Raw genomic sequence first — 57,671 nt, 5'->3', positions numbered from 1 at the left:
GTCAGCCAGTGGAGGAGATCTGGGGCGTCGGGCGCCGTATCGGGAAAAAGCTGAACACGATGGGTATCGAAACGGCCCTGCAGCTGGCGCGCACTCATCCGTCGTTTGTCCGCAAAAACTTTTCAGTTGTCCTCGAGAGAACGGTACGCGAACTGAATGGTGAGTCCTGCATTCCGCTGGAAGAATTACCGCCATCAAAGCAGCAGATAGTCTGCAGCCGTTCCTTCGGGGAACGCATCACCACGAAGACGTCCATGCAGCAGGCACTGTGCCAGTATGCCACCCGGGCGGCAGAGAAACTACGTGGTGAACGGCAGTTCTGCCGGCACGTCAGCGTGTTCATCCGCACTTCCCCCACGCGGTGAATGAAATCTTCTACGGAAACAGCGCCGGCGAAAAACTGGCGCTGGCCACACAGGATACCCGGGACATCATCGCAGTGGCCATGCGCTCGCTGGACCGTATCTGGAAAGAGGGACACCGCTACATGAAGGCTGGGATCATGCTGGATGACTTTATCCCGCATGGCATCAGTCAGCTGAGTTTGTTCAGCGAGGAGCGCCCACGGCCGGACAGTGCAAAACTGATGAGAGCAATTGATGGCATCAACCAGTCCGGGCTGGGTAACATCGGGTTTGCGGGGCAGGGTATGAACACGGGGTGGCAGATGAAGCGGAATATGTTATCGCCGGCCTATACAACCCGCTGGACTGATATTCCTGTAGCCCGCGTATACTGACTTGCTGTGCTTATGTGATTTGTAGTCAGGTTGGCCTGTGGGACCATGGTCCCAGCATATACGATTTTGGTATCAGGTTGGCAGGTGGGACCACGGTCCCAGCACGTACGATTTTGGTATCAGGTTGACAGGTGGGACCACGGTCCCAGCACGTACGATTTTGGTATCTGGTTAGCAGGTGGGACCACGGTCCCACCACTCCTTATTTTGATATCAGGTGGCAGATGGGACCATGGTTCCAGTAGAGGAACCCTTTATTCGCCATTCTTTTCCAACCCTTTTAAAATCTCCTCAATTTTCTGAATCAACTTAGCGGGGAGTTTATCTTTGTCGAGATTCAATATAATTTTCTGTCCTTTATATAAAGCGGTAGCTCCAGGAGCATATTGATGGCGCGAAGTCTGTGGAGATTGAGTATTCGACTTATCTTTCAAAACCGACATTAAGAACTCAATAATCTCTTCAGATTCGAAGATTGCCCCCATTTTTTTTCTGGCGCGCAAATTTTCAATCGACTCCTGTAACAACTGCTCTTTATCAGAAAATGATTTATATAAACTATCTCCCGCCCTTGCCGAGAGTTCACCTGGATGAGCAAAAATAGACATCAGGGATTTAGGTAATTTTGCTGTATTAATGCAACGAGTAATAATCTTACGTGAGATAGTTTCTGCATCTGATAGAGCAGAAATATTTCCAGAAAACTCATTTTCGAGACGAGATATGTAGCGTTTGCCTCTCTCAAATGCACTGGTAGGGCGATAGTCATTTCCGAGCCGGGAAAGTGCCATCATTTGCTCGTCATCCAGATCACCTACAAGCACACGGTAGTCGCTGGATGTCAGGATTGCAGCCATTCTACGACGGCTACCATCGGCAACTTCAATATGGCCTGAGACTTTCCGACCAAACGCTGGTGTCTGCTGACCAGAAAGCAAAAAGGAGGGTATTAAATCATCGAGCGCTTCTTCTGTAAGAAGTTCCTGATCACGCTCATTGCCGCCCCATACTTTAGAAAGCTCCGCAACTTTATCACCTGAAATACATTCAAGGATAAATTTAACATCGCGCCCACATACTGGAAGACTAATAGAATTTCCTCTGGTCATAGCACCGACCCGTGTAATTAACGAGTCAACCATCGGTGCTGCGGGTCCAGTGGTAGCCTGTTCGGAAACATTTGCGGTCGTTTTGACAGAAGTTTTGGGAATGACTGGAGCCCGTTTCATTACTTAATCTCCCAGCGAGGTTTTATGAGACGGTCAAAAATTTCATTACATACTGCGTCCCATATTGAAAGGGCATTTCTCCATGCTCCTGTTGAAGAGCGCTGATCAATCGCTTGCTCAAATACAGTTCTCATGCGTATTTGCCCTTTACCGACTTCATCGGTCTCACGTACAACATTTTTGAGAACCATACTTCCCCAAGCATCGCGGATCTGCTCTTCCATCCAGGGTGACTGTGATCCATTATTGTTACTGTACTTGGTAAGCAGAATTCTGACATCAGGTTCAAAACCCTGAAGATCAACGTTTTTCATCAGATCGCGCAGCATGTCAAAAAATTGCAGGGCAGACGTATAATCGAACAACTCTGCTGGAGTCGGGACGATCAGAACATCAGCAGCACATACAACGTTGATGGTGCCAATACCGAGATTTGGTGCACTGTCGATGATAATGACATCGTAATCATGGGCCACAGTCTCAATAGCCAGACGCAACATCAAATGCGGCTCTGTTGGTAATTTTCCTTCATCGAATTTACCCATCAACTCTGTTTCAATGCGGTGCAGAGCAAGACAAGACGGAATAATGTCAAGTCCAGGCCAGCAAGTCGGTTTTATCGCATAGCTGGCGTCGTCTTTTTCACCCAGATAAAAAGGAAGAAGTGTGTCTTGCGCATGGATATGCAGGTCAGGTACCCATCCATGATACATCGACGCCGTCCCCTGGGGGTCGTTTCCTTCTACAAGTAGTACCCGCAATCCTTTTAAAGCGAGGTCCTGAGCCAGATGCACAGATACTGACGTTTTATATACCCCACCTTTATGAGCAGCGACACCAACGACCGGCGGTAAAGCATCCTTAGGGCGTCGTAAGCGGGTACCAAAAACATCCCGCATATGATTGATTTGTTCGATCGTATAGCCAGCGCGTTGCTCTACTCGTCCTCTTGTTTCCATATCCGGATGTGGAAGACGGCCTGCCTTTTCAGCGTCTCTTATTGCCTGAGACGAGACACCAATTAAATCTGCCGCTTCTCCTACTCTCCATCGACGGGTAATCCTTCGCGCTTCCGGACTATCATCATTGAACTGAGCTATGGCTATAGCTCTGGTCATTTCATGTCCGGCCTTAATGCATTGGTCAAGCGTGTCCATCAATCCCATCATTCACCCCAAATAGTTAACTTTGCATAAAAACATTAAATCTTGAAAAATAATGCAAAGCAACACCAAAATTGCAAAGTGAATGTAAAATTGCAAAGTTGTGCGTAAAAAATACAGAGAGGCGCGATAGCAACAACCATCTACGGTCAGTTTTGTTGCCACGCTGTAGCGGTATAAGTTGATGGAGCTGTGTACATGGCTATTGAGGTGATTGAATACACCGCAGGAATTTCACAAACAGCTACTGTGTGGATGGCATCAGAAAGAAGTGGTGACTTGAATAAACACGGGGACTGTTAATCCCCGTGCAGCAACTGGTAGTGATGAATTGTCAGATACCAACAATCGTTTTTTCATTCTCAGTTTCAGTAAATACTGGTCACTGGTATGATCAGATGTCTAGTCAAATGAGAGGATGCAAGATTATGAAACTTGATGAAAATCAGATAAATAATGTAGTTAATGAGGGTTTAGGTACATTTACAAATGGTGCCATTTTTCGTGATGGTAAAGTCTATATCACGTTGAATTTCCCTGATGCTGACAAAAATTCGATCGAGGGCGAGTGGCGGCATATGTCTGATTCACGCAGACTGTCAGAACGGGTAAGAATGCTACAGAACGCTATTTATGAAGAGTTTCCTGATTTTCACTTCTGTATTCCGCGTGAGTGGGCCAGGTAAGAACCCCGCATAAAATAAATCTGGCGAGCAGGATGTTCGCCCGCACATTCCAACTTTTTGCTTCAAACTATCCTTCATAGTGAACTTTCTGATTATTATGCCACTTGAACCAGTTTTCAGAAATATGGGACCAAATATCGCCATACCATGACCAATCTGAACCACTTTCAGCTCAAACAGAGTCATTACAGCTAAAAACCACGCCAGCCTGAACGTTCAGGTAATTATGTCCATATGTAATCGAATAATGTTCGGCCAACTACAGACACTATAAGTGACCTTTCAGCAGGGCCACGGCCTCCGCGCCGGGCATCTGGAACTGTACCCGGTGCCGCGCGGCGACATCGAGCGCAAACACCTTCGTGTACACTTCTGTCGAGCTGATACTTTTATGCCCCATCAGGCTCTGCAGTACCTTGAGCGGAATCCCGGCGTACAGCATGTGCATGGCATAGGAGTGGCGGAAGGTGTGCGGCGTCACCGGCACCGAGAACCTGACGCCATCGGCCGCAGCGGCGACCACGGCTTCATTGATCCACGTCCGTGCCGTCCGGTCGGTGATCTCCCACAGACGGGCCTTTTCCGTCCTGCCGGTGCGTCTGTTTTTCCTTTCCAGCGGAATTTTCAGGGTGGCCACCATCATCTCCAGCTGGCTGACGTACTGGCTGTCGGACAGCGGAACCAGACGGTGCGCCTGACTGCCGGCCGGCGCACGGCCGGCCGTTCTGGCGGCTTTTTCCGCGCGCTGTTTCAGCGTGGCCAGCTGCACGAACGGGTACGGCGGCGCCAGTGAAAAATCCCCCCGCGTCAGGGCCAGCGCTTCGTTGATGCGGGCGCCGGTATTCCAGAGTGTGGCCAGCAGCATCCTGCGGTGCAGATCCGGGACATAGTGGAGCAGGGCGCTCACCTCCGGTGCAAGCAGGTATTTCGGCAGCTCATCATGCACCAGAGCCATCTGGCGCAGCGCCAGCGCAGCCGGATAGTCGATGGATACCGGGAGTGAAACCGGTGTGTGTTGCGCGGGTACGGCCGTAAATGTCATATCTGCTCTCCGGAAGGGGGCTGACTCTGGATATTTGAAAGGACGGCCAATTCTGGCGCCGGCCTGCTGGTCACTGAACGACGTCTGCACTCCTCCTTCCAGGCATTCCACAGCTTAGGCTGTGCAGACCAGGGCGTGGCATTAAGGCGCGTACCGGGGAGGCCGACCAGCCTTCGCAGACGTATTGCAGAGAAGAGAGCTTTCAGTCCTGCCCGGGCATACCGGTACTGCCTCTCTTCGAACGTGCGTGAATAATCCGGTGGCCAGTCATGCTCCCAGACACTGGCAACATATTTATCCGCTTCATTCACGAGAATCGGAAGTTCACGGATACGGTACATCAATGCAGCGGGAAGGACACGCCAGTCGCCGGCAACCTGCGTCAAATCAATGTCAGGGCGCTCTGCTGAGACTCTCAATATGCCCTCGTTATCAGCATGTCCGGTGTCGGTTGCCGCGCGGGCACAGCCCTCAGCAAATTCTTCGAGGATAAAAACCAGTTCGGTGGTAATAAACAGACGTTCACTGTCTTTTTTGGCTGCTGCTGTTTTTGCTTCCCTCCGGGTAATCAGCCACTGCCCGTACCACACACCAATAAGCGCAGCGCCGGCGGAGGAAACCGCCGTGATGATCTGTGGCCACAGGCTGGCGCTGTCCTTCACGACTTTCACCCCTTCAGTGGCAATAAACCAGTCAGCCATAGTTGTTCCTTTATTGATGAGAAATCCCGCCACCCGTTTTCATATGTTCCCGAAAAACAAAACCGTACTGATGGCTTCGTCTCTGTCATTAAGATCGAGCTCCATGACGTTGTTGGGTATCGGGAATAAGGGGGGCCTCAGCGACCAGGTTACTTGAGACCAGCCATAACATAATGGCGGACAAATCTGGCGAGCAATGATGTTTCCATCTGCATCCAGAATCAGCCGTTCTGTCATCCAGGTATCATCATCGTCTGTTGGAAGATCTGCCCAGTAAATCCACGCGTGGGTATATTCGTCTGCAATCAGGACATCAATTAGTTCGTCCGCTTCCACTTTATCTCCCAATAGAATATCAATGTGTGCAGTTAAATAGTCCCGCTCTGAAATCATTAGCCCCCTGACGCCATCCTTTCCTTTCGCATTATCGCACTTAGTGATAATCACCCACCTGATAATAAGCATGGGTATAGCCACAGAATTAAATTACCGGAAGCCGGTCACGGATTGATCCGGTTTTTCTGTTATTTCACAGTTTCCGGAAGTGTACCACGCACACGGAATAAGCAAAGCGCCCTTTTCCGGTGGTGGGCGTGCGGTCACGGAGCGAGGGATAAACACAACATGTTGAAGAATATACATCTGACAGCGTGGCACATATTGTGTTTCTGCGCCGCTGCGCGCCGGTGCATCTGAAGAAGATCCGGAACCGGGAGTTTTCGGATCTTCAGTGCGGAGAAAAGGGAAACGGCACATTCGTCACTTAATAATGACATCATGTCATTATAATATTTGAGTGCAAAATTATTTTTATTGATGCATTCTTATTCATAATAATTACCATCTGCGAGAAAACAGCATCATGCTTAGCCAGCTGACATTACGGTTCCCGAAAAAACTGATTGAGGGTCTCAAGTCCCGCGCCTCTGCGGAAGACACCTCGGTAAACGCCCTGACCGAAAAACTCCTCGATGGCGCGCTCAGGACCACCTCACCCGATGACGCCTATTTTGCCCTGCAGGCCGATCCCGGTGGAACACTGGAGTCACTCTACCGGAAGGTGATCCGGGGAGAAACCTTCGGGCGTCAGTCCCTGAAAACCGCAGAGCTGCGCTGGCTGTTTACCCGGGCACATGCCGCCTGCCAGACCGGCAGTGCGTTCATGAGCTGGCCGGTCATGGAGGCGCTGCTGAACATCACCTTCGGGGCGCTGGTTCACGCCTCGGAAAACGGAATTGCCGTGGACACGCCCTACATCAACCGGGCCTTTGATCTCACCGGGCAGAACTACCGGGAAGAGACGGAAAGGTTCATGGCGGCCATGCCGCATAACGTGGACTCGGGCTGGGCTGAATTCCTGCTGCGCCCCCTCTCTTCCGGCGCGCTGAACCTCGCGGCCTTTCCGGATGAAGTGCTGTCGCGGATCTGCACGCCGGCACGACTGAAACTCATCTTCCCGCTGGTCATTCGGGCGCAGAACCTGGACCAGAACACGATGCAAGGGTGGGCGGCAGCAACCGGATTGGTGACGGATGATCTCAGCCGGACGGCAACGGTGTCGGACATCTGTCTGCATCTGCAGGTCCGGGGCAACCGCTATCCGCAACTGCCAGGTACCGCGTGGCAGGCACCGGCATTCAGCCTGTTCGTGAGCGCCGGCCGGGTGTCACTCGCTCTGGGCTGGGACGTGTTCAGTGCGCTGGTTCGCTATATGCAGGCCCGTGCGTGGCTGGGAGCCACGCACGAGTGGAACGCCCGGGACAGCCTGGTGTCGCTGTATATCCCCCGTGGCGAAGGGGAAAGTGTGATACTGGGTCTGGACGGAACCCACATCGCCATGACGCTGGACGAATACCTGCAGCTGGAGGCGGCTCTATTGACGGTGGTGGCCACGCCTGACACGGCACCGGTATTGGCAGAGCTTCGCGCCCTGTACGGGGATCTGTGAGGAGACACATATGTACAATAACCTGCCAGCCCTGACGGAAAGCATTCTCTGGGATGAAAGGCTTCTGTCAGCCGATTATGCTGCGCTGAATGAGGATGCGCTACGGGGTGCCCTGGAGAATTATCTTCAGGCGGTTAAAGTGCTTCGGGGTGAGTGGCATGCCCCGGAAGCGTCGCCACTCAGCCTGTGGATCGCCCGCCACGATCAGTTGGCACTGTACCGCCCGGGATTACTGTCTGCCGAACGCATTATACTGACCGATGCCTTGGAAGAGGCGGCGTTACGGCTGGACAGCGTGGAGATGGCCTCCGCCACTGACCTTCTGGTACAGAAGCGTGATACCGACAGACTGGCAGATATCAAGACCGGCGTGGCACAGTTCATCCGTTTTGCTAAGGATAATTTTCTGCTGATCCGGGCCGGGTTTATTGCCTTCACGCCCTGTGAATCAGCAAGGCAGGATCAGCAGCGCAGGATGCAGCTCCTGCAGGATAATCCCGATCGGCATTTCCTTAACGGTGTGATGCCTCCGGCAGTGGTTCAGCTCTACGAGCGCAGTCTCACCGTACGGGGCATAAGGCGGGTCAGCGACGAAGGGCATTATCGTTTTGTATCAGGTAAAACCCTGCCGGGTGAAATTATGCTGGAACTGCGGGACTGCCTCAGTCCATTCACAAATGCCTATATTTACCAGGAGCTACAGCCGATCCAGGTAAATGAAGACGGAACGTTCACAGTAAGGATCACCGGCGGGAAACACGAAAGCCGTAAAGGGTATGACAGATGGGTGCGCGGGGCCATGAACCGGAGCATCTATTTTCATTACCGTGGCCTTCTGACCGATCTCAGCCAGTCAGCACAGACTGGCGCATCACTGGTCACACGATGTCCGCTTCAGGGAAAAATACTGGCGAAGCTTGATGCGCCGGGGCGACTCTCTCGCCGGATGCTGGAGGTTGACATTCCGTTTCTGCAGAACCTGTCGCTCGGGGACATCTTCCGGATCCGCACAGATTACGAGCCGAGTGTGACTGCGTTCAGACGCTCGTTGCGCGACGCGGCTCTGGAAATGGAGCAGGCGTCCGGTGCCGATGCAATCCGCCTGCTGCAGCTGCGTTTCCGGGAGCGTATTGCCGATGAGGGACTGGAGGATCTGCGACAGAAACTGAGCGCCTGGAAACGGCAGAGCATGCTGGATACAGCCCTGCTCACCTTACCTGCCGTTCTGGGGTACACGGGAGCCCCGGCAGTTTCCACACTGGCCACCGGTGCGATCAGTCTTCTCCAGGCAACCCAGGGGGCGTACCGTAATCACAGGGAAATCACCCGCCACCCTTCCTGGTTTCTGTTTCGCAGCTTAGACAGCAAGTCCCTGAAAAGATGAGCGCCTCAGGCCATTCTCAGTAATTTAAGAATGTACCGGGAAAGATATACGTTGACTGGGGCAGCGCAGGACTTTTTTAGACTGAGACCAGCTTAATACTGGTCTCAGTGGTTAATATGCTGGACTGCTTAGGAACGGACTAATCGTGCTTTCAGTCTTGACTCAGAAGTCGTGACTATACGTCCCTTGCGACCAAGCGTACCTGTCTGCTTCAGTTCGGTAACGAGCTCTGCCCTCAGAGCCTCATGAATTGACTGATTGCGTGACATTTCCTGAGAGGTAAGCAGACGCGGAGTAAGACGCGTAACTTTACCGTTTGTCGGTTTCGAGTACATAAAATTTACCTCCTCTCGAATGTCTTCTCTATATGTATAGTTTACATTAGCCGCATATTTCTTCAACAGTCGATGGTAGTAGCGCGCCAGCGTCTCCTTATAGGGAGCGGCGAACACGATGGTTGCTCTAGCTAGCTAGATCTAAAATGGCTACAGCGATGCCCTCAACAAAAAGTCTTTCAAGCTCTTCCTCGTCGTAATGCATATCGGTGTACCGTTCAAATTTCTGAAGGCCACTGATTGAATAGAGAGCCTGAATATCAAAAAAATCCACCATCAAGGTGTTCTCGCTCAGTTCTGCCTCGGTGTAGTAACTGTCCAGATAGGGGACAAGAACAGCTCCTCCCTTGAATTCGACAACGTACTCACTCTGTAGTCCTCCCGGCTTATCAACGCTGACCAGATAGCGCAGGGGGTTCTTATCCGACGCAAACTCCCTAACCTGTATTCTCATAAATAAACTGCCAGCCCAGAAAGTTATGGTTTAACCGGAAGATTAAAGCAATCAATTCAAAAATGTCACCACCAGTCGTGTTCCGTCAGTCGGAGGCGTATTTCCGACTCTACCTTTTTCCGGATCTCTCAGATTTAACAAGCACGATATGTGCTAAATACAACAAAAACAGAAAGCAGAAAAGAGAGTAAGGGCGTGGAGCAGCATGAATCAGGCATTAATCCTCAAAGCTAACCAGCTAAAATGAAAAAAGACAAACGAAAAATACAGTCGCTATGTAGATAATGGGGGCCTCTAACCGGAGCCGGCCCTCTGACAGGTGGTGGTGGCAGTAAGCACTTGAAAAATCTCAGCCAAGAGGGCGGAGGCTGTCTTTGAAAAGGGGCATGCAGCAACACATTCTTCAATAAGAAAAACCGTTATTACATAACACTTCCTGAGCATTCAGGACGGCCTCCCGCTTTTCATTGAGGCGGGTTGCGGCGTAGATATCTATATTTAGCTTCTGAGATTCCCGGTCTGCCAGCTCGCGGTAGCACAGCCCCTCCAGATTAAACGTACATTTTGACTGAGGCATCAGGGCAAATCCCTTTCCCCGCGCTATGTGGGTGAGCATGACGAGTGAGTCATCCGGCTCTTTAACCTTTTTAAGGGGGAAGTTAAGCAAATCAAAATAGCTTTCACATTTGTCATAGAATGACGGGTTGGCGCTTCTTGCAAACCAGAAGAGCGGTAAGTCACTGACGTCTTCCAGCGATACTTTATCTTTAAGGCTTGCAGGGTGCATGGCCGGCATTGCCATCAGCAGAGGCTCGCGGCAGACCCAGCGATACTGAACGATGTCTTCATGGCCGATACCCTTTTCCCCGGTAAGCACGAGGTCAAACGTGTTTTTCGACAGGCTCCGAAGCAGTTGTGCAGACGTCAGATACGGTGTTTCAACATCGTCACCAGCCTCCAGCGTACCCAGCAGCCTGTTAACGGGTTCGATCAGTTCAAAATTGAGGGTCCCGGTAAGCCCGATGCGCAGGCTCTTTTCTGATGAAAGTGAATCTGTTTTCAGTTCACTGAGCACCTGAAGGAGCTTCTCTGCTTTTATTACCAGCAAGCGGCCTGCTTCTGTCAGACTAACATCATGTGTATTGCGGCTGAACAGCTGCTGATCAAGAACGGCTTCCAGACACTTGATCTGACGGGTTAGCGGAGGCTGGGTCATTCTGAGCCGTTCGGCCGCTCTGCGAAAGTTCAGCTCATGCGCCACGGCAAGAAAACACTGAAGCTGTTTGACGCTGGGAAGATTGTTGCTGATTAGGTGCCCTGCAATAGCCATAGACTCCATCCTGCCAGTCAAAATTTTATTCTACCTTTTCAACGCCACGATCTTTGACCGTTATTTGCCATTTTCATGCCCGCCAGATACTTTCGTTACTGATGCTGTCCGCTTTTCACCATTTCATCGTCACTGATTGGCGTTGCGTTTTTGGTCAGCACTCCAGCTTTGCGTTTCTCCTTTAACCGGTAACTTTCTCCTTTTTATATTCAGCGTGGTTGAGTGATGCAGCAGCCGATCCAGGATCGCCGTTGCCAGTACGTTATCTCCGAACATCTCTCCCCAGTCTGCGAAGTCTTTGTTTGACGTCAGGATAATGCTCGCTTTTTCATATCGACGGTTCAGTAGCCGGAAGAACAGGCTGGCTTCCTCTCTGGTCACTGGCAGATAGCCTATTTCATCCAGGATCAGTACCCGGGCATAACTCAGTTGCTGTAGCTGACGCTCCAGTCGGTTTTCCTGTTTCGCTTTCATCAGCGTTGCGATCAGCCTGTCCAGTGGCATGAACAGTACCCGATGCCCTGCATCCGCCGCTTTCACGCCGAGAGCAACGGCCAGATGGGTTTTTCCGACGCCTGGAGGTCCCAGCAGGATCACGTTTTCGCTGCGTTCCACGAACGCCAGACCGGCCAGCTCCCGGACAACTTTACGATCGATGCCCGGCTGGAAGGTAAAGTCGAACTGCTCCAGCGTTTTGACCCACGGCAGACGAGCCTGTTTCAGCCGGGACTCCATGCCACGCTGATGCCTGCCGTTCCATTCCTGCTGCAGCGCCATACACAGGAACTCCCGGTAGTTCAGCTCTTTTTTAGCCGCCTGCTCCAGCAGGCTTTCAACGTGATAGCTCAGCTCCATTTTCAGGCGGCTCAGCAGTGCTTCAAGTTCATGCATTACAGCAACTCCTCATACGCACTCAGTGGACGATGCTCCACCATGCTGACCTGTTGCCAGAGCGGGGCATGATGTTCCGGCACTGTCTGCCAGCCTGATGATGCTGAACAGAGGCGGTGTGATGCCACCTGTAGCTCATTACTGTAGATCCGCAACTCATCATCCAGCGATATTCGTATCGAGACCGGCTGACCACACAGCGTTTCGGGAACACTGTAACGATTGCCGCCAACCTCGATATAGCTGTCCCAGGACACATGGCGGATATCGAAGTAGCTGGTATCGAAGTCCGTATCCGGCAACGGCTGCAGATGCTCCTGTTCCAGCGCGAAGCGCTGCTCTGGTGTTTGTCTGAACTGGCGAAGCTCCCGTTGATCAGCAACATCAGCCATCCACTGCTCCAGTTGCTGGTTTACATGGGTGACGCTGTCGAACCTGCGGTACCGGACGAAGAACTTTGCCTTTGGTTCTGGCCCTGCGCGGACGGCAGGCCCGGGGCAGGAAGTCATAGTGGTCGGCCAGCAACAGGAACCCGGAGTTGAACACCACTTTCCCGTTGTTATTCTTCAGCACCGCGGCTTTCTGGTTATCAACCAGCACCGTTTTCACACTGCCACCGAAGTAGCGGAAGGCGCGAACCAGTGACTCGTAGGTGTGCTCAGCATCCTGTTTTGGCGCGGCGAAGACATGGAAGCGGCGGGAGAACCCCAGCGTATTAACCGCGAAGTTAACTTTGCACCGCTGCCCGGCAACCTCCACCTCGACTTCGCCCCAGTCGTGCTGGAGCTGATACCCTGGCTGGGTTTCAAAGCGGACCGTTCTTTTTGATGTCCGCATTTTACGTTTGGGCTGGATGTAGTAACGCAGCATGGAACGCCCGCCCATATAGCCCATTGCCTTTATCTCTGCGAGGATAACCTCGCTATTCCAGACATTCTCTGCCAGGCGCATGTCGATGTAATCCATAAATGGTTTCAGCTTAACCATTTTGTGGCGGGTCTTTCTGGCTGGCGGTTCAGGGTATTTGAGATAGCGTCTGACAGTCCGTTCAGAGCAACCCACCTGAGTCGCAATATCGACAATGTACGCACCCTGCTGGCGCATTTGCTTTATCATGTAAAAGTCCTCTCTGCTCTGCATGTTGATGTCCTTTCTGGTGTGAGAACCTTAAGGAAACAACATGTTGGGTGGAGCGGACAATGCTAATGGTGAATTACCGTCTTATATCACTGGCGCTAACAACCTTTTTTCCACACAGACATAACACGAAAATTCATTTAAGAAAACGCCCAATTCACTGTGATGCAAATTTTATATTACACATTTAACAATTCCATCCCTGTCACAGATTGATAAATTTCTTCCGACCCCAATCCCTAATCAGATATCCTTTCGGAGATAAGAATGTCATCTAATTATGTACTGGTATCGCGCTTCCCATTAAAAAATAATTTTTACCGTCAGATGCTTTTTCATCATTAAAAAGACACAGAGAGTTCGCGCTATTATTATTGCTAGCTAGCTAGGTCTACATTCTATTCCCTTAATCAATTATCTCTGTTACCCGTTCAATCTGCTAATAGCACCTTTCTGAGTCATTCATGTGCACTTGAGCGAAAGATGTCTGTTCATACTATGGCATGCTTATCGGTGGGTAACACATTTGGCACGATTGAATCCGGCTTTTATGGGCAACAAAGGGAAAATAAGGCTGCTAATTCAAAAAAGTAGAACATGAATTTCATAAATTTTGAACATCAGATGTTCGTCATCATTCCATGTCCCTGCACCCTGCTTCCTTTCTGACTTCCTGTAATTTCTGGAACCCTTCGCAGGCTGCCTTTATCCAGCAAAAGCTGTGAATTTCTCTTCTTGACATAGATTTACGTTCATCCCAGGAATGTTAAGACGCGTTTGATAATGATAATGTTTATCAGAATCATTACGATATACTTACATTAATATTCAGGGTTGAAGATGAGACGCACAAAGATTGCCGCAGCAATGGCCATGATTCTGGCCGGTAAGTTCAGTTACGCAGCAGAACAGACATTAACGGTTTCGGGAAACGTACTGGGCGATTCCCGCGCCGAAGAAGTTAAAACCTGGGCAGGTAGCCGCACCGTGATCAGTAACGATCAATTAACCAAAGGCGGTAACCGTACCCTTGACGACGCATTACAGCGCGTGCCCGGCGTCAAGATACAGGATGAAACCGGCACCGGCGTCCTGCCACAGATAGCGGTGCGTGGTTTATATGACAGCCGAAGCGGCCGTGCGCAGATTCTCGAAGATGGCATCCCTCTGGCGTTAGCCCCCTACGGTCAGGAAGGAATGTCACTGTTCCCGGTGACCTTCTCGACCATCGATCGCATTGATGTGGTTCGCGGTGGTGCCGCAGTGCAATACGGCCCTAACAACGTTGGCGGCGTCATCAACCTGATCAGTAAACCGATCCCGTTGAAATGGGAAAATGAAATTTCCCAGCGCGCCACGTTTTATGGCAAAGGACGCAACCTCTGGGATACCTACCTGCGCACGGGTGGGATGCTCAGCGATGATTTTGGCTTGCAGGTAGAAGCAAACCAGGTAAAAGGCAGTTCGTTCCGCGAGCACAGCGACAGTAAAGTCCAGAACTTTCGCGTGCGTGGCCTGTGGAACATCAATGAAGACACCACGTTAAATCTTTCCTACCAGTACTATGATGCACACGCAGATCTGGCGGGTGCCCTCTCGACCGCCGATTACAAACGCGACCGCCATCAGAGTACCCGCCCCTGGGATGACTACGACGGTCACACCAAACGCTATAGTGCGGTCTATAACCAGCAGTTAGGGTCACTGGGCTTTATTGATAACGCCGAGTTTAACTGGATGTTCTTCGGCCATGAGTCTGATCGTGATTTCCACGTCGGTATGAGCAAAGTCCCCGGACAGAGCTTCAACCCGGCATTGCCCGCTGATATTGTGCAGAACTCCCCACGCAATTTTAAGGTCTGGGGAACTGAGCCACGTATTAGCATGGACATCAACGGCGACAACGTGAACCAGCAGTGGATTGTGGGCGGTCGCTTTGTCAGCGAGAAGATCGATTACCAGGTTCGCCAGCGTACCCTTGCGACTGGCACGACAGCGGTGACGCGTGACTGGGACTTTGATGATAAAGCCTGGGCCGGTTACATCAGCAACGCCGTCAAACTGTTCAATGACACTCTGACCATTACGCCTGGCATGCGTTATGAAAACGTCAGTGAAAAATACACGGACAAGAAAACCGGCCAGCGTACCTCAGCGCCAGACACCCAGTGGCTGCCTGGCCTGACTGTTGGCTACCAGCTTACCCCGCAGTGGTTCCTGTATGCTGATATGCAGAAAAGCCTGCGTCCGGCGCAGGTTACGCAGATCGTCAAAGGCGGCGATGTCAGTTCCGAACTGGCATGGAATTATGAGAGCGGCGTTCGTTACACGCCAACCGAGAACGTCAGCCTGCACGCGGGCCTGTATCGTATCGATTATAAAGACCAGATTTCCTACGACAGCGTGTCTGACAGTTATCTGAATATCGGTCGCACCCGTCATCAGGGCGTTGAGCTGGAAGGTTTCTGGAGCCCTGCAGCGGTGGAAGGACTCAAGCTGCATGCGGGCTATGCTTACCTGCAGGCGGAGCAGCGTAACGGTGTGAATCGCGGTAAAGAGGTGCCGTACGCCTCGCGAACTCAATTAACGCTGGATGGCAGTTACGACTGGCGTGAGACCACCTTCTCCCTGTCGAGCTACTACTTCAGTAAGTCGTTTGCGGATGCCGCCAACACCGTTGAGGAGAACAGCACAGGCTCTGTTGGTCAGATGCCGTCTTACTGGGTATGGAATGCGCAGGTCAGCCGCGATCTGTATAAATCTGGCCGCACCGTGCTGAACGGCTATGTTGGCATCAATAATATCTTTAATCGCGACTACTGGTTCCGCGGTATCGATACCAGCCCATGGGGACGTCAGCCCGCTCCCGGGCGTTCTGTCACGGCAGGAGTCAGCCTGAAGTTCTGATAGCAAAAAGCAAGCCCGTTCAGTTGAACGGGCTTGCTGCATCAGGGCTGGACGTAAAACAGCCCGCTGTAAGGGATCCCGGTGAAATCGTGGTACAGCGACGCTAAATCGGCCTGGGGATCGACATCAGTGAACTGCTGGGGATGAAAAAGTTTGGCCATCGCTTCCAGCGCCACAACGTTAAAAGGGCTGTCGTAGAACTGATGATAAATCGCCATAACCCGGTTGGTTCTTGCTACGGGTAGCACACTCACGCTCTCCCGCTGCATCAGTTTCTGCAGTTTTGGTAAGGTATCTGCGCGGGTGGCTTCATATCCCAGCGGCACCGCCTGAGAAGGTCCTCCGCGCTGGCTCCAGTCGGTACCGCTCATCAGATACACATCGGGACAGGCCACAATCAGCAGCTCAGGGCTGATATCTGCTCCCTGCGGCGGCACCTTGTCCGCCATCAGATTGCGGCCACCCGCTTCAGGAATAAACTCACCAAAGCTGTCACGTCCAAATACAGCACAGCAGTTCATGCCCGTCATACCGGCATGATTTTCAAACACCACCCCTGGCCAGGTTGCTTTGGGGATCGCTGCCACACGCTGGCGGGTACGATCCAGTAACTGACTCCAGCGCTGAATGAACCGTCCGGCATTCTGCTGTTCACCGGTTACCTCCCCCAACAGCTGCATGCTGACCGGAGTGTGGGTTAACGGCTGCTGGCGAAAATCGATAAACACAACCGGAATGCCGCTTTTTTCCAGCAAAGCCAGCGTCCCCTCACTTTTCAGTTTCGCCAGAATACCCGTATCGAAAACAATCAGGTCTGGCTTCAGCGTCATCGCCTGTTCAACGTTAAAACTGCTGCGGTAAGGATTGATGAAAACCGGTATAGACGGCAGCGCAGGATACTGGTGCGCAAAATACCGGCCCATATCTGGTGCCCGGGTCTGGAGTGAATCATCCCAGCCGACGATTCCTTTAAGACCATTACCCGGATGCAGCAGGCTCATCGGTAAGAGCATGCGACTGTCTGCCAGAATAATCCGCGTCGCCGGCACGTTAACAGTGACGTGCCGCCCGGCGAGATCGGTAACGGTAACGGGTTGTGCCCCGGCTGCCCACGAGCATAGTAAGGCGCTCACCCCTGCAATCCACAGCCCTTTCATTTTCAACTATTTCCTTACATTAAATTCTTAATGGCATCTTAAATTCCGTTCATGCCCCCAATCTTGAAGAGAGGATTGCCACACCGGAGAAGCCATAATAGAGGAGTAACAGGATATCCGATCTTGAGTATAAACCTGTCTGCAGAGTATCTGAGAGACAAAAACGATGGTAAAAATCCTCTGATTAAAATACAGCTGGAGAATCTGGAAAAAAACATTCAGAGAATATTCCATTTTATTCTTCTATTATGTACCTACCTGAACGCGATCGCTTAAAGTCATTTTTCAAAACGGCCTCACCCAAAGAAAAACGCATTTTATGCTTGACTCCTATTTGCAAAACCTTAACTTTTATAATTGCCTTCCATGTTATAAATTAACGATGAAATGATTTAGTTCAGGTGGAAAAATGCCCTTCAGGTTACACAGTAAATTGATTCATGAAGTTGGGAGCTCCAGAGGCCTGCTGTACAGGATGATAATTTCCTATGCGTTTACCCTCGGCTCAGCAATCGTGCTACTGGCGATCATTAAAGAAAAAACATCAAATATTAATGTTTATTTCATAATTAATCTCCTAACGATTTTCCTGCTCACCTGGTTTATAAGAAGATCATTCAAAATATACTTACAGAAAAGACATTTCACCACGTTCAGAATAGGGCTTTTCCTTCTTTTAAACTCCACTCTGGCATCTATGGCCGGCGGTCTGAAAGTCATTGACAGGGATACAACCTCTCTTATCGCTGCTGTGCTGTATGCACCGGCCATCCTGCTCTTTATTTATTCGTTCAACAACTTTATCAACTTTGTCAACGAACGGTATAAATCCGTCGTAGGCCTGTCTCTGACAGATGAGCTGACCGGCCTTCCCAACAGGCGTCATATGAACCTGAAGTTAAAGGAAATTGAAAATACTGCGGGTGTCATCTGCATCATGGACATTGATGACTTCAAGAAAATCAATGACTCGTACGGTCATGATATGGGAGACAGTGTTCTCAGACAGGTTGGTGCCATTCTTAAAAATTTCATTGATGACAAAACATTTATCGCGCGTTCTGGTGGAGAAGAATTCTCAGTCATCATTACCGGAGATGACCATCTGAATGGCATCATTGAAGAAATAAAAAAATCCATATCCCTGATCTCCATCGAAGGCACCTTAGTCACAGTCAGCATCGGTGTGTCAGAAAAGAAGGAGCAGCAAACCACCTCCTGCGTGTTATCCGCAGCTGATTCAGCCTTGTATCAATCTAAACGGAGCGGGAAAAATAAAATAACCTATTATCCGGTTTCAAAGAGATTTCTGGAAATCAGTTAAGAGCGAATGAAGAATAATAAGGATATTCCTAAACAGGCCAGAAACTGATTTAACCAATAATAGGTTTCGCGCGTTGCTATGGTTAGCTCAGCACCATATCGTAAGCGCTCGACCAGATCCGGATTAGAGATAAACAGGCGACCAAACGCCACTGCATCGATGTTAGGAAAACAATTTCTGAATTTAATTCAGGATTGACCACCACGCGGCCGGCTGCGATGACTGAATCTGTCATTTCTGACTCCTTCTGGTGATGTGAACCAAGAGATACATGAGCAACAGCGCTATTGCTGAGAACACCACGCCAACCCAACCTGTGGAAATCCAGGAGCCACCCGCAGCAATTGCCAGTCCGCCACAGGCGGCCCCCAGCGCATTGGAAATATTAAATGCGCTATGCGTCAGTGAAGAAACCAGTGTCTGCGCGTCACCCGCGATATTCATCATATGAGACTGCAGCGCAGGCACCAGCGCGAATCCGTTACCGAGAAAGAGCTGCGCTGTAAATCAAAACACGGGATCAGATATGAAACGCCACGCGTTTCCCAGTTGGGAGTTCGACATCAAGGCTGAGCTTTCCACCCATTGCCTCGATATAACGCTTAAGCGTGACAATCTTGAGCTCGTTACCGCGCTGCTCCAGCTGCGTGATAGCAGGTTGGCTGATCCCCATCGCCTCGGCGACGTTTTTCTGTGACAGCTGCAGTTCTTCACGCATCATCTGCAGCCCGGTTTCCAGGATCATCTCGTCAGCCATTTCACGAATACGTGCCTGGCTCTCCGGAGAGCGTGCGGCAATCGCGTCATCAAGCGTTCTCATTTTTTACCCTCCCCTTATTCTGCTCATTAAACCCCGCCTCAGCGCATACTAATCAAAACATACTGTTACCGCTTACCGTCTTTTCCGGAATCGCCTGGGTCACATCCCAATGCTCAACAATTTTTCCATTTTCCAGTCGGAAAATGTCGACAATGGCATTCCCACGCGTGCCCGTCTCTCTGACTGCGTGGACATGCAGGATGACATAGTTACCATCAACAAAGCTGCTGACGATTTCACTATGAGACTGCGGATATTTTTGTTTCAGAAATGCAATAAACTTCCTGAATCCCGCCGGTCCATCTTCAGCATTTGGATTATGCTGCCGGTACTCACTTCCCACATACTTCAGTGCGGCATCTGCATTTTTCTGGTTAAGCCCTAATTCATAAAATGCCAGTACAACCTGGCGATTTACTTCGGCAGACGTGGGTTGGGTGGAAACCTGCGATTTGGCACAACCGGTTAACATGACAAGTGCGGCCAGCGTTGCCGCAATAGAAAGCTTGCGCATAATTTTGTCCCTTTAGCGATTTTGCAACCGGACTGCATCGTCGTTGCCAACCGGTGCCAAAACATTACCATACCGGTTCAGTCTGATTTGTCAGCTATTTCCGTGTTTGACCCGCACTTAAGGGCTGATCAGCTTTTGAATAATCATTATCCACGCCGGGTTATCATCGGTGAACTCACGCCTGATTTTCGCTGGAGTGAAGCCGGTCACTTCTCTGACTGTGCGTGTAAACGAAGCCTGGCAGTTGAATCCATTTTCAATAGCAATTTCAAGGATCCTTTTTTTGCTGCAAATTAATGCTAATGAGGCATTGATGACCCGGCGGATACGCACATATTCATAGATATTGAGACCCGTCAATTGCAGGAATTTTCGCTGAAAATGCCAGACTGAATACCCGCTTCGGCCAGATATCTTTTCAACCGATAACGCCTGATCAAGATGATCGTCTATCCATGCAATCATCTCCTGAATAACCGAGAACATCACGCCATCGCGTAGCCCTGGTTGTGCTGAAACACCACCGGTTATCCGGAACGAATTTCCCTCACCCTGCGCGGATGGAATCAGAACATTCAATGTGACCCGGTTTTGAATCAGACTCAAATTAACTTTTGTCTGCGGTGTATTCACGCTCTGACGGTACACCAGAAGTTTCACTGTGGATTGAGCGACAGCACTCGGCAACATAATAAAAGGCTCCGGAATCTGTAAGGATATTCAATTGCGCAGAGCAGGCATTTCTCTGCGCTAATTTCCTTAATCTTTCAACTCACTCAGAATTGATACACCAGGCCCACAGCCAGGATGTCATCCGTTGATACCCCAGCTGCTTCAGAGAAGTCGCTTTTATCAATCAGATTGAGTTTGTAATCAACGTAAGCCAGCATATTCTGGTTAAACAGGTAAGAGCCGCCAAAATCGACAAACTTAACCAGATCCTGATTGCCATACGTTCTGCCATTACCCGCCGCCCCCAGATTCTTCGCGCGCGCCTGGTTGTAGGCAATAAAAGGTACCCAGCCTGAGTCAAAAGTATATTGGGCGAAGGCTTCAAAAATATCTGACTGGTTGGCATAACCATACACCCCAGCCCCTGAGCTGCTGCCAAACCGTGAGGCGTTATAAGCCTGCGTATACATCACGCCCAGATACACATTGTGCGCATCATATTTTAGCGACGCAGAATAGGCTTCTGCCTTGTCTCCACGGCCCATAATGCCCGCGGTATCGTTTTGCGCGTTGGTTCGGTCCGAACTGGTAAAGGCACCCACCGCCTTGAATCCATTGCCGAAAGCGTAAGCCACGGACATCCCATAACCATCGCCATTCTGACGTAATACGTCACGGGCGCCTGGCTCCCCGCCGCCATCGTTTTTCCCCTGATACTGTAAGGCAAAGTCCAGGCCATCAACTAAGCCAAAGAAGTCGGTATTGCGGTAAGTCGCAAGGTTATTACCACGACGAAACATAAACTGATCGGTGTTATAGGTTTGCGCATCAAATTCCGGCTCCATATCCGTCTGGCTCAGCGCGTCATACAGGACACCAACGTTACGACCATAATCAAACGAGCCATAATCGCCCACTTTAATACCGGCAAAACCGAGGCGGGTGAACATCGAGTCGCCATCGCTTTCCGCCTGGTTGGTATTAAACTGACTTTGCCACTGGCCATAGCCGGTCAGCAAATCTGAAATTTGCGTTTGTCCTTTGAAACCGATGCGCATATAAGACTGATCGCCATCCTGACTTTTATCATTACTGAAGTAATGCAGCCCGGAAACCAGACCATAGAGATCAAGCTTGTTACCATCTTTATTGTAAATCTCGGCAGCGGACACAGATCCTGTCATAAAGACGCAAGGTGCCATCAGCATCAAATATTTTGCTTTCATTTATTCCCCTTCAGGATGGATTAAAACATCGACCAGCAAAAGTCTGGATATTAAACATCCCAGTGGCATTGAAACACTTTGGAATTAATTATGCGGCGATTATCCGGGGAGGTTTCCTGAAAAGGTAGTTATACGAAAGGATATGTATACGAACGGATAGTTATACAAAGGGATAATTGAAAAACTTTTTGGTGTGAGAACCCATCGCAAAAACAGCGCCTGTTTTATAAATATCCATGAAAGGCGTTATTTCATTCATTTTATGCTGACAGGCGCGGATGATTATCATCGGATATCAGTGTGCAAAAGTTCCCTCCACAGGTAGCGTGAACCAGAATCGGCTCCCCCCGCCCTGACGGTTTTCTGCGCTTAATATCCCACCGTGACGCTTAATAATCTCATTGCTGATGGTCAGCCCCATGCCCATTCCTTCCGCTTTGGTGGTGTAAAAGGAATCAAATATCTTGCCGATTACCTCATCAGAAAGACCGGAACCATTATCGGCTACCTCAATACGGATGAGGTTACTGGCGGGATGGGAGGAAGAAATCTGCAAAATGCGCGCCCCGGGGTTGTCCGCCATGGCTTCGATCGCATTAATCACCAGGTTCAGCAACACCTGCTGGATCTGAACACTCTCACAAAAAACCGCATCATTCTGCGCGGCAAGCGCCAGTTCCAGAGAGACGAACCGGCGCTCCAGCTCAAGACGCGACAGAATGATGATATCCCGCGCAATCAGATGCAGTTTTGCCGGAGCGAATTCAGCCACCTGATTACGGGTGAGCGCCTGCAGCCCGCGAATAATATCGCCAGCACGCCGTCCTTCGCGGATGATTTCATCGAGGCCATGGCTGGCGTTGTCAAGATGCTCCGGGCCACGCTTCAGCCAGCGCTGGCTGGCACCCGCATTGGATACAATCGACATCAGCGGCTGGTTCAGCTCATGGGCGATGGAAGAGGTCAGCTGACCCACCGTGGTGGCGCGTGCGACACGGGCCAGTTCCGCCTGGGCGATCCTCACCGCATCCTCTGACTGGCGTTGAGCGGTGATATCCGTCAGCGTACCAAAATACTCGGCGACCTGTGGCCAGCTTTCGTTCGGCTCCCCGATACCTTTGATATAGCGACATTCGCCGTCATCACGGATGATGCGAAACTCCGACTGCATCACCACGCCCTGCTGCACGCTGGCTTCAATCAACTCTCTGATACACAGAATATCATCGGGATGGACGCGACTCTGAAACTCCGCCATAGAGGTGATCGTCTGTTCTTCAGGAAGCCCCATGATGCGTTTGTATTCATCAGAAATGTAAACAACGTCCGGCTCCAGATGCCAATGCCAGGTCCCGGTATGACTGATTTTTTCACCGAGCATCAGTGAGGTCTGGCTGGCGCGAAGTTGCTTTTCAATTTTGCGGCGCTGGATGTTCTCATCCACCAGTTCAGCATACAAACGGGCGGTCTCAAGTGAAACGGCAGCCTGTGCCCCGAGCATCGAAACAATCCTTGAATGGTCGGCAGTAAATACATCCGGCATCAGGCGATTTTCCAGATACAGCACCCCCACCATTTGCGCCTGTCTGAACATCGGCACGCACATAACCGCAGCTCCGGATGCGATGAGATAATTATCCTGACTGAACGGGCTGAACACCTCGGGTTTACCGGTGCGGATTTCCTGTCCGGTGCGGATCACCGCAGAGAGCACCGAAAGCGGCAGGTCGGTCGCGACCGGCAGTTCACGCACAATTTTGACTTTGACACCCTCAGCGGTGGTGGATGCCCTGGCCTGAATTTCCGGTATCGTGCCGTCAATCAGTCGTATCAGCATACAATGCTGCGCCCCGGCGCGCTCAACCAGCATCATCATCAGGATATGAATCAGGCGATCCAGGTTGATCTCTTCTGTCAGTGCGCGCATCACGGTCACCATACTTTGCAGATCGCTGATAACTGCGCTTTGCTCAAAAGACACGGTGCTCAGTGCGGTCTGGGTATGGTGGCTGCCCAATGCTGGATACTGCGTTTCCAGCTGGTGAACCTTAGCACCTGCCCCCCAGCTGTCCCACGCTGATATCGCGCCTTTAATATAGGCATCACCGGCAAACGACATGTTTCTGGCATAGGCCATACGCGCGGCCAGCTCGCAGGCCAGTCCATGAATATGATGGAACTGGCCTTCACGTGACAACGTCATGGCCATTTCAAACCTTTCCGCTGCCAGCGCCGTCTCTCCTTCGAGACGCAGTAACTCTGCGCGCAGCAGTGCTTCCTTGTCGGAGAATGTTTTCGTGTTTTCATTCGCCCAGGTGACGATCTTGTCGAGATGTGGCTTGAGTCGCTGACGCAACCGATCGTCCATGGCCCCTGACTTTAACGGTATGGTCACTGCCAGGGCGCTGTAAAGATGAAAGTCGACCATATGCACATGGCCGGGAATGACATCGGTGAAAGGTGCCGCGTCCCGGAAGCATTGTTCGGCCGCCGCATATTCATTGGCATAAAAGTGCGCCATGCCTTTGTATAACCTGGACCAGAACTGCATCAGATACATTGGCTCGATAGCATGCTCAGGCCGCACCACTTCCAGCACCGGTGTCAGAAAATTGTCGCCTGAAAAGGTAGTGCCGCGTGGCTTGCGCAGGAACAGGACAAAATCCAGTTGCATGCCCAGAATCACTTCCACGTCGCGATACTGTGCCTTGCGGACAAATAGCATCCCGCGCGTGATGGACGTATGCACACCGTCAAGATGATCACCACGCGCAAGATAGTTCATGATGATATGGCGCAACGCAAGGCAGGCTGACGTCCGGTCCCCTGTTTCAACCGCAACGTCAAAAGTCGCTTTGGCTCGCTCAATGGCATAAGTCAGGGGCATGGTCCAGATGCTGACCTGATCCAGTGGCAGTAAGGTTCGCGCTTTAAAGCTGATGAAGTCATGTTTATAAACCAGCTCCCGGGCCAGAAGCGTGCTGGCAAATCCCCGGCTGTATTCATCGTACTGATCACCACACACCACGCCATACCAGGATAACGCCAGAGTCGATGCCCCACTCAGGCCGCGGGCCATGGTCAGATGCAGCAGCTGACAGAGGATCATAAAATGCAGACGCGGATTGCTGAAGGCGGCAAAGGTACTGGCACTGGCCATCAGATTCATCACCGCTTCGGTTTTTTTACATTCAAGCAGCGGTAATGAACGGAAACGGGAATACGGATTTTTGCCTACGTCTTCCTTGAGGAGGACCCTTGCGGCATCGCACTCTGCTTTGTCCGGATAACGATTAAGCTGGATGCCAAACACCGCCAGCCAGGCCAGCGCTGTTTCCAGCGCAAGCTTGCTGTCCGACTGACGCATATGAATTTCGGCGATCAGGCAGGCGGCTTCAGCTTTATCGGTTACCTCCCCGGGAGAGGTCAGTATTTTGCTACTTAACCCCAGCGCCACCGGCAGATTGCCATTGAGGAATTCGCACTCGGCTTTTTCGAGCAGAAATTCACCCCCTTCAGCGATACCCGCACTTTCATTGATCAGCCCTGCCGTCTGTAGATAGCGCAGTGCCGAAACATAATCCCCGGTAGTTTTCGCCCGTCGGCTCGCTTGCAACAGCAGCTGGCTGAATGTCTCTGCATCATGCAGCAACAGCGCCAGATTCCTGACAGAAAGCAGGTTATGCGCCGCCCGGAAAAGTAATGCATTGGAGAGATCGACGCTGAACTCGTGCATATAGTAACGTGCGGCGGCGTAATGGAACGCGTCCCGGTCTTCCGTTCCCTGCAGATTCAGAGCAGCCTCATGCATACTGTCATGCATGAAAGCGTATCCCGCATCGTTCAGAGAAATCAGCCTTGCTGTCACGGCGGGCACCAGGGTCAGCTCAATATCCGGCACCGGAACATCAAGAATTTTGCCCAGCGGGTCCAGATCCCCCGAACTTCCCAGCAAAGCCAATTTGCACAACAGATGACGCGTCGGAAGCGGCAGGATTGCCAGATGCTGTAATACGCTGGCCGCAACGTTGGCCGTGTAATGAGCGTTTTTTAGCGCCTGTGAATCGCAATACCAGCTGAAAGGCACATTGTAGCTAATCAGTCCCTCTCGTACTGCCTGGCGGAAAAAATCGTGCGTCGCCAGCGGATTGCCTGCGGTTTTTTCATGAATGATCTGCGCAAGATCCGCCGTTGCTGCGCTCCGGGTATGAAACAGCCCCGCCAGCCAGGTGGCTATGCTTTTTTCTGACAGGGGTTCTGGCGTGATATCCACAATGCGGGCTGCACAACCCCGTATGCGGTTCAGATTTCCGGCTATCGCCGGACTGGGTAATGAGACATTGTCACGACAGGAGATAACCAGCAACAGAGGAATGTCTTCGCTGGAACTCAACAGATGTTGCAGCAAGTGCAGCGTGGCCTGATCGGCCCAGTGGATGTCATCAATCAGCATGACCAGTGGCCGTCCGGGTGCCGTAAATGCTTTAACCAGGTTGCATGCCACCAGATTAAAGCGATTTTTGGTATCCAGCGTGTGAGTATGCGTCTGCACTGCCGCTTTCTGATTAAGTAATATCTCCAGCTCCGGCACCAGATTGACCGCCAGCCCGGTATAATCACCCAACAGGCGAACGAGATGCGCTTTCCAGCGCGTCATTTCTTCCGTGGGCAGGCCAAGCACATGCAGAGCCAGCGTGCGGAAGGCAGCGGTAAAAACCGCATAAGGTAATATCGGCGAATGCTGATCCGCCTTTACCACCGTCAGCAAGGCTGTCTTACTGCGCAGAAGCTTCAGAGACGAGGAAATCAGCGAAGATTTACCGGCCCCCGGCGCGCCACTGATCGCAACCAGGCTGTGTTTACCGCTTTTGCTGACCTCATCAAAAGCCGCCAGGATGTCAGTCGCCTGAGGATGGTCGGTACAGAGGGCATCGGGAGATAAATTTGCAGGCTGCGAATCCTGCATTCCCAGCGCAAAGGACTCAATAATCCCGTCTGGCATCAGGGTGGATGCGCAACGACGAATATCAGCCAGCACCCCTTCCGCCGTCTGATAACGGTACTCCGGGGATTTAGCCAGCAGCCGTAAGATAATCGAAGACAAAATGACAGGCACATCCTGACGCAGCGTATGGGGTGGTGTTGCTTCTGAAGCAATGTGATGGTGCACCCACTCAGCGTGCCCACCTTCCGCACTACCATAAGGCAGCTTGCCGGTGAGCAGTTCATACAGCACCATGCCCAGGCTGTACAGATCGCTTACCCGACTTACCGGATGCGCTGAGCGGGAGGTATGTTCAGGAGACATATACGCCAGCGTGCCCCCTGCAACCGACAACCTGGGTTGCTGAAGGATACCGTTGTCTACCGATGACAATCCGAAACCGCCAAGATGTACGGTACTGTCGTCGGTATAAAAGAAGTTTGCCGGTTTAATATCGCCGTGCACCAGCCCCTGCTGATGCATCATGCTCAGCGTCGTGCAAAGCATCGCTGCACGGCTCAGAAATTCAGTAATGCTGCCAGGCGGCATGCACAGAACATCTGCCAGAGTCCGATAGTTAAAGGGTTTATAAATCAGGGCGTAACGCCCCTGAAAATGCGTCTGTTGCTGAGGCTTAAGGGACCAGTTCTCTGCTAACCGGGTGCGCAATGAATATTCGTTTTTCAGTAACTGCGTAACCTGGAAAACCGAATCTTCGTTGCCTGGGGTGGCAAGTACAAAGGTCTCACCCGAGAGAGTATGCCGACACAGGAGCCAGTCGATGTTGCCTTCCTGTGCCAGTGTGCTGTAGCTGATTTCGGCTGGAAGCGTTATTTCATCGTTTTCGACTGCATCTGACGCCTGCGGATGGATACTCATTGGCGTGCGGCCCTTGAGGAAAACTCATGACGGATATGTTCAAACAACGTATCAATTTCAATGGGTTTTGACAAAAACGCAATCGCGCCCAGGTTGATGGCATAGCGCAACATGTTTTCATCGCCGTTACCCGAAATCATAATGCCCGGTGGGTTGATGAGCCGCCGGGTAAGATTGATGAAAAGCTCGAAACCATCCATGCCTTTCAGTTGTACATCAATGATAAAAAGCGCGGCATTTGCCATCGTGGCTTCATCACCAAGAAGAGATTCCGCCGACCCGAAGGCTTTTGTGAGATAACCTTCAGACTGGAGCAGATTGGTCAGACCATTGCGTACAGAACGTTCATCATCGACGACAACAATGCGCTGCGACTGCTGCATGCAAATTTCCTTAATGGCGCAGTGTAGGAACCTTTTTATTTTCAGACTATTATCTTCAAATATAATTATACGAACGTATACTTATCCATTCGTATAACTAGACGCCTTCCTGACCGCCCGACCATAATCCTGACACCCCTATATCCTGCTTTTCAGCGGGGCAATGCTCAGTCCACGGTCATCATTGCTGCTTCGGACAACTCAATTCAGGAGATCTTATGGTTACCCTTGGTAAAGCCGACATCATTCTCACCAATGGCAGGTTTCACACAGTCGATCGCGAAAATCCGGTTGCTGATGCCGTAGCCATCCGCGACGGCAAGTTTCTGGCGGTGGGCAGTCTGGCCGACGTCATGCAGTACCACTGTGAAGGCAGCAAGGTTGTCGATCTTAAGGGGCATACCGCCGTTCCGGGTCTGAACGACTCGCACCTGCACTTAATCCGCGGGGGCCTGAACTACAACCTTGAGTTGCGCTGGGAAGGGGTTCCTTCCGTTGCTGATGCGTTGCGTATGCTGAAGGAGCAGGCACTGCGTACCCCTTCCCCTCAGTGGGTGCGCGTGGTGGGTGGCTGGACAGAGTTTCAGTTTGCCGAGCGCCGCATGCCAACACTGGATGAGATTAACGAAGCCGCGCCCGATACACCGGTATTCGTACTGCACCTTTACGACCGCGCCCTGCTCAACCGCGCCGCGCTGAAAGTCGTCGGCTACACCAAAGATACACCGAACCCGCCGGGCGGTGAGATCCAGCGTGACAGCAACGGCAATCCGACCGGCATGCTGATTGCCCGCCCCAATGCCATGATCCTGTACGCCACGCTGGCGAAAGGGCCGAAGCTGCCGCTTGAGCAACAGGTTAACTCTACGCGCCAGTTCATGCGTGAACTGAACCGTCTTGGCCTGACCAGCGCCATCGACGCAGGCGGTGGCTTCCAGAACTATCCGGAAGATTATGCCGTGATCGCTGAGCTTCATGAGAAGCAGCAGATGACCATCCGCATCGCCTACAATCTGTTCACTCAGCGTCCGGGCCACGAACTGGAAGATTTTGAAAAATGGACCGATATGCTGACGCCCGGCCAGGGCAGCGATTACTTCCGCCACAATGGCGCAGGGGAAATGCTGGTGTTCTCTGCCGCCGATTTCGAAGATTTCCTTGAGCCGCGTCCGGATCTTGCGCCTGGCATGGAAGACGAACTGGAACGCGTGGTGCGCCATCTGGTAGAACATCGCTGGCCGTTCCGCCTGCATGCCACCTATGACGAATCGATCAGCCGCATGCTGGACGTATTCGAAAAGGTAAACCGCGATATTCCGTTTAATGGTCTGCACTGGTTCTTCGACCATGCCGAAACGGTAACTCAGCGCAACATCGATCGTATTAAAGAGCTGGGCGGCGGCATTGCCGTGCAGCATCGCATGGCGTTTCAGGGTGAATATTTTGCCGAGCGTTACGGCATCGAAGCCACCCGCCACACCCCGCCGGTGGCGCGTATGCTGGAAACCGGCGTACCGGTTGGTCTCGGCACCGACGCCACGCGCGTAGCCAGTTACAACCCGTGGACCGCGCTGTACTGGCTGGTCTCTGGCCGGACGGTAGGCGGCATGCAGATGTATGACGTCAACGCCCGCCTGGACCGTGACACTGCGTTGATGTTGTGGACCCAGGGCAGTGCCTGGTTCTCCAGTGAACAGGGTAAAAAAGGACAGATCAAAGCCGGGCAACTGGCCGACATGGTGGTACTGAGTAAGGATTACTTCAGCGTGCCGGAAGAAGAGATCAAAGGTATTGAGTCAGTGCTGACCGTGGTGGACGGCAACATTGTTTATGCCGCAGGGTCGTTCAGCAGTGAAGCACCGCCATCTATTCCGGTTCTGCCTGAGTGGTCACCGGTGGTGAAAGTGCCGGGTCATTACCGCAGCGCACCACCTACCGCCAACACCCGCGTGGGCATGCAGCAGATGCCTCACCAGTGCAGCGGACCTTGCGGTGTCCACAGCCATTCGCATGATTTTGCACGCGGTGCCAATTTGCCGGTATCTGAAGAGAACGCCTTCTGGGGTGCGCTCGGTTGCAGTTGCTTTGCATTCTGATCCCCGTTGAGAGGGACAGCTGAAGCATAAAACCGTCAGCCAGCAGAGCTGACAATCAAGAAACCGCCACACATCACATCATGGCTGTTTCGGACAAGACTAAGGGTGCAAGATTTGACCGGTTTATCAGCCGGTCTTTTTTTGCCTGAAGAACGGCAATTCAGATATTTTCGCTCGACGCGAATTTTTCCAGCGCGGGCCCATCCAGGCGGAAACGCACCCACTCGTTCAGGGGAAGCGCATTAATGCTCTGGTAAAAATCCTTCGCGGATTTATCCCACTCAAGGACATTCCATTCAATACGGCTACAGCGTCGGCTGACAGCAAGTTGTGCAATATACTGGAGCATGGCCTTGCCTGCGCCCCGCCCGCGATAATCAGGTGTAAAGCACAGGTCTTCCATATTCAGGCTGTAGCGTCCAGGCCAGGTCGAGTAGCTCATCGAGATAATGGCATAACCCGCAATAACACCATCAATTTCACAGATATAGGCTTCTTCCGTCGTTTCCGGTGAAAACAGGGACTTTCTGATTTCTTCAACATCCGGAACGGAGTCATGCGGGGCCTCCCTGTAAACAGATAACCCACTGATAATGTTATAAATGGCATCAGTGTCTTCCAGACCGGCCTGCCGAATAATAACACTCATAAACTTTCTCTTATCTATACAGTTTGATGACTGTCAGAATAATCGGTATTGTTCAATGAATTAAGTGCAATAAAATCAATAAATGGTGAATTTCATGCATCATGTTCTGCGTCGCCTTGATCTCAACCTGTTACCCATTTTCGATGCCGTTTACAGGCACCGATCAGTCAGGCTGGCAGCTGCTGAGCTCTCGATGAGCACGTCGGCATTGAGTCATGCTTTAACCCGATTGCGTGAGTTTCTGAAGGATCCACTTTTCTATCGCGAAGGACACAAGATGTGCCCCAGCGTTTATGCACACCAGTTGGCACCACACATTGCTGAGTCATTATCCGCCCTGAATCAACACCTCAGCCCGGTACAACCCTTCGACCCACTCAGAAGCAATGAATCCTTTCGTATTGCCGTCACCGACTACACCGCTTTTTGCGTTTTTCCAGGTCTGATGCGCGAAATGCAAAAAACAGCGCCAGGTATTAATTTTGAGCTGTGTCATTTACCTCATAATCCGGCGCTGACGGAATTACTGGCAGGCGAAATTGACCTGGCGTTGAGTTTCAGTGAACCTGATGAAGTCAGAGATCCGGATCTGGAAGAAATTAATTTATTCAGCGACGAGTTCGTCGTAATCAGTAATACCCGTCGTCTTACGCTAACGCTGGATGAGTATTTGTCAGCGGGGCATCTGGTCGTCACCCCCTGGAACGAGAAGAAAGGGTTACTCGACACCCACCTCGAACGTATGGGCCTGGAACGACGTATCACCCTGAAAACGCCGTCAATGCTGGGCTCCCCGTTTATCGTGGCTGAGAGCGAATTGCTGATGGCAATTCCTACGTTCGTTGCGGGAAAAATTGAACAGGTCGCGAAGGTTAAAATTTTTAAACTGCCTTTCTATGCTCCACATTTCACTGTGAAAATCTATTCCCATAAACGCAGCGGGAAAAAACCATCGAATGACTGGCTGAAGAACAATATATTACAGGGGATTCAGGGACAGAAATTATCTGCAAATTAAATAGAAGCTCTGATATTTTAGCTTATCGTTCTCAATGGTGCCTGCCTGAGGGATGGCCACACGTTTCACTTTCTCTCCTGGCACAGCCCTCAACAGACATATACCAATTATTTGCGTCTTAATGTCCGGTTAACGCAATCGATACAGTACGCATGTCTTGTCTTCAACCATTATTGTGGCGGAGGCCCAGCCATCTCGCGCTGGCTTAAGGTAGCGGTTAAACACCGGAAGCTCTTCTGTCTGCACTTGCGGATAAGAGTGGTTAAGATAAATGCTCAGCTCCTGCGTTGAGCAGATGCGCCTTGCGTTTTCAAATACCCCCCACTTCTTCAGCGCTGCCACAGTTGCCGGGCTGACTGCATATAGCACTTTTTCCATCAGGTTAATTTTTTCCCTTATGGAGTCGATGGCGGTACGTGCATCCGTGGTACGGGACTTGATCCAGATACAGTCGTGATGAAAAAGTCGATTGCGATATTCCCTTAGCTCATTAATCAGGTTAATGAGCTTACGTCGTGCGACCTTAGGGTTGCAGTCAATGGTATCGAGTCGCCGGAACACCTTGGTCAGCGAGAGTGGCCAGAGAAAGTCACCTTGTTCCATAATTGTATCAGCGGCCCATGCATCAACCAATATCGCCTCCCAGGTGTGGAAGTCAGTTGCCGCAATGATATCGTCATGCGTAAGTGGAGGTGGTTGCGTCATTACCTTAGCCAGATCGTTCAGGCCTGGTCGTGATGCCTCCGCCTTGCGCCACATCCGCCGTAGTTTTTTTTCTGCCTTGCGGATGTTATCACGGAACACGCCAGCATTTTCCCTGGTAGCATCACAACGGATGTTATCCCACCAGTAGTCACCAAAGCGCGCTCGGGCAGTGCCATCAATCGCGTTGCGGAGTACCAGTTCCAGTTGCTGGACCAATGGATACAGAGACGCAGCAGCATGCTGCTGCCAGATGCAAAAACCATATTTTTCCATGTCACTCTGTAGTCCAAATAAAGCCGGTACTGCCGACAGCCTGGCTTCTGAGAGTAGTGACAGAACAGGCGGGTAATGAATACTCCCTGGCATATGCGTTTCCTTTTCTATTTTCAAGTTGCCCGTAAGGTTGACGGTGGGGACTGGCTGCGATACCCTTTCTCACAACGTTGGCCGGTATCGGATTCTTCCCCCATGTCACATGGGTTCTAGTGAAGATACAGATGGCAAAAGTTCTGGATACCCCGGCTCTGCTGGGGTTTTCCTTTTCAGCCCTTCAGAGAATCAGTGCTTCCCTTTTCATCTGCCCTGCACCCTATCACCAATGCGACCAGATTGTTTGCAATATTCACAGGCCACAGTCAATTTTAATTACAGTGATTAGTAATATAAATGCGGTGTTTGCATTTTTATATGTTCAGGGATTGAGCCATTTTATACGATTCAAGAACACATCATCACAATATTTTCAGGATAAACTCTCTCCTGAGTTTCATTGAGCTCGTCAATTCCCCACCAGTGATGGCATTCAATAACGGATTTTTCATTATCACTCCACCCACTGGTGTTAACATCATCTTTATCCAATCTGACAATATAAAAATGTTCTTTCGCCAGAACTATTTCACCACTGGGGAGCGTCATTTCAAACATCCTTTGCGCGACACATTGTCCAACATCTTCCCGCTGAATGCCGGTTTCCTCACGAAGCTCTCTGATGGCTGCCTGTTCAAAAGTTTCGCCCTTATCGACGCCACCGCCTGGAGTGGCCCAATAAGAATGGCCCGCCAGAGCATCATTTTTGTGGGCAAAACGAAAAAGTAAAATCTTACCAGACGCATTAATAACCAGCAGACGGGCTGAACAACGGATACGCATGCCAGATTCCTCTCAAACAAAACTACGCCGACGCTTAATTAGTAATAGTATTCCCTTCCGATACTATACCTGACCAGGCAAGTGCAGGACTGGAACTATACATAAATTTATTTATACCCCCTCTTAAATCCCCTTTTTAGCCACACCAAATATTCGCGATTACACTGTCTTTAGCTAAACGGTTCAAAGCCGTCAGACAGATAAGCGAATGTGGAGAATAAAAGTGACTGTAACCGCAGATAAAAACCTTTCCTGGGTGCTGGCATCAAGACCTCATGGCGAACCCGATGACAAGACTCTGGCGCTGACGGAAAACCCCATTCCGGTCCCTCAGGCTGGTGAGATGTTACTCCGAACCGTCTATCTTTCTTTAGACCCTTACATGCGTGGCCGTATGGATGCAGGCCCCTCTTATGCCGCTGCCGTTGAAATCGGCGACGTCATGGTGGGGGGTACCGTATCAAGAGTCGAAGTTTCAAACATTGCGGGTTTTAATAAAGGTGACTGGGTACTGAATCAGGGTGGCTGGCAGACCTATGCCATTTCGAATGGCGAGCATGTCACCAGGCTGGATGACGGCATTGTGCAACCTTCCTACGCATTAGGTATTCAGGGTATGCCCGGCTTCACCGCCTTTATGGGCTTGTCTGAAATTGGTAAACCTAAACCCGGCGAAACGCTGGTGGTAGCCGCAGCAACCGGGCCGGTTGGCGCGACTGTAGGTCAGCTCGGGAAAATCTGGGGCTGTAAGGTGGTAGGTGTTGCCGGGGGTGCCGAAAAATGTCGCTACGCCGTTGAAACGCTGGGGTTTGATCATTGCATTGACCATACCTCACCCCATTTTGAGAAAGAACTGTCTGACGCCTGTAATAAGGGTATCGATATTTATTTCGAAAACGTTGGCGGTAAAGTATTTGATGCTGTTTTCCCACTGCTGAATACTGCGGCAAGGGTTCCCGTGTGTGGTTTTATTGCCAGCTATAACTCAACGGATCTTCCCGATGGACCGGATCGTACTCCTTACATCATGATGAGCCTGATCAAACGCCGGATCACCATGAGAGGATTTATTATCTTTGACGACTTTGGTGATCAATTTGGCTATTTTGCGAAGGAAATGCAAAAACTATTATCTGAAGGAAAGATCGCCTACCGCGAAGAACTGATAACAGGTATTGAGAATGCGCCTGATGCTTTCCGAAAACTCCTAAAAGGAAAAAATTTCGGTAAGGTCGTCATTCAGGTAACGCAGCCTTAATAAATCCTGTGCTTCTTGCGTGATGCACCACTCTGCTTAGCGCAGAGTGGTGTTTTTTTATCTCTGGCGTCAGATTTTACGTGACAACGTCACGCAAATAAACACTCTTGTGTAACTCAGTTACCCACGATAGGCTAAGCTGACATACTTGCTCAAGTTGTTAACGGACGGATATATGACACAAAAACTGTCACAAACCGATATAGTCAATACGGCACAAAAGATTCTGGCTTTGTCTCAGTCTGGTCTGACTTATTCAAAAGATATCTTTGATAAAGAGCGTTACGAAGCATTGCAGGAAATAGCCATTGAACTACTGTCAGCAAATTTTGATATAGCAAGGGAAGATATTACGCATATTTCCGAAAAAGGTTATGCCACACCTAAAACGGATGTGCGGGCTTTTATCATACGTGAGAATAAAATCCTGATGGTGCGGGAATCGGAAGATGGACTCTGGAGCCTGCCCGGTGGATGGGCCGATGTGGGAGACAGTCCGGCTAAGGCGGTTTGCCGGGAAGTGCTTGAAGAAACGGGCCTGAACGTCAAAGTGACCAAACTGCTGGGAGTTTGGGATCGTAACCAGCACGGCCACCCTCCGCATCCCTGGCATATTTATAAGCTGATATTCTTATGTGAGGAAAACGGTGGCGAACTCGCCATTAGCCATGAGTCACTGGATATTGGTTTTTTTGCTCTGGACGAATTACCTGATCTTTCTTTAACCAGAATTGTGCCAAAACAGATTCAGGTCAGTTTCGATATAGCAACCACAAATATGCCGACATACTTCGATTAGAATAAATGCCAACAGGGCAAGATAAAGAATCTTTGTTTTGTGCACTAAACGTCAATTAATTATATTTTACTTCAGGTAAATTATTGGCGTTTGGCACTCATCTGCCAGACAAGATAACTAGTCAATTGTATCTTTTGTCCGGTCGCTAGCCGGACTTTTTTTTGCACTTTTGCAATGGGTCGACGGATGGGGAATGACAAATACGAACGAGGCAAGGACATTCTGGCACCCTGTCTTTTATTTCAGGCATGCCAGGCAGTATTTTTTATCAGCGGAGAGATCAGAAGAGAACAGTACACCAGATAATGATGACCAGCACCACGGTCACTAACTGTGCTGCCCCACCCAAGTCTTTTGCTCGCTTCGACAGCGGATGCAACTCAAGCGAGATACGATCGACCACGCTTTCAATCGCCGTATTCAGCAATTCTACTATTAGCATCAGAAAGCAGCTGGCGATTAACAACACCCTTTCTATCTTTGTAATGTCTAAAGACATCGCGACCACAAGTAATGCTGACGTGGCCAGCAGTAACTGCTGAAAAGCATCTTCGGTATGAACGGCATCAACAAGACCATCCCACGAGTTACGTATGCTGTTTACGAAACGCGGGAGACCTTTTTCTTTATTATGTGCATTCATAGTTAATCTTTTATACCCGGAAATAATGAAAAGCGCAGATGAATATCTTTCGTTTCGCTAATCTATTAGTGACTTTTTGCTTCCCGCTTTAGATACCGTCAAGCGGGAAGCCTGACTTCAGAGTGTTTTTTCGTACAGACGATAGGTTTTGTATGGCGCAGCACCGATTTTTTCTAAGATTGTGCGCATACCTGTATTGGTTTCTAAAATCCAGGACATCTCTAAAGCATCGATATTTCGTTTCGCAAACGGGTCACGTAACGCTTCAATCAGCAGTAACGCGATGATCGGCCCCATACGACTGAACTGGTATTCCTGGCGGACGCCCATCAAAGGAACCCTGGCCGTACGTACCCCACTCACTTTCAGACGCCACAGCAATTTAGCCCAGCCAAACGGCAGTAAGCGTCCATTCAATCCCTCGATGGCTTCATTGATATTGGGCAAGCCGACGATAAAGGCGCAGGGAACAGAATCGACCTCAGCGATATAGATCATGTCGTCAGGCACCAGAAACTTCAGCTGGTCTCCCATGGTGGCGAATTCATGCTCAGTGAATGGAACAAAACCCCAGTTGTTCTGCCAGCCAGAGTTGAAGATTTCGCGCAGAACCTGCATTTCCTCGCCGAATTTCTTACGATCAATGCAACGAATTGTTACCTTTTCACGTACCTGCCCCATAAGCTTGGTGAGTGAACGTGAAAAGTTAAGGTCAGTACGCTTCATCCAGTAAGCGATTAAGTCGATGCCTTTCTCATATCCCTGATTCTCGACGTTTGCAGCATAGTAAGGTTTACCATGCGTCATCAGCGCTGAAGGTGGCGTATCGAATCCATCAATCAGCAAACCACTTTCCTGGTTGATATTGAGGCTAAATGGCCCGGTGATTTTTGATGCACCTTTTGACTTTAACCAATCTTCAGCTGCAGCGAATAATGCGCTAAATACTTCAGGATCATCGATGGCATCGATCATGCCAAAATGTCCAGTGTCGTTACCGTAGAGATCGCGGTGTAAAGAATCGATTTGCGCGGTGATCCGTCCGACAACTTCATCACCTTTTTTCGCGACCCATGCCTGCCATTCTATATGTTCCGTGCCTGGATTCTTTTTTGATAAATGCTCTTCACGCTCCAGATACAACGGCTCAATCCAGTTTGGGTCGTCAGGATAAAGGGTGGATGGAAAATTGATGAAGTTTTTAAGTTCACTCTTTCCCTGAACTTTCTCAATGCGAATCATAGAAAACCTTAAAAATGTAAGAATTTATAAATTAACAAAACGATAAAAAATGCTCCGCCTTGAGATAGCTTTATCTCACACCCTGCTTAACTTTTAGATATAAGAAAAATCGATAGCCGACGAATCAGGAGGAAACCGTCTAAGGCCGAAAACGGCATCAGCCTCTTTTCAGCGCAATCGGAATTATTGCCAGAAAAAGGCACGTCAGTGTTAAACAAATGATGCTTTTATTATTTCGTGCCATTTTTAAGACAGAAAAACAGGAAGTTAAGTCAAATGGCTTTATCATGCTTGTCCTTTACATTTTTTTGACAGTTTATGCTTTTCGTCACCCTTCAGCTAAATGAAGTATTTACTTTTAAAATTCTTCGGGCATCCTGTTTAGGATACGTTTAGATATGGATAATAACATGCTGGATTAAGTTTGCCTGAAGCGAAAATTACTCAACGTCTTCGTCAGAGACACGCGAATTGCCTGCGCACAGTTGCAGAACAATATTGCGTCCGACGCAGGCTTACTAATTAAACAGCTTCAGCGCAAGGCTTCGCATTCAAGACAGTTAATCAATCCCGCCTGTCGTCACGGAGTCACTCAAACTGACGAAAGCACTGTATGTGAAGTTAACGTGGTTGAGTAACATTTTTTCTAAAACACACTCACATTAAAACCAATAACCTCGACACACCAGGTTGTTATTGTTTTTGTGATTTTGAATCTATGGCTAATTTGTATATGTCTGAAACAAGTTCCACTCATTCTCTTCCCATGCGTTATGCCGACTTCCCCTCTCTGGTGGAAGCGCTGGATTATGCTGCACAGGGAAGTACAGGAATGAACTTCTACGATCGCCGCAACCAGCTGATTACCTCCATTGACTATCGCACACTGAAACAACGTGCAATGGCAGGAGCACGACGCCTGTTATCACTGAACCTCAGCAAAGGCGATCGCATCGCGCTTATCGCTGAAACCAGTGTGGGTTTTGTGGAAGCTTTTTTTGCATGTCAATATGCTGGCTTAGTAGCGGTTCCCTTAGCCATTCCTATGGGAGTGGGACAACGCGCTTCATATATCACCAAACTTCAAGGCTTAATCAGTAGCTGTAATCCAGCGGCTATTATCAGCAGTGAAGAATGGGTGCCGTTGATTAAGTCTGCCGCCATGGATGCACCACCTCCTCACATCCTGAGCGATGAGGATTTCCACGCCCTGGCTGAGAAGGATGTCGAATTGTCGCTTCCTCAACCAGACGACATTGCCTACCTGCAATACACGTCAGGCAGTACGCGTTTTCCGCGTGGCGTTATCATCAGACAACGTTCCGTGATGGCTAACCTGCAGGTTATCAGCCACGATGGCATCAAACTGCGGGCGGGAGATCGCTGTGTATCCTGGCTGCCGTTCTACCATGACATGGGACTTGTCGGCTTCCTGCTGACCCCGGTAGCTACCCAGTTATCCGTTGATTATCTGCGCACACAAGACTTTGCGATGCGCCCGATGCAATGGCTGAAGCTCATCAGTAAAAATCGCGGAACCGTCTCTGTCGCGCCACCCTTTGGTTACGATTTATGTTTACGTCGTAGCAATGAAAAAGAGCTGGCAGAACTGGATCTCTCAAGCTGGCGTGTCGCGGGCATGGGCGCTGAGCCGATTCCGGCAGAATTGCTGAATCAATTCAGTGAGCATTTCAGCCACATCCATTTTGACCGCAAAGCGTTTATGCCCTGCTACGGCCTGGCAGAAAACACGCTGGCGGTGAGTTTCTTCGATGAAGCCACCAGTGCCGCCGTCGATCAGGTGGATCGCGATATTCTTGAATATCAGGGCAAAGCGGTAACACCGGGGAAAAAGACCCGTGCCGTCTCCTCCTTTGTCAATTGCGGCAAAGCGCTGCCTGGTCACCGTATCGAGATTCTCAACGAGGCAGGTGCACACCTCCCTGAGCGCCAGGTTGGTCACATCTTTATCTCAGGCCCCAGCCTGATGAGTGGCTATTTCCGCGATAAAGCTTCGCAGGAGCAGATTCAGGCCACTGGCTGGATGGATACCGGGGACTTAGGTTATCTGCTCGATGGCAACCTGTTTGTTACCGGACGCAAAAAAGACCTGATTATCATTCGTGGTCGTAATATCTGGCCGCAGGATATTGAATATGTCGCTGAGTCAGAACCAGAAATTCGCTCAGGTGACGCCATCGCCTTTGTGACTGACGAGCATGATGAAGGGGCAAAAATCATTTTGCAGATTCAATGCCGTGTCTCCTCAGAAGAACGCCGTGAACAAATTGTTCATTCACTGACCGGGCGAATCCAGAGTGAATTTGGTGTGACTGCAAATATTGAGTTGCTGCCGCCACATAGCATTCCCCGTACGTCATCGGGTAAGCCAGCGCGCGCGGAAGCGAAGAAGCGTTATCTGGCAGAATTGCTGGGTATGCCGGGACAACTGGCAGGTTTAGCACAATGACAGGCACTGTGGCAGTAACGGGCGCGACGGGATTTATTGGTACACACATCGTGCGCAATTTACTGTCTCACGGTTTTCATGTGCGGGCGTTGACACGTTCGGCCTTGAAAGCCCCGGAAGATAAATTGACCTGGGTTACCGGGTCTCTTGAAGACCAGTGTGCTTTAGATGAACTGGTCAGCGGGGCAGAGTATATCGTCCACTGTGCAGGCCAGGTACGTGGACATGCGGAAGAAACATTTATTCGTTGTAACGTCACCGGCAGCCTGAACCTGATGCAGGCTGCGCTGAAAAGTGGCAGCTGTAAGCGTTTCCTTTTTATGTCCTCACTGGCCGCCCGCCACCCTGAACTCTCCTGGTACGCAAATTCTAAGTATGTTGCCGAACAGCAACTGACCAGCATGAGTTCAGAGATTTCTCTTGGCATATTTCGTCCGACTGCCGTATACGGCCCGGGTGATAAAGAGCTGAAGCCGTTATTTAGCTGGATGTTACGTGGCGTGCTTCCCCGGCTGGGTGCCCCAGAGGCAAAGCTTTCGTTTATTCATGTTGCAGATTTAGCTGAAGCTGTCAGCCAATGGTTACTGACTCCAACGCCGCAAAGCCATACCTATGAACTCTGTGATGATGTTGCTGAGGGCTATAACTGGACGCGCCTGCAACAAATCGGGGCATCAGTGCGTAAAGGGCCGGTTCGATTAATCGGGATCCCCCTGCCGTTGCTGAATACCCTGGCAGACCTGTCTATTTTGCTGAACCGCATAGCCAAAAAAGAACCGATGCTCACCCACAGCAAGATACGTGAGCTGACGCATCCTGACTGGTCTGCAAACAATAAATTCTTATCTGAACAAATTAATTGGTTTCCTAAAATAAGCCTGGAACGCGCGTTGCGTGAAGGCCAGTTTTAAACAGCTTGAGTTGAGTTCCTATGCAAAATCGTGACGCCGTAATGAGTTACATCCTCGAATGCCTGCAAAGCATGGTCGAAGGTGGAATTGAAGTTAAACCGGATAGTGACCTGGTCAATGATCTTGGACTGGAGTCGATTCGTGTTCTCGACCTGCTGATGATGCTGGAGGATGAATACGATATTTCCATCCCGATCAATATCCTGCTGGATGTCAGAACACCCGAACAACTGCTGGTCGCTCTGCTGCCACATCTGGAGAAAGCTAATGGGTCTGTATGATAAATTTGCCCGCCTGGCTGGCGAGCGCGAACAATTTCAGACATCTGGCCTGAACCCCTTTGGCACCTGCATTGATGAAATCTACTCAGCGACCGAAGGACGTATTGGCAACCAGAAAATCGTGCTGGCCGGTACCAACAACTATCTTGGCCTGACTTTTAATGCCGACGCGATTGCCGCAGGTCAGGCAGCATTAGCCGCTCAGGGTACCGGGACCACGGGTTCTCGTATGGCGAATGGCAGCTACGGCTCACATCTGAAGCTGGAGCAGGAACTCGCTGAGTATTTTGACCGCCCTACTGCTATCGTGTTTTCGACCGGTTACACCGCAAACCTCGGCGTCATCAGCACCCTCGCAACCCCCGGTTCCGTGGTATTGATTGACGCGGACAGCCACGCAAGTATCTATGATGCCTGTGCGCTGGGCGGTGCAGAAATTATTCGTTTCCGACATAACGATGCAAAAGATCTTGAGCGTCGTATGGTTCGTCTGGGTGAACGCGCCAAAGAAGCACTGATTATTGTCGAAGGCATCTACAGTATGCTGGGCGACGTGGCTCCGCTGGTGGAAATTGTCGATATCAAACGACGCCTGGGTGGCTACCTGTTAGTGGATGAGGCCCATTCATTTGGGGTGATGGGTGCCAATGGTCGTGGTCTGGCAGAAGAGCTGGGGGTTGAACAGGATGTTGATATTATCCTCGGAACGTTCAGTAAAAGCCTGGCTTCAATCGGTGGTTTCGCCGTCGGTAATAAGGAGATGGAAGTTCTGCGCTACAGCAGCCGCCCTTATATTTTCACTGCTTCACCCTCACCATCGATCATTGCTTCGGTCCGTTCATCTTTAAAGAACATCGCGCAACATCCTGAATTACGTGAAAAACTGTGGAGTAATGCGCATCGCCTCTATCATGGCCTGGCCGAACTGGGGTATGAATTGGGTCCACGCATTAGCCCGGTGGTTCCGGTAATGATTGGATCAAAAGAAGATGGCCTGCGTTTCTGGCGTGAACTGATTGCGCATGGGGTTTATGTCAATCTGGTATTACCCCCTGCGGCACCCGCGGGTATCACCTTGTTACGTTGTAGTGTCAATGCTGCACACAGCGATAAAGATATTGATACCATTGTTCAGGCTTTCGCTGCGTTAAAAAAATAAGCCAGTCTGACAGTTAGTGATAAAAAATAGCGCCGGTAAACGGCGCTATTTCATATACGAGGATGATTGCTGGTTATTATTAAGTTGTGACAGAACTCGCACTATCCATATAAACATAACCGTGATCTTTCATAAATGCCGCCACCGCTTTCTCAACTGCGGGTAAGACTTCATCAAGTGGGCGGTTAGCATCAATATCCACAATCTTCGCCCCTTCGAAATTAAGCAACGATGTGGTGAGCGTTTTCCGGGCCAGAGCTTCCGGGCTATGATCGGGTTTTCGTGCACAGGCAACGTCAAGATCGACATTTAACTTAATGACCAGATCAGGTTTATGGTCAGCCATCCACTGAAATGCCTGTTTTTCTCGTCTCGCCAGCCATTTAATAAAGCCATTACTTTCTTTATTTTCAGGAAATGCCGGGCCATCGTACGCACCAGGAATTTGCGCCTGCGGGAAGCGATCGGTGAGAACAATTAATCCCTGTTTGCGAAAAGCCAGCATGCGACGAAAACGTAATAATCGCCTGATAACGAAAAAGGATATGACGAAAGAAGGCAGCATCTTCATACGACCTTTTTTGGACCGTACTTTTTTTGTATTCTGTTCGATTTTCCTGCCGATCATGTTGCCAATCACCGGAAGCTGAGCGGCAGCCCGCCCGACATTACCGGCTTGCTTACCGAGATGAACCCTGACAGCAGGCCCATAATTTTGCAGATAAGCGAGAAGATGATCACAGACAGTAGACTTCCCAGAACCATCACTACCAATAACCGCAATAAGCGGTGAAGAATGCTCTGAATTCATGTTTAAACTCTCTTGTAAGACCTAAAAAATATACCATTTCCGGAGTAAAAAGTCGCCTGTCTGTAAAAGCAAATGCTGAGATAATTCATTATAAAAAGCACTAAAGACTAAGCATCAGTCGCTTTGTCAAAGACTGAAAATCCGTGATATTTTTAGCAGCATGTTGAGACAAAAAAATAGGCTTGATCAGCACAAAATAAGAAGACTTGAATACGATCCCCGAACCCAGCATAAGGGCTGATGAAAAATTATTAGCATGCAGAATGGATAATCATTTTGAACCTAATCAGAAATGGAATACAATAGTTTCTTTATAATTGGATTTATTATTGTGAGCCATCAGATAAGCCCTCTTCCAAATCTCAACCCTGTGCGCGTTATCGCGATCACCGGATGCGATGGTTCTGGAAAATCGACGCTGGCTGCCAGTCTGGTTGAACAGCTGGCATCGCAGGAACCCGCGGAATTACTTTATCTTGGCCAGTCGTCAGGGCGGATCGGCGAATGGATCAGTAGTCTGCCTATTATCGGTGGGCCTTTTGGTCGTTATTTATTAAAAAAATCAGACCGTGTACACGAGAAGCCTTCAACACCTCCCGGCAATGCCACCACGCTGGTCATTTTTTTGCTTTCTTACTGGCGTGTTTTTAAATTCAAACGGATGCTGAAAAAATCCCGCCAGGGTCAATTGCTGATTACCGATCGTTATCCTCAGGCAGAAGTTGCCGGATTTCGTTTCGATGGTCCCCAGCTGGCAAAAACGGTTGGCGGCAACCGCTGGGTGCGTGCGCTAAGAAAGCAAGAGGAAAAACTTTATCAGTGGATGGCATCGTATAAGCCCATGTTATTGATAAGGCTGGATATTGATGAGAAAACAGCCTATTCCCGCAAGCCCGACCACGATATTAACGCGTTGCGCGAAAAGATTGCTGTTATCCCACATCTGAATTTTAACGGTGCAAACATACTCGATTTGGATGGCAGAGAACCGGCAAGTAAGATTCTTGATGAATCAATACGTGCGGTGCAGGATTTACTCAAATCGAAAAATGTTTAGCTCCCCGGATATCATTTAAATTTTGAATAATATGCAAACAGATAAATCAGACATAGCGAGTCAAAAACCTGCCCCTTATATTGCCGGACTGATTGCCGTCGTAGGCAGCGATGGGACGGGAAAATCCACCCTTACTGCTGATTTAGTCAAAAACCTAAAAAAGCAATGGGTCACTGAGCGACGCTATTTAGGATTAATCTCGGGCGAGCAAGGCGACCAAATTAAGCGTCTGCCTATTTTAGGCGTATGGCTTGAACGACGTCTGGCGGCAAAATCTGATAAAACTCAGCGCATGAGTAATAAGTCTCCTGCTCTCTGGGCCGCGTTGATTATGTACGGTTTTTCGCTATGGCGAGCTTCTAACCTGCGCAAAGTTCGCCGACTGGCTGAAAGCGGTGTACTGGTGATAAGCGATCGTTATCCCCAGGCGGAAATATCAGGGTTTTATTATGATGGTCCGGGTATTGGTGTTGAACGAGCAAAGAATAAGTTGATAAAACGCCTGGCAGAAAGTGAGCAACGTTTATATCAGGAGATGGCGAAATATCGCCCGGAGCTTATTATTCGCCTTGATATTGATGTCGAAACTGCTTATTCCCGCAAGCCTGATCATAGCTATGAAGAGTTGCAGGATAAAATCGCTTCCATGGTGAAATTACGTTATAACGGTTCTCGTATTCTGGAGATCGATTCACGTTCGCCTTATAAAGAAGTCCTTGAAAAAGCGATGAAAGCTATTTCTGCTGCCGCAGTCGCATCTGATCGCAAAGATGTAAATGTTTATAACGTGAATGCACCAGAAACTTAAAATTGAATGCTAATGGTGAAAGAGCATGCATTAGCAAAAGCAGCAAGGTAAAAAGGTGTACTTTGGCAGGTTATGTACACCTTGATTTTATTGTTCGCACAAATCAATACTGGCGAACATGATGAGGTTGTTTAGTTAATGATTTAGGGTTCGCCCGCAGCAACATGGCGATGCTGGTTTCATTGTTATCTAAATAGAATATATTCACGCTCCACCCTGTTCAGACTGATGTCTGATATACATGCAAAGCGGGTCGGTACCCGCCTGGCAAATGCTAACAGATGTGGTGAGTTCGACTGGATTTTTACCATGAAACATTGGTTTACCGATGGCGCGTTTCGTACCATCCTCCGTAACGCTGCGTATCTTGGTTCCGGCAGTGTAGCGAGTGCATTGCTCGGTTTGCTTGCCCTTTCCTGCGCCGGTAAAGGCATGTCCCCGGAGATGTTTGGTGTGCTGGTCGTCATTCAGGCCTACACCAAAGCTGTCAGTGACTTTATCAAGTTCCAGACCTGGCAATTTGTGGTGCAATTTGGTACGCCTGCACTTGAACACAACAACACCCAGCGTTTTAAGGATGTCATTAAGTTTTCCTTCGGCCTGGATATCGCCAGTAGTGTTATCGCCATTATCGGCGGGATGGCGCTTTTACCTTTCCTGTCACATGCGTTGGGATTAGACGAAAAAAGTTTCTGGCTGGCCATTCTTTATTGCACATTAATTCCGTCGATGACTTCATCCACGCCAACCGGTATTTTACGTGCTTTTAATCGCTTTGATCTTATTGCGGTTCAGCAGGCTATCAAGCCATTCCTCCAGGCTCTCGGCAGTGTCGTTTCTTATTATTTCAATTTGGGATTTCCCGGATTCGTTATTAGCTGGTATGCCGCAAACTTAATCGGTGGCTCTTTGTTCTGGTGGTTCGCTGGCCGTGAGTTAAAACGCAGAAATATTCACAACGCCCTGAAGCCAGAACTCTTTTCGGCAGCACGTCGTATCGAAGGTGCGTGGAATTTCGTCTGGACGACCAATTTCGCCCACACCATTTGGGCTGCACGAAACTCCTGTAGTACGGTGTTGGTAGGGGTGGTTTTAGGGCCAGCCGCAGCCGGATTATTCAAAATTGCGATGACGTTCTTTGATGCTACCGGCACTCCAGCAAAATTGATGGAAAAGAGTTTCTATCCGGAAATCATGCGCTTAGACCCGCGCACCAACAAACCCTGGTTACTTGGGCTGCGTTCTGCTTTGTTAGCCGGTGCAATTGGCATTGCCGTGGCACTGTTAGTTGTGGCTGTTGGTAAGCCATTAATCTCATTTGTGTTTGGCTACAAATATCTGGAAGCGTACGATTTAATCCAGATTATGCTGGGTGCCATTATCGTTTCCATGCTGGGATTCCCTCAGGAATCGCTGTTGTTTATGGCAGGAAAGCAGCGTGCCTTCCTTATCGCACAGACGCTTGCCTCGGCCTCGTATATAGTTCTTTTAGTTGTGCTTTCTCATATTTTTGGCGTTCAGGGAGCCGCTTTTGCCTACTTTGGTGGGCAATGCTTAGATGTTCTTTCGTCCCTTATCCCAACATTAAGCGCTTACCGTAAACGCTATTCGCTGGGGTTTAATGTCCCCAGAGAGAGTAATACATGATTGACAATAACCCGATGACAAAATTCTCCGCTGAAACCATTGATCTACTCTTCACTGCGGTTGAAGAGGATGACATTGTCGATAGTAATATTAGTTTACCACAACTGATTGATCTGCAATGTTCTCCGGACAAAATCCGCAATAACTATGCGCTATGTCTTCAGTTCTGGGAGGACGGCTTTACACGTCAGGAGCTGGCAGGTTTGGTCGATGCTTTTCTGGCAAACCCTGACTTATCAACTGCCGTGCGCATGCGCTATAAATACATTCGCGCGCGTTATAAGCATTTACGTTTCGCCCAGCGTCTGTACAGCAAAGCGCATGAATCAGGACGCCTTTTCCATATCACTACGGTTATGCTGGGGCATTTCCAGGACGCATTCCGTAATGGGAATAAAGCCAACCTGAAATATTATGGTTTTATCTTACGTATTTTCCTGAGCAAACCAGTGTGGTCACTGATCCGTTATTCTCTGCGTCACATTCAGCTGGAGACTGAGCAAGGTTTCATTGCTTATCGCCAGGAACAAATGCGTGCGTTGCGTGAGCTGGTCGCTAATACGAAGTTAACAGGAAGACAATTTCATGATGTGCGTAAAATTGTCAGCCAGCAAGTTTCGTTTTACGACACCCTCAGGTCGATTGACCCGGATAACGCTGAAGCTTTTCAGATGTCCCGCTTTCTTGCCGCAATCAATGGGTTAATGGGAGATAAGCATGATGAGATGGTGGCGGATAAACTGTCTGGGAAAAGATCCTATGATGAGCCAGCTGCGTTAGATGTTGATATTCGTCAGCGTCTGGAAGTGCTGCTCACCAGTTACCCAATGTAATGCTTCAGGCCAGTGATGCTCAGGTCAGGACGGGATACTCAATGATGTTACGAAGATTCATTGCCATTATACTTCTTGGGTGTCCCTTCTTTGTGTCAGCCCATAACTTTGTCTATGGTCAATCAGTCCCCAGGGTCAACATTACTGACCGTGGCGAATTATTGTTTGACGACTCAGACTTCAGCTATAAGCGCTGGGATAGCACCGAACTTGCCGGAAAAGTTCGCGTCATTCAATATATTGCGGGTCGTACTTCAGCCAAGAAGAAAAACTCCATGCTGATAACGGCCGTTAAAGATGCCGAATTTCCCGAAGATCGATTTCAGCCGACAACTATTGTGAATACTGATGATGCCATTCCAGGGTCGGGTTTCTTCGTACGCGGTAAAATAGAAAAAAATAAGAGACACTATCCGTGGGCGCAATTTATCGTCGATAGTGACGGATTAGCACGCAAAGCATGGGGTCTTCCGGAAGAGAGTTCAACGATTATTGTGCTGGATAAAAATGGCCATGTTCAATGGGCAAAAGATGGTTCATTAAGCCCTGAAGAAGTGAATCATGTGATCAATCTGCTGGGTCAATTGATTGAACAAGACAAATAACAGGAGATTTCCATCGTTTATGTACCTGATTGAACGCTACATCATCGCTGAAATTGGCCGATTAGTGATGATCATTGTTGGTTTTCTGATCTTCATGTTTGCCTGCTATTCTTCGCAACGTTACCTGACGGAAGCGGCGAACGGGACACTGGCTTTGAGCGTGGTGTTTGATGTCGTTTTCTACAAGGTAATCATCGCATTAGAGATGCTCCTGCCTATCGGCTTATATGTCTCTATCGCTGTTGCGTTGGGCCAGCTTTATAATGATTCAGAAATTACCGCTTTATTTGCTTCAGGTGCAGCACCAACCAAAATTTATAATTCCGTTCTGGTTCTTGCCATTCCTTTAGGCATCCTGGTGACGGTCCTGTCTTTGTATGGCAGACCCTGGGCTTATGCAAAAATTTATCAACTGGAACAACAATCGCAATCTGAACTGGATGTCAGCCATTTTCAGGCAAATAAGTTTAATACCAGCGATGATGGAAGAATGGTGCTGGCTTCGCGCATCAACAAAGATGAAAATCATCTGACTGATGCACTGATTTATACCAACTCTGGCGGCAAGACCAGCGTCTATCGGGCACACTCTGTGGATGTGATTGACCCTTCGCCATCAAGTCCTTCCGTGCTGCTTCGCTCCGGTACCTCGTATGTTCTGGACCGCACCGGGACCTTTGATAAAAGACAGACTTTTACTAACCTGAAGATGGATCTTAAGCCAATTATCCAGAATATAGAGGTTCGCCGTAAGTCGGCTTCGGTGGCCGAGTTAGCCCGTTCTTCCGACCCCGGTGATACTGCGGAATTACAATGGCGACAAAGTCGTGGCATTACCGCGGTTCTGATGGCTTTCCTGGCCATTTTTCTCAGTAAAATTAAACCCCGGCAGGGTCGTTTTTCCACCCTGCTTCCGCTGACGATTATGTTCACGGCTATTTATTATGGTGGCAACCTCACCCGCACCCTGGTTTCTAATCACTCCCTGCCCGCCATGCCTGGTTTGTGGGTGGTTCCTTTCATCATGCTGATCGTCGTTTTGCTATTTATTGCTCACGAGCTGTCTCTTTTGAAGAGATTGTTTCGATGAAGATTTTTAGTCGCTATCTGATACGCAATGTTTTCATCGGCTTTGCCGCCGCTGCCGGATTATTGATCCCTCTTTTTAGTACCTTTAATCTGATTAACGAACTCGACGACGTCAGCACGGGCGGGTATCGCTGGTCACAGGCACTGATGGTGGTGTTAATGACGCTACCAAGGACATTGATTGATTTAGGACCTTTTATTGCGCTGCTGGGTGGCATCGTCGGACTTGGACAACTGTCTAAAAGTCTGGAATTGACCGCAATTCGATCTGCCGGTCTGTCCATCTTTCGCATCGCGATGATTGTCTTATGTTCTGGTATCTTCCTGACGCTGTCACTGGGTGCATTAGATGAATGGGCCGCTTCGCCGTTACAACAGCAGGCATTGCAACTGAAGCGTTCAGCCATCGCCCATTCAGGCCAAACTGATAGCTCCGTCAATGCCTTATGGGCACGAAAATACGATGAATACGTGACGGTTAAAGCTTTAGATGAACATCAGCAACCTGTCGGCGTTGAGATATTCCACTATAAACCGGACCTGTCGCTGGAATCCTATATTTATGCTGAGAATGCAACTATTCAGAGCAACGGCATGTGGATGCTTCACAACGTTAATCTAAAAGAATGGAATGAGGGTGCAGAAACGACGCAAACCAAAGAGAGTCTGCCGTGGTCCCCGATTTTTGATGGGATGAGTTTGACTGAGTTAACTATGCCGGGTGAGAGTTTTTCTATTCCACAACTGCAGCGCTACATTCGTTATCTGAAGAATACCGGACAGCCCAGCGAAGAGTTCCAGATTGCACTATGGCAAAAACTGGGGCGACCCATTTTGATTCTGGCGATGATTTTGCTGGCGGTTCCCTTTACTTTTAGCAATCCCCGTTCACCGGGCATGGGGAGCAGATTAGCGATAGCGGTGATTGTTGGCTTGCTGACCTATATAAGCTATCAAATCACGCTCAATTTAGGCTTGTTATTCTCTATCAATGCCGTGCTTGCAGCCCTGGCGCTTCCGGTTGTATGGTTGATTGCCGCATTAGGATTGGTCTATCGTTTTGACCAACTGCATTAGATTTCAGATTAAAATAAAAGCGCATGATTCACATGCGCTTATTTTGATATCTGGCACCGCGTTTACGCTATAACCGGTATTGTGGGTGAGATTAGCGTTTCCTGGTCATGATGGCGTACGGGTATAAGATAGTCGCAAAAGATCATATCTGGCAGTTCAGAGGACTTCCTGTTTTGGTCGGTATAGTATCGCTCAACATCCATACCTCGCCGCCGTATCAATCCTAATGTCGGCAAGCTGGTATGATAGAGTTTTAGAATAAAATCCTGAAACTCTGAACATTTACCATAGTAGCCAAATTGGGCATAGAGCCCCTTTTCAACCACAATCTCATCATATCTGTCATAGGATGTGTCCATATCCTCTCTGAGCATACCAATACCATAGAACAATATCTGTTCATCATAGGTGCTCAGTCCAGGCATGACTTTATCCACGCCATAAATAATCCCCGGCAGTGTGCGATTTCTATCAATAATCTCCTGCCAGAGTTTTTCACGTATCACTCTTCGGGAGTGGGAATACGTATCCAGGGTGCTGTGATACTTTCCTGTTACCGCATAGATCCTGAATTCGTCCAGCTCCACAAATGATACCGGAGGTAGTTTTTCATCTTCCAATACGATCGGTGGTTTGATCCCCTGAGCATCCCAATCCTCAGCACGACGGTAACGCGCAGGCGTTTCTCCGAATTGGTTCTTAAATGCCCTGGTAAAAGATTGTTGTGAATCGAACTGATACATATCGGAGATATCTAAAATTGACCGGCTGGTCAACCTTAATGCAATGGCAGATTTAGACAGCTGACGGCTTCTCACGTAAGACCCCACATTCTCACCCGTCACCTGCTTGAACATCCGTTGCAAATGCCATTTTGAATAACCCGATTTCTCTGCAACGTGGTCAATTGACAACGGCTGAGTCAGGTTATCCTCAATCCAGACAAGCAGCGAATCGATAATCTTGTATTGTCTCATAATCCTTACCACCACGATAATGCACAAACATAATGCGCTGAAGATAATCAGTTGATTTTCGAGTTTTACTGTTATAGTTTTTAGGCAATGAACTGCAAATATGAATAGCGTTGATTCATTATTTAAACGTTGTTTTCTAAAATCATCATTTTTATTGTGACTGTATAAAATGCATTTTACGTTTCTCTCGGAACAAATCAATCCATCCGTCAGTAAAGTGTTAATTTGTTTGTCAATTTGTATATATTTAATATTTAATCATTTTTTCAATTGGTTAAAGGGCTAACTTGTAGGAAAAAGTCCATTTATCAATCATCTGCATTTTCTCTGCATAAGGAAAAAACAAAGATTTCAACAAGTTACAAAAACGACAAGTTTTAGAATTTTCATCTGCACACCCGGAAAATCGCATCAAATATTAAAAAACTTCCCCACATAAGTTCATGCTTTATCATTTTGCTGGTCAGAAATTATTCTTAACCTGTTCAGGTTATAATGAGTCTGTAATTTTGTCTTCTGCTTAACAGCGTAGAGAATCGCATTAATTGGCAATTTCTCTCCATAGTGTTTTGATACTTTCATTTTGCACTGAGTGGTAAACCCCTGCAATGATCCTGAATGCATCCCTCCGATACTCTCATCATTGCCCACTCCTTACCACCACGTTTATTACTCAGTGCACCTGATTTCTCTCCCGCTTAAAATCCGCATTTTTCAATATTATTTTATGTCTATCCATCTTACCCATTCCTGCGCAATTATTACCCTGCCATCCAAAACTCTCCTCTAATTTTTATTATATCATGCTGATCTATTCACATTGTGCTTATTTACAGGTTGCGACATTTTTATAAAATCACACTTCTCAGTGAGTTAAGCACATTTCGGTAAGCTAACAATGAAAGGCAGCAGTCATTATAATAATACAGACAAGAATTATTTGTTTATTTAACCACCAATAAACTGCTATCAACACGTTATTGTTAGTCGTTCTTCGTTGAGAGCAGTTAATAAGAGAAATCAATTATGAAAACATCAAGAATAGCATTGGCATTATCGACAATTTTATTTGCTGGCATGAGCCAGGCCGCGCCTGTGCAAGTATCCTCGTTTGGTAATGTGCCTAATGATCGCACTGTGAATGGTTTTCATGGATCTTTTTTGTACAGTGATACTGGCACAGTAAATGGTTTCGATCTGCCGATTCTTGGCTATTCCGAACTTGACCATCTGAACGGATTGCAGATTGGTGCAGCCGCAGGTTCTCATATTCGTAATGGAATGAACGGTGCAGCGATCGGCCTTTTTAACTGGCACGGTGGTCAAGACAATGGCCTGAATATCGGCCTCGCCAACCAGGTTGGTGACCTCAATGGTGCAAATATTGGGTTGTACAGCCGCACTGAAAACGTAACCGGTTTCAATCTGGGTCTTGCCAATATGACCAGGGATGTGGACGGGTTCAATCTTGCCGGTATTGCCAACTATAGCCAGGGTAATATTCGCGGTCTGAACATCAGCCCATTCAACTGGACCGAGGGCAAAACCACGGGTGCCAATATCAGCGTTGCCAACCACACACGTGATATGACCGGTCTGAATGTCGGCGCGGTAGCGAACTGGAGTGAGGGTGACATTACCGGCCTGAATATTGCTGCGGTTAATAAATCGCAGAATGTTGTCGGGGCTAACATTGCAGCCTTCAACTGGTCAGAAGATATGACCGGATTAAACATCGCTGCCATCAACCGTACTCATAATGTGACCGGTGCAAATATCGGTGCGGTCAACATTATGGGCAATGTGACAGGTTTCAACCTGGGTGGATTTAACTTCACCGGCGATGTTACAGGCCTCAACCTGGGTGGTATTAACGTCGCCAAAAATGTTGATGGTCTTAACCTCGGCGGCATTAACTTCTCGCAGTCCAGTACCGCTGATATCGGTGCCATCAACTACGCTGACAGAACCACCTTCCAGTTTGGTTTAATCAACACCACGAAAGATCTCGAAGGTTTGCAGATTGGCCTTATCAACGTAGCAACCAACGCAGCCATTCCTGTGTTGCCGCTGGTGAACTTCCATCGCAGCTTCTAAAAGATGTCCTGAATGCGCCTGGGCACGACTGTGCTCAGGCGTACTTAAAAGGTATAAAGCGCTCAAATCATCCTTGTATTGCCCTTATTCACTGCTGTCTGGCTGCATTAGCCGCAGCCCCATGAACATGATAAGTTTGGATATGATGGCTTACTCTTCGTGCTGACGTTTTTTAGTCAACTCTTAGGAAGAGAGTTAAAAAGGGAGATACATATGGAGATTGAAATAACGTCATCCATTACCGACACGGATAAAAATGAACTCTTCAGAGGCTTAAGAAGCTACAACGAACAGTTTATCTGTACTGGTGATTGGGGGCAGTTTGGCGTTTATGCGCGAAATGAATCAGGTGAAATGGTTGGTGGGTTAATCTCATCACGTAAAGGATTATGGCTATGTGTTGATTACTTATGGGTAAGCGAATCAACCAGAGGCAGTGGCATAGGTGGCGAACTTTTACGCGCCGCAGAACAGGAAGGTGCGAGAAATGGATGTAAGCACAGTCTTGTGGACACCTTCAGTTTTCAGGCACTGCCGTTTTATCTGAAGCAAGGCTATGAAAAACAAATGACTTTACCCGACTTTCCTCAGGAAGGGATGCAACGACACTATCTGATAAAAACAAATATTTCTTAAATGAAGAAACCTCTTTTTAGATGAGCTGAGGTATCAATACCCCAGCTTAATTCAGCATTGCCCCTGTGGTCGGTAAAGAGCTATACCGGCTGGGTCAAAGCATTGTCCACCCGTTCCCGAGAACCGATGAATGATCCGGCATAACATGTCACTATCATTGCTGAATACGGTCATCCAGACACTCCAGTAACCCTGTGAATAAGCAGTATCACTGATTTGTTTACGAAGATCCGCAGTATCGTTTCGTGCCAGACGTCTTTTGGCAACCCTCAGCCATGTCCCAGGCTTCCCTTCGGTTCATCCACCGCCTGTCCGACGCATCGTCAGTATCAGGGCGTTTATCAAGACCGACCAGGGCGGGAATTGGGGAACCGCTGTTTAGGGTGAAGTGATAAAGCAGGAAGAGGCCATTGCCTCTTCCTGTAATCTCAGCAGACTGCTGCGCAGAATTCGATGATCAACTGACAGGCTTTTTCCAGTGACGCGTCATCAATGGCATAGGCAATGCGGATATAAGGCCCCAGACCAAAGGCACTGCCGTGTACCACAGAAACGCCCTTTTCCTCCAGCAGCGCCGTTGCAACATTTTCGTCCGACAGGAGCAGTTGACCGCCCGCCGATGTGCGCCCGATCAGGCCACTGCAATCCGCAAAGGCATAAAACGCGCCCTGAGGTATGTCGCAGTGCAGGCCCGTTGCTAAGTTCAGCATTTTGACCATCATGTCACGTCGCGTGCTAAACGCCTGCCGCGAGGTGGTCAGAAAATCCCGAGGACCGGTCAGCGCGACCAGCGCAGCATACTGCGAGACAGAGCAGGCACCGGAGGTCTGCTGCCCTTGTAATTTTTCCATCGCATTGATTAACCATAATGGCCCGGCACAGAAACCAATGCGCCAGCCGGTCATCGCCCATGCTTTCGAAACGCCATTCATGGTCAATGTGCGTGATTTAAGCTCAGGCACCACTGCCGCAAGGGTGGCAAACTCGATATCGTCGAAGATTAAATGCTCATAAATATCATCCGACAGCACCAGAACCCGTGGATACTGGCGCAACACCTCCCCCAGCGCGCGCAGTTCATCCCGACTGTATACCGCGCCAGTGGGGTTCGACGGGGAATTCAGGATGATCCAGCGGGTGCGCGGCGTAATCGCCGCTTGCAGCAGTGCGGGCGTAAGTTTAAAACCACTCTCCTGTCCGCAGGCCACCGTTACTGGCGTCCCGCCGCACAGTTGCACCATCTCCGGGTAGCTGACCCAGTACGGAGCCGGAATGATCACCTCATCCCCGTCATTCAGGGTGGTGGCCAGCGCGTTATAAATAACCTGTTTACCACCACTGCATATCAGCGTTTCCTGCCAGCTGACATCCAGAGCGTTATCGTAAAGAAATTTCTGCGCCACCGCCTCACGTAACGCCCGCAGACCGGCAACCTGGGTATAGCGGGTGTGTCCGTTCTGAATTGCCATGATAGCGGCTGCACAAATATGTTTCGGTGTGGGAAAATCAGGCTCGCCAGTGCTCAGCGAAATGATGGTCCGCCCCTGGGCTTTCAGCTCGGCAACCTTATCCATAATGCGGTAGGTCGCTGAGGGCTTCCCTCTTTCCAGATATCGATTCAGCTGTTGCGTCTCCATTATTTATCCCTCCAGTGGCTCAACCCCATTAGCTCAACCGTTGTGCTGCCAGCTTCCAGTTTCTGCATCATCGCCCGCTCTTTCTCCTCGCGCTGTTCCGCCTCTGCCAGAACACGGGAGACTTCCGTGGCCGGAATAATGACGACGCCATCATCATCAGCCACCACCAGGTCGTCCGTGGCAACCGGCACACCACTGAACATCAATGGCTCGCCGATCGATTGATAACTGGCTTTGATGGTGCCCCGCACGGCAACGCCGCGAGCAAACACCGGAAAATGACGATGGAGAGTTGCCGTAATATCACGGACACCGCCATCAATGATCAACCCCTTCACGCCCGCGGCCTGCGCGGCGACAGTCAGCACTTCGCCCCAGTAACCGGCAAGGAAATTCTGCGTCGACACCACCAGTACGCTGCCTTTTGGCACCTTTTCCAGCGCCAGATGAATACCCAGGTTATCGCCGGGGGAACAGGCCAGCGGGTAAGCAGGCGCTGCCACGGTCATGCCACGCCAGATATTGCGGATCTCTGGATCCAGCGCACAGTTAAGACCGGAGGCTTCAAACAACGTTGAACTGCCGAGCTGTAGCGCCCGGCTGGCTTGTTGTTCTGAAAAAATCGGCATCAGGCTTTCCTCTGTAAAAGGTGATAGCCAAGTTCTTCACGCACCTGACGCAGCGATTGACCGGCACTGATTGCCTGGCGAATGGCCGACTCCGTGGCTTCGATAGCCTGCGCAGTAGCCGCAACCTCCTCTGCTCTGGCTCGCGGTACCACGACCACGCCACTGGCGTCAGCAATCACAATATCGTTGGCTGCAACCCGCGCACTGCCAATAGATACGGTCTGGTTAATGGCACAGACCTGAACGCGGTCTTTGCCGGTACGCATAAAACGTCCTTTCGAGAAGATCGGATAACCCTCAGCCAGCGCTTTATGAACATCACGACAGACGCCATCAATCACCGTCGCAGCGATACCCTTGCTACCCGCCAGTTGTGTCATGATGTCTCCCCAAACGGTGCAGTCAGTACGTCCGTTGTTGTCGATCACCACAACATGACCTGCGGGGACATCATCAATGAAATCCCCCACGGTGCCTGGCGGATGACCGGCAGTCTCGTAACGCACGGTATAGGCCAGCCCCACAACAGGTTTGGTATAGTTATCCAGTGGCATCACGCCGTAGCATTGTCCGGCAAGACCAAGTTTATCCAGCGCATCCGATACGCTTGCAGTATCCAGCCCGGCAAACAGCGCGATGAGTTTCTTATCGTTATCGTTCATGAGTTTTCCCCGGTGTTGATTGCCTCGAACTGACTGTCATGCATCACCCGGGCGACAGAACGCCCTGCCCGCACGGCGGCAACCATGCTGGCCTGACGGTGAGCAATTTTTTCCCCCAGTGTCACCACGGCCTCAATCTGTTGTGTCGGGATAAAAACGGTACCGCAGCGGTCGGCTATCACATAGTCATCCTCCTGCACCATCACGCCCGCCATGCTGACAGTGGTGCCAGAGGCAACCTGAATCACGCGGTTGCGCGCGCTGATCATGGTGATGCCCCGGCCATATACCGGATAACCAATCCCCTCACTGCCGTCGATATCTCGGCTCATGCCATCCAGTACCGACCCGCGAATCCGTTTGCCCTGCGCAGCATTGGCGATGATGTCGCCCCAGCAGGAAATCCCCTCTTGCCCCCCAGCAATAACCAGCACGCGATCGTCGGCTGTGATGGCATCAATCACTGGCGTGATCAGATGGACCGTGGGTGTGTTCCCTGTTTTGGGGCCGAGTTGAATGGTGCTGGCGCGGCCCACGATCTTTGGACAGTCCCATAACGGGCGAAGCCCATAAGTGGCGCCGGGCAGTTCCAGAAAATCGAGGGCATCAGAAACCGTGTTGGTATCCAGCAAGGCAAGTCGGTCTAGTAAGGTGGGTGATGACATGGCGCTTTCCAGTGTGGGTTGATTTTCCAACACTATTCAACGACCATCACGATAGGTAAATTTCGTATTTCAGATAGTTTTAATATTAAAAATATATCGGAGTGCCATGATCAATTTCCGTGTACTGCGCCATATGTGGCTGTTTCTCGCCGT

52 protein-coding genes and 2 pseudogenes (2 of these 54 running past the window's edge) are annotated in these 57,671 nt (G+C 49.7%); 25 read left to right on the top strand and 29 right to left on the bottom strand.

Annotated features, from left to right (window positions below; all coding sequences use genetic code 11):
• Positions 1-365, top strand: partial view of a Y-family DNA polymerase gene (locus HA50_RS32215; RefSeq protein WP_420872888.1) — the 3' portion only. 364 nt of this gene lie to the left of the window's left edge; only the last 365 of its 729 coding nucleotides appear in the window; the start codon falls outside the window, past its left edge; its stop codon occupies positions 363-365.
• Positions 362-739 carry a DUF4113 domain-containing protein gene (locus tag HA50_RS32210; protein WP_420872887.1) on the top strand — a complete coding sequence of 126 codons (378 nt, stop codon included), beginning with the start codon at positions 362-364 and terminating at the stop codon, positions 737-739. Before HA50_RS32215 ends, HA50_RS32210 begins: the two co-directional genes overlap by 4 nt.
• Positions 740-993: 254 nt before the next feature.
• On the opposite strand, the gene HA50_RS26565 is transcribed toward HA50_RS32210, so the two are convergent.
• On the bottom strand, positions 994-1,968 hold the full coding sequence (locus tag HA50_RS26565; protein WP_084879772.1) for a ParB/RepB/Spo0J family plasmid partition protein: 975 nt from the start codon (positions 1,966-1,968) through the stop codon (positions 994-996).
• Entirely contained in the window at positions 1,968-3,134 is a 1,167-nt protein-coding gene (sopA, locus tag HA50_RS26560) for a plasmid-partitioning protein SopA (protein WP_084880268.1), read from the bottom strand. Before sopA ends, HA50_RS26565 begins: the two co-directional genes overlap by 1 nt.
• Before the next feature lie 425 nt (positions 3,135-3,559).
• Here sopA and HA50_RS26555 point away from each other — a divergent pair, with 425 nt between their 5' ends.
• Positions 3,560-3,817: a hypothetical protein gene (locus HA50_RS26555; RefSeq protein ID WP_084879771.1), complete on the top strand. Its 258-nt coding sequence runs from the start codon at positions 3,560-3,562 to the stop codon at positions 3,815-3,817.
• Between the two features lie 268 nt (positions 3,818-4,085).
• Here HA50_RS26555 and HA50_RS26550 read toward each other — a convergent pair whose 3' ends face one another.
• The 3 genes from HA50_RS26550 to HA50_RS26540 are packed head-to-tail and all read right to left on the bottom strand — an operon-like array spanning position 4,086 to position 6,037.
• Positions 4,086-4,859 (bottom strand): site-specific integrase, encoded by a 774-nt coding sequence (locus HA50_RS26550; RefSeq protein WP_084879770.1) that lies wholly within the window; start codon positions 4,857-4,859, stop codon positions 4,086-4,088.
• Positions 4,856-5,560 carry a hypothetical protein gene (locus HA50_RS26545; RefSeq protein ID WP_084879769.1) on the bottom strand — a complete coding sequence of 235 codons (705 nt, stop codon included), beginning with the start codon at positions 5,558-5,560 and terminating at the stop codon, positions 4,856-4,858. Before HA50_RS26545 ends, HA50_RS26550 begins: the two co-directional genes overlap by 4 nt.
• A 39-nt stretch (positions 5,561-5,599) precedes the next feature.
• Positions 5,600-6,037 (bottom strand): hypothetical protein, encoded by a 438-nt coding sequence (locus HA50_RS26540; protein ID WP_139811043.1) that lies wholly within the window; start codon positions 6,035-6,037, stop codon positions 5,600-5,602.
• Positions 6,038-6,422: 385 nt separating this feature from the next.
• Here HA50_RS26540 and HA50_RS26530 point away from each other — a divergent pair, with 385 nt between their 5' ends.
• Positions 6,423-7,508 (top strand): hypothetical protein, encoded by a 1,086-nt coding sequence (locus HA50_RS26530; protein ID WP_084879767.1) that lies wholly within the window; start codon positions 6,423-6,425, stop codon positions 7,506-7,508.
• A gap of 10 nt (positions 7,509-7,518) precedes the next feature.
• The gene (locus tag HA50_RS26525) at positions 7,519-8,892 is read left to right on the top strand and encodes a hypothetical protein (protein ID WP_084879766.1); all 1,374 of its coding nucleotides are present in this window, start codon (positions 7,519-7,521) and stop codon (positions 8,890-8,892) included.
• 462 nt (positions 8,893-9,354) lie between these two features.
• Here the strand turns inward: HA50_RS26525 and HA50_RS26520 are convergent, their stop codons facing one another.
• The 4 genes and pseudogenes from HA50_RS26520 to istA all read right to left on the bottom strand — a co-directional run bounded on the left by HA50_RS26520 (position 9,355) and on the right by istA (position 13,042).
• A complete protein-coding gene (locus HA50_RS26520) occupies positions 9,355-9,681 on the bottom strand; it encodes a hypothetical protein (RefSeq protein ID WP_084879765.1) in 327 nt (108 codons plus the stop codon).
• Between the two features lie 403 nt (positions 9,682-10,084).
• Positions 10,085-11,011, bottom strand: coding sequence for a LysR family transcriptional regulator (locus HA50_RS26515; protein WP_084879764.1), 927 nt, complete (start codon positions 11,009-11,011; stop codon positions 10,085-10,087).
• A gap of 95 nt (positions 11,012-11,106) precedes the next feature.
• Positions 11,107-11,902 (bottom strand): annotated as a pseudogene (gene istB, locus HA50_RS26510) (IS21-like element helper ATPase IstB).
• Positions 11,902-13,042, bottom strand: a pseudogene (gene istA / locus HA50_RS26505) (IS21 family transposase). The pseudogenes istB and istA overlap by 1 nt, the downstream one beginning before the upstream one ends.
• 837 nt (positions 13,043-13,879) lie before the next feature.
• Here istA and HA50_RS26500 point away from each other — a divergent pair.
• The gene (locus HA50_RS26500; protein WP_084879763.1) at positions 13,880-15,946 is read left to right on the top strand and encodes a TonB-dependent receptor family protein; all 2,067 of its coding nucleotides are present in this window, start codon (positions 13,880-13,882) and stop codon (positions 15,944-15,946) included.
• A gap of 41 nt (positions 15,947-15,987) precedes the next feature.
• Here the strand turns inward: HA50_RS26500 and HA50_RS26495 are convergent, their stop codons facing one another.
• Entirely contained in the window at positions 15,988-17,103 is a 1,116-nt protein-coding gene (locus HA50_RS26495; RefSeq protein WP_084879762.1) for an ABC transporter substrate-binding protein, read from the bottom strand.
• 409 nt (positions 17,104-17,512) lie between these two features.
• Between HA50_RS26495 and HA50_RS26490 the strand changes: the two genes are divergently transcribed.
• Positions 17,513-18,427: a GGDEF domain-containing protein gene (locus tag HA50_RS26490; RefSeq protein WP_084879761.1), complete on the top strand. Its 915-nt coding sequence runs from the start codon at positions 17,513-17,515 to the stop codon at positions 18,425-18,427.
• Positions 18,428-18,509: 82 nt separating this feature from the next.
• Here HA50_RS26490 and HA50_RS31445 read toward each other — a convergent pair whose 3' ends face one another.
• The 8 genes from HA50_RS31445 to HA50_RS26455 form a co-directional block, all read right to left on the bottom strand.
• Positions 18,510-18,662: a hypothetical protein gene (locus tag HA50_RS31445; RefSeq protein ID WP_158087447.1), complete on the bottom strand. Its 153-nt coding sequence runs from the start codon at positions 18,660-18,662 to the stop codon at positions 18,510-18,512.
• Entirely contained in the window at positions 18,659-18,874 is a 216-nt protein-coding gene (locus tag HA50_RS26485) for an MFS transporter (protein ID WP_084879760.1), read from the bottom strand. Before HA50_RS26485 ends, HA50_RS31445 begins: the two co-directional genes overlap by 4 nt.
• Before the next feature lie 73 nt (positions 18,875-18,947).
• Complete coding sequence (locus HA50_RS26480) at positions 18,948-19,247, bottom strand: helix-turn-helix domain-containing protein (protein ID WP_084879759.1); 300 nt, start codon at positions 19,245-19,247, stop codon at positions 18,948-18,950.
• 52 nt (positions 19,248-19,299) lie between these two features.
• A complete protein-coding gene (locus HA50_RS26475; protein ID WP_084879758.1) occupies positions 19,300-19,761 on the bottom strand; it encodes a nuclear transport factor 2 family protein in 462 nt (153 codons plus the stop codon).
• Between the two features lie 117 nt (positions 19,762-19,878).
• A complete protein-coding gene (locus HA50_RS26470; RefSeq protein WP_084879757.1) occupies positions 19,879-20,451 on the bottom strand; it encodes a helix-turn-helix domain-containing protein in 573 nt (190 codons plus the stop codon).
• An 86-nt stretch (positions 20,452-20,537) separates the two neighbouring features.
• Positions 20,538-21,659, bottom strand: coding sequence for a porin OmpC (gene ompC / locus HA50_RS26465; protein ID WP_084879756.1), 1,122 nt, complete (start codon positions 21,657-21,659; stop codon positions 20,538-20,540).
• A gap of 295 nt (positions 21,660-21,954) precedes the next feature.
• Positions 21,955-27,522 (bottom strand): ATP-binding sensor histidine kinase, encoded by a 5,568-nt coding sequence (locus HA50_RS26460; protein ID WP_084879755.1) that lies wholly within the window; start codon positions 27,520-27,522, stop codon positions 21,955-21,957.
• On the bottom strand, positions 27,519-27,905 hold the full coding sequence (locus HA50_RS26455) for a response regulator (RefSeq protein ID WP_084879754.1): 387 nt from the start codon (positions 27,903-27,905) through the stop codon (positions 27,519-27,521). Before HA50_RS26455 ends, HA50_RS26460 begins: the two co-directional genes overlap by 4 nt.
• A 218-nt stretch (positions 27,906-28,123) precedes the next feature.
• Between HA50_RS26455 and HA50_RS26450 the strand changes: the two genes are divergently transcribed.
• Positions 28,124-30,001 carry an amidohydrolase gene (locus HA50_RS26450; RefSeq protein WP_084879753.1) on the top strand — a complete coding sequence of 626 codons (1,878 nt, stop codon included), beginning with the start codon at positions 28,124-28,126 and terminating at the stop codon, positions 29,999-30,001.
• Between the two features lie 160 nt (positions 30,002-30,161).
• Here the strand turns inward: HA50_RS26450 and HA50_RS26445 are convergent, their stop codons facing one another.
• Positions 30,162-30,650, bottom strand: a complete 489-nt coding sequence (locus tag HA50_RS26445; protein WP_084879752.1) for a GNAT family N-acetyltransferase — start codon at positions 30,648-30,650, stop codon at positions 30,162-30,164.
• A gap of 82 nt (positions 30,651-30,732) precedes the next feature.
• On the opposite strand from HA50_RS26445, the gene HA50_RS26440 reads away from it, so the two are divergent.
• A complete protein-coding gene (locus HA50_RS26440) occupies positions 30,733-31,668 on the top strand; it encodes a LysR family transcriptional regulator (RefSeq protein ID WP_084879751.1) in 936 nt (311 codons plus the stop codon).
• Between the two features lie 129 nt (positions 31,669-31,797).
• Here HA50_RS26440 and HA50_RS26435 read toward each other — a convergent pair whose 3' ends face one another.
• The gene (locus HA50_RS26435) at positions 31,798-32,739 is read right to left on the bottom strand and encodes a CAAX protease (RefSeq protein ID WP_084879750.1); all 942 of its coding nucleotides are present in this window, start codon (positions 32,737-32,739) and stop codon (positions 31,798-31,800) included.
• A gap of 351 nt (positions 32,740-33,090) precedes the next feature.
• Positions 33,091-33,525, bottom strand: coding sequence for an NUDIX hydrolase (locus tag HA50_RS26430; protein WP_084879749.1), 435 nt, complete (start codon positions 33,523-33,525; stop codon positions 33,091-33,093).
• 223 nt (positions 33,526-33,748) lie between these two features.
• Between HA50_RS26430 and HA50_RS26425 the strand changes: the two genes are divergently transcribed.
• Positions 33,749-34,783 (top strand): NADP-dependent oxidoreductase, encoded by a 1,035-nt coding sequence (locus HA50_RS26425; RefSeq protein ID WP_244193683.1) that lies wholly within the window; start codon positions 33,749-33,751, stop codon positions 34,781-34,783.
• 175 nt (positions 34,784-34,958) lie between these two features.
• Positions 34,959-35,582, top strand: coding sequence for an NUDIX hydrolase (locus HA50_RS26420; protein WP_084879747.1), 624 nt, complete (start codon positions 34,959-34,961; stop codon positions 35,580-35,582).
• 280 nt (positions 35,583-35,862) lie between these two features.
• On the opposite strand, the gene HA50_RS26415 is transcribed toward HA50_RS26420, so the two are convergent.
• Positions 35,863-36,225 (bottom strand): diacylglycerol kinase, encoded by a 363-nt coding sequence (locus tag HA50_RS26415; RefSeq protein ID WP_084879746.1) that lies wholly within the window; start codon positions 36,223-36,225, stop codon positions 35,863-35,865.
• Between the two features lie 117 nt (positions 36,226-36,342).
• Positions 36,343-37,467, bottom strand: coding sequence for an N-acetyltransferase (locus HA50_RS26410; RefSeq protein ID WP_084879745.1), 1,125 nt, complete (start codon positions 37,465-37,467; stop codon positions 36,343-36,345).
• Between the two features lie 733 nt (positions 37,468-38,200).
• Here HA50_RS26410 and HA50_RS26405 point away from each other — a divergent pair.
• From HA50_RS26405 to spt, 4 genes are read left to right on the top strand one after another with little or no spacing between them, the layout of a single operon-like run.
• Positions 38,201-39,937 carry a fatty acyl-AMP ligase gene (locus tag HA50_RS26405; protein ID WP_244193682.1) on the top strand — a complete coding sequence of 579 codons (1,737 nt, stop codon included), beginning with the start codon at positions 38,201-38,203 and terminating at the stop codon, positions 39,935-39,937.
• Entirely contained in the window at positions 39,934-40,848 is a 915-nt protein-coding gene (locus tag HA50_RS26400; RefSeq protein ID WP_084879743.1) for an NAD-dependent epimerase/dehydratase family protein, read from the top strand. Before HA50_RS26405 ends, HA50_RS26400 begins: the two co-directional genes overlap by 4 nt.
• 20 nt (positions 40,849-40,868) lie before the next feature.
• Positions 40,869-41,129 (top strand): acyl carrier protein, encoded by a 261-nt coding sequence (locus HA50_RS26395; protein ID WP_084879742.1) that lies wholly within the window; start codon positions 40,869-40,871, stop codon positions 41,127-41,129.
• Positions 41,116-42,288 carry a serine palmitoyltransferase gene (spt, locus tag HA50_RS26390; RefSeq protein WP_084879741.1) on the top strand — a complete coding sequence of 391 codons (1,173 nt, stop codon included), beginning with the start codon at positions 41,116-41,118 and terminating at the stop codon, positions 42,286-42,288. The genes HA50_RS26395 and spt overlap by 14 nt, the downstream gene beginning before the upstream one ends.
• A 79-nt stretch (positions 42,289-42,367) precedes the next feature.
• Here the strand turns inward: spt and HA50_RS26385 are convergent, their stop codons facing one another.
• Positions 42,368-43,099, bottom strand: coding sequence for a dTMP kinase (locus HA50_RS26385; RefSeq protein ID WP_084879740.1), 732 nt, complete (start codon positions 43,097-43,099; stop codon positions 42,368-42,370).
• A 331-nt stretch (positions 43,100-43,430) separates the two neighbouring features.
• On the opposite strand from HA50_RS26385, the gene HA50_RS26380 reads away from it, so the two are divergent.
• The 7 genes from HA50_RS26380 (at position 43,431) to lptG (ending at position 50,215) form a co-directional block, all read left to right on the top strand.
• Positions 43,431-44,156, top strand: coding sequence for a nucleoside/nucleotide kinase family protein (locus HA50_RS26380; protein ID WP_084880265.1), 726 nt, complete (start codon positions 43,431-43,433; stop codon positions 44,154-44,156).
• A 31-nt stretch (positions 44,157-44,187) separates the two neighbouring features.
• Positions 44,188-44,964: a nucleoside/nucleotide kinase family protein gene (locus tag HA50_RS26375; RefSeq protein WP_084879739.1), complete on the top strand. Its 777-nt coding sequence runs from the start codon at positions 44,188-44,190 to the stop codon at positions 44,962-44,964.
• A gap of 309 nt (positions 44,965-45,273) precedes the next feature.
• Entirely contained in the window at positions 45,274-46,611 is a 1,338-nt protein-coding gene (locus HA50_RS26370) for a lipopolysaccharide biosynthesis protein (RefSeq protein WP_084879738.1), read from the top strand.
• A complete protein-coding gene (locus HA50_RS26365; protein WP_084879737.1) occupies positions 46,608-47,444 on the top strand; it encodes a hypothetical protein in 837 nt (278 codons plus the stop codon). Before HA50_RS26370 ends, HA50_RS26365 begins: the two co-directional genes overlap by 4 nt.
• Before the next feature lie 41 nt (positions 47,445-47,485).
• Positions 47,486-48,049: a YtfJ family protein gene (locus tag HA50_RS26360; RefSeq protein ID WP_084880262.1), complete on the top strand. Its 564-nt coding sequence runs from the start codon at positions 47,486-47,488 to the stop codon at positions 48,047-48,049.
• Positions 48,050-48,068: 19 nt separating this feature from the next.
• Positions 48,069-49,139 carry an LPS export ABC transporter permease LptF gene (lptF, locus tag HA50_RS26355; RefSeq protein ID WP_084879736.1) on the top strand — a complete coding sequence of 357 codons (1,071 nt, stop codon included), beginning with the start codon at positions 48,069-48,071 and terminating at the stop codon, positions 49,137-49,139.
• On the top strand, positions 49,136-50,215 hold the full coding sequence (gene lptG / locus HA50_RS26350; protein WP_084879735.1) for an LPS export ABC transporter permease LptG: 1,080 nt from the start codon (positions 49,136-49,138) through the stop codon (positions 50,213-50,215). Before lptF ends, lptG begins: the two co-directional genes overlap by 4 nt.
• Positions 50,216-50,277: 62 nt before the next feature.
• Here the strand turns inward: lptG and HA50_RS26345 are convergent, their stop codons facing one another.
• The gene (locus tag HA50_RS26345) at positions 50,278-51,192 is read right to left on the bottom strand and encodes a helix-turn-helix domain-containing protein (protein WP_084879734.1); all 915 of its coding nucleotides are present in this window, start codon (positions 51,190-51,192) and stop codon (positions 50,278-50,280) included.
• Between the two features lie 1,026 nt (positions 51,193-52,218).
• Between HA50_RS26345 and HA50_RS26335 the strand changes: the two genes are divergently transcribed.
• Together HA50_RS26335 and HA50_RS26330 are read left to right on the top strand one after the other, a co-directional pair.
• Positions 52,219-53,289: an LA_2272 family surface repeat-containing protein gene (locus HA50_RS26335; RefSeq protein ID WP_084879732.1), complete on the top strand. Its 1,071-nt coding sequence runs from the start codon at positions 52,219-52,221 to the stop codon at positions 53,287-53,289.
• A gap of 213 nt (positions 53,290-53,502) precedes the next feature.
• Positions 53,503-53,925, top strand: coding sequence for a GNAT family N-acetyltransferase (locus HA50_RS26330; protein WP_084879731.1), 423 nt, complete (start codon positions 53,503-53,505; stop codon positions 53,923-53,925).
• 428 nt (positions 53,926-54,353) lie between these two features.
• On the opposite strand, the gene HA50_RS26325 is transcribed toward HA50_RS26330, so the two are convergent.
• Genes HA50_RS26325 through HA50_RS26310 form a run of 4 tightly spaced genes read right to left on the bottom strand, consistent with a single transcriptional unit; the run spans position 54,354 to position 57,518 of the window.
• The gene (locus HA50_RS26325) at positions 54,354-55,562 is read right to left on the bottom strand and encodes a pyridoxal phosphate-dependent aminotransferase (RefSeq protein ID WP_084879730.1); all 1,209 of its coding nucleotides are present in this window, start codon (positions 55,560-55,562) and stop codon (positions 54,354-54,356) included.
• Entirely contained in the window at positions 55,562-56,191 is a 630-nt protein-coding gene (locus HA50_RS26320) for an RraA family protein (RefSeq protein WP_084879729.1), read from the bottom strand. Before HA50_RS26320 ends, HA50_RS26325 begins: the two co-directional genes overlap by 1 nt.
• Positions 56,191-56,853 (bottom strand): RraA family protein, encoded by a 663-nt coding sequence (locus tag HA50_RS26315; RefSeq protein WP_084879728.1) that lies wholly within the window; start codon positions 56,851-56,853, stop codon positions 56,191-56,193. The genes HA50_RS26320 and HA50_RS26315 overlap by 1 nt, the downstream gene beginning before the upstream one ends.
• Positions 56,850-57,518, bottom strand: a complete 669-nt coding sequence (locus tag HA50_RS26310; protein ID WP_084879727.1) for an RraA family protein — start codon at positions 57,516-57,518, stop codon at positions 56,850-56,852. Before HA50_RS26310 ends, HA50_RS26315 begins: the two co-directional genes overlap by 4 nt.
• Positions 57,519-57,624: 106 nt before the next feature.
• Here HA50_RS26310 and HA50_RS26305 point away from each other — a divergent pair, with 106 nt between their 5' ends.
• Positions 57,625-57,671: the start of a LysR family transcriptional regulator gene (locus HA50_RS26305; RefSeq protein WP_084879726.1), read on the top strand. The gene runs 844 nt beyond the window's last position; only the first 47 of its 891 coding nucleotides appear in the window; it begins with the start codon at positions 57,625-57,627; its stop codon lies beyond the right edge, outside the window.

Source organism: Pantoea cypripedii, assembly GCF_002095535.1.
Classification (GTDB): domain Bacteria; phylum Pseudomonadota; class Gammaproteobacteria; order Enterobacterales; family Enterobacteriaceae; genus Pantoea; species Pantoea cypripedii.
The sequence above is the reverse complement of the archived record's forward strand: the minus strand, read 5'-3'. Positions and strand labels throughout refer to the sequence as shown.

What these genes read in the sequence shown, in the direction of transcription:
- HA50_RS26420 (WP_084879747.1), top strand. Translation starts at nt 34,959, where the DNA reads ATGACACAAAAACTGTCACAAACCGATATAGTCAATACGGCACAAAAG.
- HA50_RS26320 (WP_084879729.1), bottom strand. Translation starts at nt 56,191, where the DNA reads ATGCCGATTTTTTCAGAACAACAAGCCAGCCGGGCGCTACAGCTCGGC.
- HA50_RS26385 (WP_084879740.1), bottom strand. Translation starts at nt 43,099, where the DNA reads ATGAATTCAGAGCATTCTTCACCGCTTATTGCGGTTATTGGTAGTGAT.
- HA50_RS26520 (WP_084879765.1), bottom strand. Translation starts at nt 9,681, where the DNA reads ATGAGAATACAGGTTAGGGAGTTTGCGTCGGATAAGAACCCCCTGCGC.
- HA50_RS26435 (WP_084879750.1), bottom strand. Translation starts at nt 32,739, where the DNA reads ATGCCAGGGAGTATTCATTACCCGCCTGTTCTGTCACTACTCTCAGAA.
- ompC (WP_084879756.1), bottom strand. Translation starts at nt 21,659, where the DNA reads ATGAAAGCAAAATATTTGATGCTGATGGCACCTTGCGTCTTTATGACA.
- HA50_RS26345 (WP_084879734.1), bottom strand. Translation starts at nt 51,192, where the DNA reads ATGAGACAATACAAGATTATCGATTCGCTGCTTGTCTGGATTGAGGAT.
- lptF (WP_084879736.1), top strand. Translation starts at nt 48,069, where the DNA reads ATGTACCTGATTGAACGCTACATCATCGCTGAAATTGGCCGATTAGTG.
- HA50_RS26335 (WP_084879732.1), top strand. Translation starts at nt 52,219, where the DNA reads ATGAAAACATCAAGAATAGCATTGGCATTATCGACAATTTTATTTGCT.
- HA50_RS26440 (WP_084879751.1), top strand. Translation starts at nt 30,733, where the DNA reads ATGGTGAATTTCATGCATCATGTTCTGCGTCGCCTTGATCTCAACCTG.
- lptG (WP_084879735.1), top strand. Translation starts at nt 49,136, where the DNA reads ATGAAGATTTTTAGTCGCTATCTGATACGCAATGTTTTCATCGGCTTT.
- HA50_RS26455 (WP_084879754.1), bottom strand. Translation starts at nt 27,905, where the DNA reads ATGCAGCAGTCGCAGCGCATTGTTGTCGTCGATGATGAACGTTCTGTA.
- HA50_RS26410 (WP_084879745.1), bottom strand. Translation starts at nt 37,467, where the DNA reads ATGATTCGCATTGAGAAAGTTCAGGGAAAGAGTGAACTTAAAAACTTC.
- HA50_RS26475 (WP_084879758.1), bottom strand. Translation starts at nt 19,761, where the DNA reads ATGCGCAAGCTTTCTATTGCGGCAACGCTGGCCGCACTTGTCATGTTA.
- HA50_RS26485 (WP_084879760.1), bottom strand. Translation starts at nt 18,874, where the DNA reads ATGATGAATATCGCGGGTGACGCGCAGACACTGGTTTCTTCACTGACG.
- HA50_RS26445 (WP_084879752.1), bottom strand. Translation starts at nt 30,650, where the DNA reads ATGAGTGTTATTATTCGGCAGGCCGGTCTGGAAGACACTGATGCCATT.
- HA50_RS26450 (WP_084879753.1), top strand. Translation starts at nt 28,124, where the DNA reads ATGGTTACCCTTGGTAAAGCCGACATCATTCTCACCAATGGCAGGTTT.
- HA50_RS26365 (WP_084879737.1), top strand. Translation starts at nt 46,608, where the DNA reads ATGATTGACAATAACCCGATGACAAAATTCTCCGCTGAAACCATTGAT.
- HA50_RS26415 (WP_084879746.1), bottom strand. Translation starts at nt 36,225, where the DNA reads ATGAATGCACATAATAAAGAAAAAGGTCTCCCGCGTTTCGTAAACAGC.
- HA50_RS26460 (WP_084879755.1), bottom strand. Translation starts at nt 27,522, where the DNA reads ATGAGTATCCATCCGCAGGCGTCAGATGCAGTCGAAAACGATGAAATA.
- HA50_RS26470 (WP_084879757.1), bottom strand. Translation starts at nt 20,451, where the DNA reads ATGTTGCCGAGTGCTGTCGCTCAATCCACAGTGAAACTTCTGGTGTAC.
- HA50_RS26325 (WP_084879730.1), bottom strand. Translation starts at nt 55,562, where the DNA reads ATGGAGACGCAACAGCTGAATCGATATCTGGAAAGAGGGAAGCCCTCA.
- HA50_RS26480 (WP_084879759.1), bottom strand. Translation starts at nt 19,247, where the DNA reads ATGAGAACGCTTGATGACGCGATTGCCGCACGCTCTCCGGAGAGCCAG.
- HA50_RS26430 (WP_084879749.1), bottom strand. Translation starts at nt 33,525, where the DNA reads ATGCGTATCCGTTGTTCAGCCCGTCTGCTGGTTATTAATGCGTCTGGT.
- HA50_RS26555 (WP_084879771.1), top strand. Translation starts at nt 3,560, where the DNA reads ATGAAACTTGATGAAAATCAGATAAATAATGTAGTTAATGAGGGTTTA.
- HA50_RS26405 (WP_244193682.1), top strand. Translation starts at nt 38,201, where the DNA reads ATGTCTGAAACAAGTTCCACTCATTCTCTTCCCATGCGTTATGCCGAC.
- HA50_RS26330 (WP_084879731.1), top strand. Translation starts at nt 53,503, where the DNA reads ATGGAGATTGAAATAACGTCATCCATTACCGACACGGATAAAAATGAA.
- HA50_RS26525 (WP_084879766.1), top strand. Translation starts at nt 7,519, where the DNA reads ATGTACAATAACCTGCCAGCCCTGACGGAAAGCATTCTCTGGGATGAA.
- HA50_RS31445 (WP_158087447.1), bottom strand. Translation starts at nt 18,662, where the DNA reads ATGACAGATTCAGTCATCGCAGCCGGCCGCGTGGTGGTCAATCCTGAA.
- HA50_RS26375 (WP_084879739.1), top strand. Translation starts at nt 44,188, where the DNA reads ATGCAAACAGATAAATCAGACATAGCGAGTCAAAAACCTGCCCCTTAT.
- HA50_RS26360 (WP_084880262.1), top strand. Translation starts at nt 47,486, where the DNA reads ATGATGTTACGAAGATTCATTGCCATTATACTTCTTGGGTGTCCCTTC.
- HA50_RS26550 (WP_084879770.1), bottom strand. Translation starts at nt 4,859, where the DNA reads ATGACATTTACGGCCGTACCCGCGCAACACACACCGGTTTCACTCCCG.
- HA50_RS26310 (WP_084879727.1), bottom strand. Translation starts at nt 57,518, where the DNA reads ATGTCATCACCCACCTTACTAGACCGACTTGCCTTGCTGGATACCAAC.
- HA50_RS26400 (WP_084879743.1), top strand. Translation starts at nt 39,934, where the DNA reads ATGACAGGCACTGTGGCAGTAACGGGCGCGACGGGATTTATTGGTACA.
- HA50_RS26530 (WP_084879767.1), top strand. Translation starts at nt 6,423, where the DNA reads ATGCTTAGCCAGCTGACATTACGGTTCCCGAAAAAACTGATTGAGGGT.
- sopA (WP_084880268.1), bottom strand. Translation starts at nt 3,134, where the DNA reads ATGGGATTGATGGACACGCTTGACCAATGCATTAAGGCCGGACATGAA.
- spt (WP_084879741.1), top strand. Translation starts at nt 41,116, where the DNA reads ATGGGTCTGTATGATAAATTTGCCCGCCTGGCTGGCGAGCGCGAACAA.
- HA50_RS26500 (WP_084879763.1), top strand. Translation starts at nt 13,880, where the DNA reads ATGAGACGCACAAAGATTGCCGCAGCAATGGCCATGATTCTGGCCGGT.
- HA50_RS26565 (WP_084879772.1), bottom strand. Translation starts at nt 1,968, where the DNA reads ATGAAACGGGCTCCAGTCATTCCCAAAACTTCTGTCAAAACGACCGCA.
- HA50_RS26395 (WP_084879742.1), top strand. Translation starts at nt 40,869, where the DNA reads ATGCAAAATCGTGACGCCGTAATGAGTTACATCCTCGAATGCCTGCAA.
- HA50_RS26315 (WP_084879728.1), bottom strand. Translation starts at nt 56,853, where the DNA reads ATGAACGATAACGATAAGAAACTCATCGCGCTGTTTGCCGGGCTGGAT.
- HA50_RS26370 (WP_084879738.1), top strand. Translation starts at nt 45,274, where the DNA reads ATGAAACATTGGTTTACCGATGGCGCGTTTCGTACCATCCTCCGTAAC.
- HA50_RS26490 (WP_084879761.1), top strand. Translation starts at nt 17,513, where the DNA reads ATGCCCTTCAGGTTACACAGTAAATTGATTCATGAAGTTGGGAGCTCC.
- HA50_RS26495 (WP_084879762.1), bottom strand. Translation starts at nt 17,103, where the DNA reads ATGAAAGGGCTGTGGATTGCAGGGGTGAGCGCCTTACTATGCTCGTGG.
- HA50_RS26545 (WP_084879769.1), bottom strand. Translation starts at nt 5,560, where the DNA reads ATGGCTGACTGGTTTATTGCCACTGAAGGGGTGAAAGTCGTGAAGGAC.
- HA50_RS26515 (WP_084879764.1), bottom strand. Translation starts at nt 11,011, where the DNA reads ATGGCTATTGCAGGGCACCTAATCAGCAACAATCTTCCCAGCGTCAAA.